The sequence below is a fragment of the Arthrobacter sp. BPSS-3 genome (genome assembly GCF_044628475.1).
Taxonomy (GTDB): domain Bacteria; phylum Actinomycetota; class Actinomycetes; order Actinomycetales; family Micrococcaceae; genus Arthrobacter.
In genome coordinates, this window is sequence record NZ_JBIMMV010000005.1 from 54,170 (window position 1) to 111,840 (window position 57,671).

Genomic DNA, 57,671 nt, shown 5'->3' on the forward strand with positions numbered 1-57,671 from the left:
TCCTCGAAGAGGGAGATTTCGTGGCCCTTGGGCGCCACCACGACGGGCTGTTCCTCGTAGAGCGGGATGACACTGAGGCCCTCGCGGTCCACCGGCAGGCGGACGAAGCTCAGGTCCGCGGAGCCGTCGCGCAGGACGGCGAGCTGGGCGGCGTCGTCGGTCATGAAGGAGCCCAGCGGCACGTCCGGCATCCGTTCCTCCCAGCGACGGATCCATTTGCCGGGCGTCACCCCGGCCACGTAGGCGAAGCGCAGCTCCCGGGGCTGGGGCGCGGACTCGTCATGGGGCTGGGTGGTTTCTTCTGCTGCGGGCACAGCTTCACAGTACCGCCCGGGCCTCCGGCGCGCGGGGGCGGCACCGGGGTCTATCCCGGCGTCGCTCCCGGGAGTGGGTGCATTGGTGCCCCGCGGGCGCGCCGACCGATACCCTTTAACCATGACCTCTGCAAACTCCCAGTCCATGAAGCCGGCCACCGTTGCCAAGAAACTTGGCATCTACCTGCCCGCCACGCCCCAGGAGTTCCAGGATTCGGTCGTTACCCGTGAGGAGTTCGCCGAGCTCCAGGCCAATCCGCCGGAGTGGCTGGCCGAACTGCGCCGCAACGGCCCGCACCCGCGTCCCGTCGTCGCGCAGAAGCTCAACGTCTCGATCAGCGGCCTGGCCCGCGGCGGCGTCGAGGAGGCGCTGACGACGGCGGAGATCACCGCGCTGCTGCAGGCCCCCCCGGCCTGGCTGGTATCCGAGCGCGCCACCCACGCCGCCGTCCGCGCCGAGGCGCAACGGGTCAAGGACGAAGCGGCGAAGAAGGCCGCCAAGAAGGCCCGCACCGAGTAGGACCTCCGCCGGAGGAGACAGCCCGTCTCAGTCCTGGTGCAGCTGGACGTAGTTCCCGCAGCCGTCATCGAGGATGGCCGTGGTGCCGCCGGGACCGTCGGAGGGCTCGGTCAGGAACATGACGCCCTTGGCCGTGAGCCGCTCGTACTCCGCCCGCACATCCGGCACCCCGAACACGATCGCGGGCAGCCCGGCGTCGTGCACGGCGTTCATGTAGGAGGCGCCGATCGGGTTGTCGCTGGGTTCCAGCAGGAGGCCCACCGTGGCCGCACCCTCCGGGTCCTTGATGATGTAGAGATTGTGCTCCGGCATGGCCATCATGGTCTCGAAGCCGAGGATGCCGGTGTAGAACTCGTGGGCCGCGGCCGGGTCCTTGACATGGATACTGCACATTTTCAGTCGCATGGGCCCTAGGCTACGCGGCGGCCGCCGCCCTGGGAACGGGTGCGAGCGGCCCCACTGGGGACTTTGCGCCATTGACGGCCCGGCCCGGATGACCTGCAATGGAAGGAGCGGAACGCACCCGCCCGGGGGTTCCGCGGGAGGTGCGCGATGCCGTTTCCTGCAATCTTTGCCGTGACGGGGCTGTGGCAGTTGCTGGCCCTGACCCTGGTGGTGGCCGTGGGCGCCGCCGGGTCCGCCGCTCTGGCCCGCAAGCACCACGCCGACCCCGCGACCCTCCCCGACTCCGTCTTCTGGGACGTCTTCGCCGGTGTGGCCGTGGTGGCGCCCGCGGTCCTGCTGGGCGCCCTCGCCTCGCCCGCGGCGGGTCTGATGCTCGCCGCCGTCGCCATAGCTTCGGCGGTGGCCAGCTTCCGCTGGACCCCGGCGTTCCTGTGCCGGCAGCGGATGAGGCAGGACGGCAGGCGGGCGACGGCTGAGGACGCGGCAGCCGCGGCCCGGCACGGAGAGGTGCTGGCCCGCTGGCAGCGCTACGAGCTGGATCCAGCCCTCTGCATCGACTACCCGCAGCTCAGCGACGCCCGGCACCCGGAGACCTCTGCCCTGTTCAAGGCCATGCGGCGGGCGGAACTGCTGCGGCCCGTTGCTGGCCGCGGCGGGAGCGCAGGTCCCGGCGGGCCTGGCCGGGCGGACGGACCCAGTTACAGCGACGCCGTGGCGCGGCTGGAAACCGCCTTGGCCGAGGCCGAGCGTTCCGCCGGTGCACTCGGCCAGCCACGGCTTTCACCAGGGAGTGCGCAATGACAGACATCACCATCATCGGCAGCGGCAACATGGCCCGGGCCATCGGGCTGAGGGCGGCCGCGGCCGGGGAATCCATCCAGATCCTGGACCGCAGTCCGGACAACGCGGCCCGGCTGGCGGCGGAACTCGGCGGGGACACCACGTCCGGCAGCCTGGGCGACGTCCCCGAGGGCGACATTGTGGTCCTGGCCCTGTACTTCGAGCCGGCCAAGGAGGTCGCGGCGCACTACGGGGACACCCTCAGCGGCAAGACCGTGGTGGAGATCAGCAACCCGGTGAACATGGAGACCGGGGACTCGCTGCTGGTGGAGCCCGGCACCTCGGCGGCGGAGGAGGTGGCCCGGCTGCTGCCCGGCGCCCGGGTGGTGAAGGCCTTCAACACGACCTTTGCCGGGCCGCTGGCGGAGGGGTCGGTGGGCGGCCGGCAGCTGGACGTGTTCATCGCCTCCGATTCGGAGCAGGCCCGTAACGAGGTGGCGTCCTTTGCCGCCAAGGCAGGCCTCCGGCCGCTGCAGGTCGGCGGTCTCCGGCACGCCCGCGAACTAGAGGGGATCCAGCTGTTGATGATCGGGCTGCAGATGAATCCGGCCTACGAGTCCTTCAACTGGCAGACCGCCCTGAACGTCATCGACTAGGAAGCAACGACGGCGGGCGGCCCGGTCATCAGACCGGACCCCCCGCCGTCGTGGTTCGGGGCCGTAAGAGCTACAGCTCGACGGTGCCGCTCTCGCCCACGCTCATCCGGCTGTTGGTGACCTTGGACTTGACCCACTGCAGCACGGTGGCCGCGGTGCCGCCTGGGCTGGTCCAGTACTCGGCGGAGTCCGAGTCGACCCGGAGCAGGACCACGCCGGGGGTTTCCGGGCCGTCCGGGAACCAGGCCTCGACGGCCTGGTTCCAGCGGTCGCGGATTTCCTGGCGGTCGGTGACCAGTTCCGCGGTCCCGGCCACGGAAACCCACTCAGTGCCCTTGCCGAAGGAGACGTTCACGGCGGGGTTGGCCTTCACGTGGGCCACCTGGGAGGTGTCCTGCGACGTGAAGAACCACATGTCGCCGTCGTTCTCCACATCCTGGACCGCCAGCGGACGGCTGACCAGGGCGTTCTTTTCGTTGATGGTGGTGAACATTCCGATCCGGGAATGGTTGATGATGTCCGTCACCTTGCTGATGTCCTGCGCGTCCGACATGTGCTCACCTCGTCTTGAGAAGTCCGGAGGGAAGTCCTCCTGCCGCCAGCCTATTGATAAGGGTGCTTAGTTTTCAAGCTGCCGTCCGCGGGAGAGCACCTGGCCACGGAAGAACTCCGGCCGGAGCCTGGCCATCACCAGCATCAGGACCACCCCCAGCAGGATGACGCCCATGCCCAGGATGAACACCAGCCCCAGGCCGCCGATCGAGGAGCCTGAGCCGTACTCCGGGTCCATCGAGTCGTAGGCGGTCTTGAAGAACATGACCAGCAGGATCACGCCGCCCAGCAGGGGTGCCAGGAACTTAAAGACGAAGGAGTGCGCGCCGCGGAACGCCTGTGCGCGGAAGAACCAGACGCAGGCCAGGGCGGTGATGCCGTAGTAGAAGCAGATCATCATGCCCAGCGCGGTGATGGTGTCCCAGAGGGCGTTCTCGGACAGGGTGCGGGTGATGACGTAGAACCCGGCGGCCGCGGCCGCGGAGGCGATCGTGGCGAAGCTCGGGGACTTGTAGCTGGGGCTGATGGTGCCGAACTTTGCCGGCAGCGCCCGGTAGTGGCCCATCGAGAGCAGCGTGCGGGCCGGCGAGACGAAGGTGGACTGCAGGGAGGCCGCGGAGCTGCTGAGGATGGCCAGGGACATCAGGATCGCGAAGGGGCCCATGACCGGTCCGGCGAGGACCGCGAAGATGCTGCCCTGGTTCTCGGGGTTGCCGGCACCCAGGCCTTCCTCGCCGACGCCGGCGAACGCCAGGGTGGCCAGTGCGACCGTCATGTAGATGATCACGATCACCAGGACGGTGACGGTGGCGGCGCGGCCCGGCGTCTTCTCCGGGTTGCGGGTCTCCTCGTTCATGGTCAGGGTGACGTCCCAGCCCCAGTAGATGAAGATCGAGAGTGAGACGCCGGCGGCGAAGGCGGAGAAGGATTCGACGGCGAACGGGTTGAACCAGTCCGGGGCGATCGCGGTGGCGTCGAAGGCGGTGCCGTTGGCCACGTGGCTGAACGCCGCAATGGCGAACCAGCCCAGCACCAGCAGCTGGAAGCCCACCAGGACGTACTGCACGGTCTTGGTGGTTTCCATGCCGCGGTAGGAGATCCAGCAGGCAAGGGCGATGAAGACCAGGGTGGTGGCGATGTTCAGCGGCAGCACCTTGGTCAGGTCGCCCAGTTCGGGGTTGTTGAAGATCTGGGCGAGCATCAGATAGAAGAAGTCGACGGCGACGGCGGCCAGGTTGGAGAGCACGATGATGGTGGCCGCGATCAGGCCCCAGCCGCCCATCCAGCCGATCCACGGTCCGAAAGCCCGGGAGGCCCAGGTGAAGGAGGTGCCGGCGTCGGGCATGGCGTTGTTCAGCTCGCGGTAGCCCAGGGCCACCAGCAGCATGGGAATGAAGCCCACCAGGAAGATTGCCGGGAGGTGGACACCCACCTCGGAGACGGTCGGGCCGAGCGCGGCGGTGAGGGTGTAGGCGGGGGCGATGCAGGAAACGCCGATGACCACGGCCCCGATCAGGCCCACCGAGCCGGCCTTCAATCCCTTCTCGCTCAGACCGTGCTGCTGCACGGTGCCGGCGGCGCCGGACGTCGCGTGTTTGATGCTCATGCTTGTGCCTCTCGGGATGGGTCATTCAACGGTGAATGGGACGGGCTCTTGAGCTCGTAGTCGCTGGGGACCACGATCATGGGAACCGGCAGGGCGCGCAGGATCCGGTTGGCGGTGCTGCCCAGGAAGATGGAGCGGTGCCGGGCCAGCCGGCTGGAGCCGATCAGCAGGATTTCGCCGTCCTCCCAGTCGAGCCGGTCCACGGCCTCCTCGACGCTGCGGCCCTGGGCCACGACGACGTCGGAGGGGTGGGCGGCCGCTGCGGGCCCGCCGTCGGCGCCGGGGCTGCCGGACTCCCCCGCAGTGCCGATGGACGGCAGGGCGGCGGCGAGGTGGCGGGCGGCGTAGGCGCGGGCGGTTTCCGCGGCCTCGGCCGAGTCGCCCTCGTCGAGGGTGAGCAGCGAGACGACGCGCAGCGGGACGTGCCGGTTGGTGGCCATCGACACGGCGTAGTCCAGCAGTTCCTCGGCGCCGGGCCGGTCGCCCAGCCCGCAGCTGACCCGGGTCAGCGCTTCGCGCCGGTGGTAGCCGTGCGGGGCGAGGGCCACCGGCACGGTGGCGGCGTGCAGCAGGGCGCCGGCCACGGAGCCCACGGTGAACCGTTTGAAAAGCCCGTTGCTGGTGGCGCCGATGACCAGCATGTCCGCGCCGAACTCCTCGCAGGCATCGATCAGGGTCTGGGCGTCGGATTCGCCGCTGCGGATGTGCGCCGAGGCGGGCACGTCCGCGGGGATCAGCCGCAGCCCCTCGTCGAGCCATTCCTGCGCCTGCTGGTGCAGGTAGTTGTCGTAGCCGGCGGCGGGAGCGTGCGCGGCGTTGAACGGCGCGGCCTCCGGAATGGCGACGACGAGGTCCAGGGCGGCCCCGCGGCCACGGGCCAGGGAGACGGCCAGGTTGACGGCGTCGCGGCCTCTGGCGTTCGCGGAATATCCCACTACATATCGCATACTGACCGACCTCTCTGGTTGGGTGCTGGACTGGGTCACAAGCCGGGTCACAAGCTGGGTCACGGGGTGGCGCGCCGGGTCAGCGGCCGGCCGGGAGCCGGTCGGCGGCGGCGACGATGCGGGCGGCCACCTGGCGGCCCATCCGGATGGCGCCGTCGACGTGCTGGTATCCCTCGGCCGCGAGGTCGGAGGAGGCCCAGTAGATGGGACCGACGGGGGCGTGCTGGTCCTTGCCGTAGCGGTGCAGGCCGCCCAGGTCGTAGCTGGCGGCATAGGCTCCGCGGGTCCACTCCTCCGAGCCCCAGTCGGATTCGTAGTAAACCTCCGGTTCCAGCGCCTTCGGGCCCAGGAACCCGGCGATCGATTCGAGGATGGCGCGGCGGCGGTCCTCGGCGCTGAGTTCGAACATGGCGTCCGCCTTTTCATCCGAGACGAAGCCCACCAGGGTCCCGCGCGGGTCCTCGTGGTTGGTGTTGTCGTAGACCTCCTGGACCAGGGCGTCGGCGCCGAAGCAGGTGCCGGAGAGGCCCTCCTCGCGCCAGAACGGCGAGCTGTAGACGGCGTGGACCTTGATGACCAGGCCCAGGGACTGGTGCTGGTGCATCTGGTGCTGGCGGCGCGGCAGCGGCGGGTCGTAGGAGACGCGGGAGTACAGGTTCGGCGGGACGGCCATGATGACGTAGCGCGCGGTGACGGTGGCACGGTCGGAGACCACGGTGGCGGTGTCGTCCGCCCAGGTGATGCTGCGTACCGGGCTGGAGAGGACGACGTCGTCGCCCAGTTCCGCCGCCTGGAGCACGGAGACCTGCTGCATGCCGCCCACCACGCGCTTGTCCAGGATAAAGTCCTCGTCGGTGAGGTGGGTGAAGGAGCCGGCCGACGCTGCCATCAGCACGGCCTGCAGGGCGGAGAACGCGTGTGCCGGCTTGGTGAGCATGCCGCCGGCGATGAAGAGGCCAATGTTGTTGCAGGCTTCCTCGTCGGTGGAGTTCTGGCGGAGCCAGTGGTGGAAGGAGATGGTGTCCAGCTCGCGGGCCTTGGGGTGGGCCCACGGCTCGGTGGGGCCGATCTCGGCGGCGAGGGTGTCCAGCAGTTCGGTCAGCTTGGCCATCTCGGCCGCCGTCGTCTCGCTGACCGGGAAGGTGTCGCCGGTGTAGAGGGTGCGCTTGCCGTCCGCTCCGAGGTAGACGGCCCGGCCGTCGCGGTAGCGGTCGTAGGTTTCGAGCCCGAGTTCGTCCAGCAGTTCCAGGAGGGCGGTCTGGTCCGGGGAGACCCACTGGCCGCCGATCTCCAGCATGGCGCCGTCGATGGTGTTGGTCCAGGTCCGGCCGCCCACGCGGTCCCGGGCCTCCAGCACGGCCACGCTCAGCCCGGCCTTCCGCAGTTCACGGGCCGCGGTCAGGCCCGCGGGGCCGGCTCCGACAATGGCGACGTCGCGGTCAAATTCCAGCATGATGTCCTCTCCGGGGTCCGCTGAGTGATGCGAACCACTAAATGAATGCCATTCATTTAGTGACGACTATAACGCCGGAGGGGCGCGGAGGGAAGACCCCGGCGCAAGGTTGCCGTCGGTGGAATAATCCAGAGGACACCCGCCGGGAGCTTCCCGGATCCGCAGGAAGAGAAGGGCAGGGCATGCCGGCAGCCAGCAACGCCACCACGGAACCGCACCGCCCGGCGGTCTCGCGCCGCCGCGTCGGCCGCCCCGCCGCCGCGGTCCTGGACCAGGACGGCATCACCGCGGCGGCCCTGCAACTGGTGCGCAAGAGTGGCTACGACGGGTTCACCATGGCCGCCCTGGCGAAAACGCTCAACGTGGCGCCGTCGGCCCTGTACAACCACGTGGCCTCCAAGCGCGAGGTGCTGGTGCTAGTGCAGGACCACCTGACCTCGTTCGTCGATGTCTCGGCGTTCGAGACCCTGCCCTGGGAGCAGGCCGTGCGGGAATGGGCCTGGAGCTACCGGGACGTGTTCTCCCGGCACACCCCGCTGATTCCGGTCATTGCCGTGCTGCCGGTGGCGGACGCGCCGAAGACCCTGGCCATGTACGAGGCGGTCAGCGCCGGTTTCCGCCGCGCGGGCTTCCCGCAGGACCGGATCGTCGCGGCCATCGTGGCACTGGAGTCCTTTATCTTCGGTTCGGCCTACGACGTCACGGCGCCGGCGGACATTTTCGACGCCGGCAGCCTCGCCGCGTCGACGCCGAACTTCACCGCCGCCGTCGCCAGCCTGGGCACGGAAGGCTACGCCAACCAGGCGGACACCGCCTTCAGCCTGGGTCTGGAGGCGCTGATCGCGGGCTTCGGCGCCCTGAGATCCTAGGCGCAGCCTTCCGGGCGGGCTACTTGGCGTCCAAGAACACCGGGTTGGTCAGCGCCGCCATGGGACCGAGCTGGAGCGTGGTGCCCATCGCCGTTCCGTTGCTGGCCGTCCCGTCGGGCAGCGGGTGCCGGACCTCCACCCGGATGTAGGCCGCGAGCTGCGGCGTCGTCAGCCAGGTGCAGGTGCCGGTCCCGGAGGCGGGGAGGGTGAACTGCTGGGTCTGGCCCTCGTCGGTAATGAACCGGACCACGCCGTTGGCGACGCCGGAGACCTTGGCCGTGACGGTGACCCGCGCGTCCGGGGCCGCCGCGATCCGCTCGCCCACGCCGGCGGTGCGGCCGCCGACGGCGACGCCGAAGTCGACGGTGATGTCCGCGGATTCGGCGATCCAGCTGCGCCCGGTGCGGATGCCTTCCAGCACGCCGTCCCGGGACAGGGCATTGGCGTAGACCACGTTGTGCGGGAGGCCGATCACCTGCGGTGCGCTGTGGGCGTCGCTGTTGCCCATGGCGGGCAGCCAGCGGCCGCCGGTGCGGGCAGACTGGGCCAGCATCGAGTCCCAGGTGTTGATGGCGTACTCGTCATCGGCGGTCCACGGGCCGGTCCAGACCTCGACGGCGTCGGCGTCGGCGTAGCCGAACTTCCAGCGGCAGGCCACGTAGGGGCAGTAGGGGTGGGCGGGGACCACCAGGCCGCCGGAGGCGTGGATGTGCTGCGCCTCCTGTTCGAAGCCCTTGTCCCGGGCGCGGTAGCGCCAGTCGATCCAGTCGCCCGGTTCCAGCCCCAGCGCCAGGTAATGGCCGTTGCGGGTGGTGACCTCCTCGCCGGTGAGGATGAGCAGGTCGTTTCCGGCCAGCGGGCCCCAGGCGCCGTGTGAGGCCGGGGTGTTGTGGTCGGTGCTGATCACGAAGTCCAGGCGGCCGGCACGGGCACCCGCGGCCACTTCCTCGGGGGTGCGCTTGCCGTCGGAGTAGACGGTGTGCAGGTGCGCGTCGCCGCGGTACCAGCCCGGTCCCTTGCCGGCCACCTGCTGCGGCGGATATTGCGGACGGTAGGGTGCGGCGTCCGGGCCGAAGTCCAAGGTGACAGTGACGGTGTAGTCCATGCCCTGTTCGGCCACCTGGTAGGGGCCGAGCGCGATGTTCCAGGTGCCCTTTCCCACGGGGCCGGGCAGGTAGCCGGGGGTGGCTTCGGCGGCGCTGATGAAGAATTCGGTCCGGAATCCGCCGGACCAGCCACGGAATCCCTTACCGGACAGTGCGGTGCCCTTCTCGTCGAAGACGCCGATGTCGCAGGCGTTGTTCAGCAGGCCGGCGGCGACGGAGGGCTTGCTGTAGCTGTAGCTGACGCTGATCTTGTTGACCCCGGCGGGGACCTCGACCGGCAGGTAGACGAAGTCGGCGGCACCGGGATTGAGGTGGCCGGTGAGGGTTTTGGTGGTGGCGCTGCCGTCGGCGGCGGCCGCGAAGTTCATGGGGGCCAGCGTCAGGGCCGCGCCGGTCATGGCGGCGGCGAGGAAGCCTCGGCGGCTGGGAGAAAGAGCGGGGGTGATGGCCTCGTGGGCCTTGCATGGTGAAGTCACGCGGACCATGCTCACGGCGGCAGCTGAACTTCCGGGGGTCACGGGTTGGCCGGGATGTGAACGTCCGCTGGGAATACGGCCGTCTGGCGTCTCCGGGCAAAGTCTCGCTGCGGGAGCGGCCCGCCGAAGGGGACCGCGCCGGAAAAACAAAAGAACCCCGGTCCTAAGACCGGGGTTCTTTGAATGCGTGCGCGAGGGGGGATTTGAACCCCCACGCCCTTTCGGACACTGGCACCTGAAGCCAGCGCGTCTGCCGTTCCGCCACTCGCGCGCAACTTCTTCCGCTCGGCGGTAGTCCGTTTCCGGAACCTCCGCCTCGTGAAAGCAGCGAGATCAAGCATAACGGACACCTGCGGGAAAACACTAATCGGTCGTTTCAGCCCCTCCTGGAGGCGTCTCAAGGGGCCATTTTCGACCGCCGTGCACCCGCTTTCCAGGCCCGCCGCCGGGCGGCTGTCCGCCCCGTCCGGCCGCCGTCACACTGCCGCCCTGACGGGCATCCGCCCACGTCAGCGACGGTGGCGACCCGAGGAATAACAGCCCCGACGGCGGGCCGCATTAAGGCCATTCCCAGCCATGGACAGTAGTATCTGATGTAGGAGTGCCCGATCCCGGCGGACTCCCGCGTTAGTTGGAAACCGAGTTCCGGAACAAAACGCTGCCCCGCAGCTGTCAGGAAAGGAGAGGGACCATGGGCTTGCTGGACAAGGTCGAGCGCGGCATTGAAAAGGCCGTCCGCGGCGTCTTCTCCACCGGTTCCCGAGCGCGGGTAGAGCCGGTCGAGATCGCCAGCCACCTCCGCCGCGAGGTGGACGATAAGGCCATCACCATCGCCGCCGGCCGCACACTGGCCCCCAACGTCTTCGATGTACTGCTCAGCGGCGACGATTTCGAACGGGCCCAGGAATGGGGAACCCCGCTGGCCGAAGAACTGTGCGACGTCGTCATCAACCACGTCCGCAGCCAGGGCTACACCCTGCAGGGTCCCGTGCGGATCAGCTTCCGCCACGACGGCGACCGCAAGGCAGGCGACTTCGACATCACCTCCCGGACCGAAAAGTCCGGCGGGGCCCAGGCCGCCGCGCCCGCGCCGATGCCGGTCACGCCGCCACGGCAGCCCGCGGCGAACCTGCAGCCGGTGCTCGACATCAACGGCCAGCGGTATTCGCTGAATGCGCCCTCGGTCGTCCTCGGCCGCTCCTCGGAGGCGGACATCCTGATCGATGACACTGGCGTCTCGCGCCGGCACCTGGAAATCCGGTCCGGCCACGGCACGGCCCAGGCCATCGACCTGGGTTCCACCAACGGCAGCTACGTCGACGGACACAAAGTAGTCGGCTCCGCGGAACTCTCCGACGGCGCCACCATCACCATGGGACGGACCAAGATCATCTTCCGCCTTCTGCCCCCCAGCCAGGGCGGCCGCCCGTGAGCGAACTGACCATAACGGCCCTGCGGTTTGGCTTCCTCATCCTGCTCTGGGTCCTCATCTTCAGCATTGTCTCGGCCATGCGGCGCGACCTGATGATCGGCCGGAAGGCCGCCGCCGGTGCCCCCACCGCCCGGCAGGTACGCCGCAACCCGTCCCTGGCCGAGCCCGCACCGGCGCCGGTGAAGCAGCAGGCCCGCCAGCTCGTAGTGACGGAGGGTCCCCTCAAGGGCACCACCCTGCCGCTGGCGGCCAGCCCCATCCTGCTGGGCCGCGCGCAGGAAGCCACCCTGGTCCTCGAGGACGACTATGCCTCCGGCCGGCACGCCCGCCTGTTCCCGCAGGGCAGCCGCTGGTTCATCGAGGACCTCGGTTCCACCAACGGCACTTATCTCGCAGAGCAGCAGCTGACCCGGGCCCTCCCGGTGGAGCTGGGAGTCCCCGTGCGAATCGGCAAGACGGTCATTGAATTGAGGCCGTAGCCGTGGCTGCTACCCAAACCCCCGCGAACCAGGCATCTGCCCAGGAGCGGCCGCTCATCATGCGCTACGCCGCGCGCTCCGACGTCGGCCGCGTCCGCTCCAAGAACGACGACTCCGCCTACGTCGGCCGGCACCTCGCCGTCGTCGCGGACGGCATGGGCGGCCACGCCGGCGGTGACGTCGCCTCCGCCGCGACCGTGCTGGACATGATCCACCTGGACCGCGACGATTACGACACCGCGGCCGGCGAGGCGGACACCGTCCTGGCCGACGAGATCCAGACGGCCAACTCCCTGCTCTCCGAGCTGGTCCACATGAACCCGAAGCTCGCCGGCATGGGCACCACCGTGACCGCCCTCCTGCTAGCCGGCGGCAAGCTGCACTTCGCCCACATCGGCGACTCCCGTGCCTACCGGCTGCGTAACGGGGTCTTCGAGCAGGTCAGCGTGGACCACACCTTCGTGCAGCGGCTCATCGACGAGGGCCGCCTCCGCCCGGAGGAAGCCGAAACCCACCCGCACAAGAACGTCCTGATGCGCGTCCTGGGCGACGTGGACGCCAGCCCCGAACTCGACCTGGACATCCTCGACGTCCAGCCCGGGGAACGCTGGCTGCTCTGCTCGGACGGCCTGAACTACGTGGCCGGCCACGTCGTGGAGCGGACCATCCGCGAGACGAAGAGCCTGCGCGAATGCGCCGAAACGCTGGTGGACCTCACCCTCGAGGCGGGTTCCCCGGACAACGTGACCGTGGTGGTGCTCGACATCGCCGAGCAGACCGGTGACGACGTCAACACCGCCGCAGTTGAGGTGGTGCTGCCCCGAGCCGTGTCTGCCACCGTGCAGCCGCCCGCCGAGACGACCGACGCCGGCAAGCCCTCCGGCGAGCCTGCTGCCGGCGCAGCCGCCGGTGCGGCGACCGCCGCCGCGGAAGCCGATGCGGCCGGCAGCACCTACGCGGCCAGCATGCCCGGTTCCAAGGACACCACCGGCGACGGGGCCAAGGACGGCGACGCCGGAAAGGCCGCGGACGAACCGTCACCGGCCACCGATCCCAACCTCGGCGAGCACCTCTCCGCCGAGGTGTTGCGTGAAGAACTGTCCAGCCGCCCGCACGAACTCGTCGGCGCCGCCGCCTCCGCCGCCGAGAGCGGATCCATTCCGTCGATCGCCGGCCGCACCGTGGCCCGCCGCGCCGCAACCGTCCTCACCCACAAGGCCGATCCGGCCCGCGAGGAAACCGACGAAATCAAGCCACCGGTCAAGCGCCGCCGCTGGCTGACCATCTCGATCGCCGCCGCCATCGCGGTTGTGCTGGGGCTCGGACTGTGGCTGGGCTACGCCTGGACCCAAACCCGGTACTACATCGGCGAGCACAACCAGCACGTGGCGATCTTCAACGGCGTCTCCCAGCAGCTGGGACCGATTCCGCTCTCCACCCTGGAGACGGTCACCGACATCAAGATGTCCGACCTGCCCGAGTTCTCCCAGCAGCGGGTCCGCCAGACCGTCCCGGCCCGGGACCTGTACGACGCGCAGCGGATCGTGAAGAACCTGGAACGCACCGGCCTGACCTCCCCCGCCGATGAGTGCCTGACACCCTCCCCCGGCCCCAGCCCCACCGGCACGGCCGGCCCCAGTGCGCAGACGACCGCTTCACCGTCCGGCTCCGCGGCCGCCCCGGCGCCATCCGGCTCCGCCCGGCCCACCCCCACACCGAACTGCGAGGGATCAAAATGACACCCATCGATCCCACGCCCAAGCCCCGCCGCAACGTTGAACTGGTCCTGCTGATCCTCGCGCTCCTGGTCGGCATCGGCGCCAACGCCCTCGTGGGTGTGGACCGGCAGAAGGCCTTCGACACAGACTTCTGGTTCCAGTCCGGGCTGCTGACCGCCGCCGCTCTGGCCTTCCACCTGGTGCTGCGGTTCCGGGCTAAGTATGCCGATCCGGTAATACTTCCGCTGGTCATCGCCCTCAACGGCTTGGGCCTGGCCATGATCCACCGCCTCGACCGCGTCGGCGAGGACACCGGCAACAACCAGCTCCGGTGGACGCTGGTGGCCATGGCCGTCGCCATCGCCGTCGTGTTCTTCCTCAAGGACCACCGCCTGCTGCGCCGATTCACCTACATCTCGCTCGCCGCGAGTGCGGTGCTGCTGGTCCTCCCGCTCGTCCCCGGCATCTCCGCCGGCGAGGTACTAGGCGCCAGCGTCTGGATCAAGCTGGGCTCGATGACCTTCCAGCCCGGCGAGGTCGCCAAGATCACCCTCGCCATATTCTTCGCCGGGTATCTTTCCTCGAACCGGGACCTCATCCTGCTCGCCGGCCGCAAGGTCGGCCCCGTGCAGTTCCCCCGCATCAAGGACATGGGCCCGATGATCACGGCCTGGCTGGTCAGCATCGGCGTGCTGATCTTCCAGCGCGACCTGGGCACCTCCATCCTGTTCTTCGGTCTGTTCCTCGTGATGATCTACGTCGCCACCAGCCGGATCAGCTGGGTCATCATCGGCGTCGTCCTGATGGTGGCCGGCGGGTTCGCTGCCGCCAAGGTCTTCTCCCACGTGGCGCTCCGGATCGACGGCTGGTGGAACGCCTTCACGGAGGAGGTCTACGGCCGCGAGTTCGGCGGCAGCCGCCAGATTGTCGAGGGTCTCTTCGGCATGGCCAACGGCGGCCTCGTCGGCACCGGCCTGGGCCAGGGCCGGCCCAATCTGGTCCCCTTCGCAAACAGCGACATGATCGTCGCCTCCTTCGGTGAGGAACTGGGCCTGATCGGACTGTTCGCAATCGTGCTCATGTACCTGCTGCTCTTCACCCGCGGCTTCCGCGCCGCCCTGGGCACCCGGGACGCGTTCGGGAAGCTGCTGGCCACGGGCCTGTCCTTCGCCGTCGCGCTCCAGTGCTTCGTCGTCATCGGCGGCGTCACCCGGTTGATCCCGCTCACGGGCCTCACCACGCCGTTCCTGGCCGCCGGCGGTTCGTCGCTGCTGGCGAACTGGATCATCGTGGGGCTGCTGCTGATGATCTCGCACACCGCCCGCGGCCCGGTCGACACCACGCCGCTGCCGCCGGGCCAGGCTCCCGAGACCCGCGCCGACGCACCGGCCGTCCCGCCGAAGCCCGCGGCCGCCCCCGCGCCCCGGCCCGGCAAACCTTCCAGTCCAGACGCTCCGACCGAGGCGGTGACCTCCCTGTGAACCAGGCCATCCGAAACTCCTGGATCGCCGCGATCGCCATGTTCGCGCTGATCTTCGGGGCCCTGAGCTACGTGCAGGTGGTTGGCGCCGACGAACTGAAGGCCAACGCCTGGAACACCCGCACACTGATCCAGAACTACTGCAACGACCGGGGCGCCATCATCGTCGGCGGCACCCCGATCGCCCAGTCCGTGCCGGGCAGTGAAAGCTGCCAGTTCCAGCGCACCTACACGCAGCCGGAGCTCTACGCGGGCGTCACCGGCTACTTCTCCCGGAACTATGGCTTGACCGGCATGGAGCTGGCCATGAATGAGCAGCTCGCCGGCAGCTCGGACCAGCTGTTCCTGGACCGCGTCGGCCAGCTCTTCCTGGGCAACCAGCCCAAGGGCGCCTCGGTGGAGCTGACCCTGGATCCGAAGATCCAGAAACTCGCCTACGACCTGATTCCGGACGGCCAGCGCGGCTCGATCGTGGTGACCAACCCGAAGACCGGCGCCATCCTGGCGATGGTGTCCAAGCCGTCCTACAACCCGAACCTCGTGGCGACCCAGGACAGCGACGCCGAGGCCGCGAACATCACGGCGTTGAACAAGATCCCGGGCATCAACCTGAACCAGTCGGTCAGCGGCCCCACCGGCGCGCTGCTGGCACCCGGCTCGGTGTTCAAGATCATCGACACCGCCGCCGCCCTGGGCTCCGGGAAGTACAACAAGGACAGCGAACTGCCCAACCCGGCGGAGCTGCCGTTTCCCGGCATCCAGTACAAGTTGCCGAACTACGCCGGCGGCAACTGCTACACCAGGGATACGGCGTCCTTCGCGTTCGCCCTGCAGCAGTCCTGCAACACCCCCTTCGCCAAGATCGCACTCGACCTGGGCCAGAAGGCCATCGCGGACCAGGCGGCCAAGTTCGGCTTCGGCCAGGACTTCGGCGACCAGCTGAAGCTGGACTCGGCGAAGAGCTTCTTCCCGACCGAACCGCTGGACGACGCCGGCCTGGCCCAGTCCGCGATCGGCCAGCGCGACGTGCGGGCCACCCCGTTGCAGATCAACCTGATGACCTCGGCGATCGCCAACGGCGGCGTCGAAATGAAACCGAACCTGATCAAGACCCTCCGGGCCCCCGATCTGCGGATCATCAACGAACCGAAGCCGGAGTCACTGCGGACCTCCACGACGCCGGAGATCGCCCGGCAGATCAGCGAGTGGATGGCCAGCGTGGTCAGCGACGGCATCGCCAAGGGCGCGGCCGTTCCGGGCGTCCAGGTGGCCGGCAAGACCGGCACCGCGGAACTCGGCGACGGGAAGAACAACTCGTGGTTTACCGGGTTCGCCCCGGCCAATGACCCGCAAGTGGCTGTCACCATCGTCATGCAAGGCGTGGACATCACCACCGGAGCACAGCTAACCAGTCCTAATGCGAAGAAGATTTTTGAGGCGGTGTTGAACAAGTGAGGCCTTCATCGGGTATCACCCTCGGCGGCAGATTCCAGCTGACCACCCGGATTGCGATCGGCGGTATGGGCGAGGTCTGGAAGGCCAAGGACCTGATCCTCGGCCGGATCGTCGCGATCAAGGTCCTCAAGGAGGAATACACCGGCGACCCCGGTTTCCTGCAGCGGTTCCGGGCCGAGGCTCGGCACACCGCCCTGCTCAACCACGTCGGCATCGCCAACGTCTTCGACTACGGCGAGGAGGAGGGCTCGGCCTACCTGGTGATGGAACTGGTGCCCGGCCAGCCGCTGAGCAGCATCATCGAGCACGAGCAGGTGCTCTCGCCGGAGCGGACGCTGTCGATGATCTCGCAGACCGCCCGGGCATTGTCGGTGGCGCACGCCCAGGGCCTGGTGCACCGCGACATTAAGCCCGGAAACCTGCTGATCACGCCGGACGGCCGGGTCAAGGTCACGGACTTCGGCATCGCCCGCCTGGCGGACCAGGTTCCCCTCACCCAGACGGGCCAGGTGATGGGCACCGCCCAGTACCTGGCCCCGGAGCAGGCCACCGGGCAGACGGCCACCGGCGCCTCGGACATCTACTCCCTCGGCGTCATCGGTTACGAATGCCTGACCGGCCACCGGCCGTTCTCGGGCGAATCGCAGATCGCCATCGCCCTGGCCCAGGTCAACGACGCCCCGCCGCCGCTGCCGGACACCCTGCCGCGCCCGGTCCGGGCGCTGCTGATGTCCATGCTCGCCAAGGATCCGAAGAACCGCCCGGCCGACGCTATCAAGCTGGCCGAAGCCGCGGACGCAATCCGCAACGGTGACATCGCCGCCGCGCACGCAGCGGTCCCCGGCATGCTGCTCTTCGAGGACACCAACGGTCCCGTCACCGCTCCCACGAGCGTCCAGACCGCCGCTACCGGCGTGATCGGCGGGGACAACCGCACCTCCGCCCTGCCCGTGGTCGGAGCCGCCGGTGCCGGCGCCGCCGCGGGGCTGGCTGCGGGTGCCGCGGCCGCCAGCGGCTACGGCGCGCGCAATGCCCTGAACCGGGCCGACGCCCTGGCCGCCGAACGCAACTGGCTGCCGGAGGAGGACGAGGAGGACTACGACGGCTATGAGCCGGAGGAGGAGCCCAAGCGCCGCGGCCGCAGCCCATGGACCTGGCCGCTGATCGCCCTGATCCTGCTGGTGCTCTTCGTCCTGGTCGGGATCGTGGTCTCGCAGGCCGGCAGCCTGTTCCCGTCCTCCACCGCCACGACGTCCAAGCCGGCGTCCACGACGGCGGCCCCGACGTCGTCCACCCCCACGCCGACGCCGACCGTCAGCTCGGCGACGCCCACGGTGTCCACACCGCCTGCCATCAACCTGGTGCCGGAGTCATATTTGGGACGGCAGTACAACGACGTGCGCAGCCAGCTGATCGGAATGGGGCTGCAGGTCAAGGGCAACCAGGTAGCGGATCCGTCCACGCCCGGCACCGTAACGGACATCAACCCCTCCGGGCCGGTGCAGCGCGGTGACGTGATCACGGTGACGTACTCATCCGGTCCCCAGATGGTCGCCGTGCCCCAGTTCAAGCAGGGCGCCAGCGAAACGTCGGTGCAGCAGGCCATCGAGGCCGCCGGTCTGCGCTGGCAGAAGGGCGACCCGCTGCCGGGTACCAAGAACCAGCAGGAGGGCACTTTCGTCAGCTCCGAACCGGCGTCCGGAACCCAGGTCCAGGCTGGATCGGTCGTGACCTACCACCTGGCTGCCGCCCCGGCCGCGCAGACCCCGTCCCCCAGCCCCACCCCCACCAAGTAGGCCGTTGTGACCACCTCACCCCGAACTCCTTCGCACCGGGAGGACAGCGGCACGGCGAACACCCGGCGCGTCCTCAGCGGGCGCTATGAGCTGGGTGAGCTGATCGGCCGCGGCGGCATGGCGGACGTGTACCGCGGCCTCGACACCCGGCTGGGCCGGACCGTCGCAATCAAGCTGCTGCGGCCGGACCTGGCCCGCGATCCGCAGTTCCAGGCCCGGTTCAAACGCGAGGCGCAGGCCGTCGCGGCCCTGAACCACCCCTCGATCGTGGCCGTGTTCGATACCGGGGACCACTCGGTCCCCGGCGGCCACGACGATCAGGTCAGGGTCCCGTACATCGTGATGGAGTACGTGGACGGCAGGACCATCCGTGACCTGATCCGGGCCAAGGACGTCACCATCGACCAGGCCGTCGACTTCGCGCTCGGCGTGCTGTCCGCGCTGGAGTACAGCCACCAGGCGGGCATTGTGCACCGGGACATCAAGCCGGCAAACGTCATGTACTGCCCGGACACCAACAGCGTCAAGGTGATGGACTTCGGCATCGCCCGGGCCATGGCTGATTCCTCGGCCACCATGACCCAGACGCAGGCCGTGGTGGGGACGGCCCAGTACCTGTCCCCGGAGCAGGCCCGCGGCGAAACCGTGGACGCCCGGAGCGACCTGTATTCGGCGGGCTGCCTGCTGTACGAGATGCTGACGGGACGGCCGCCGTTCGTCGGCGACAGCCCGGTGTCCGTCGCGTACCAGCACGTGCGGGAGATCGCGGAGCCGGCCAGCAGCCTCAACCCGGAGGTCTCTCCGGCGTTGGACAGCGTGCTGGCGAAGGCGCTGCAGAAGAACCGGGCGGACCGCTTCCAGGACGCGTCCGCGTTTCGTCAGGCGCTGCGCGCGGCGCGCAACGGCGTCGGCGTCGCGGCCTTGCCCAGCAGCGAGGCACCCACCGACCCGACGAACACGGTCGAGTCGCCGGCCGATGTGCCCACGGCGGCGTTCGCCCTGACGGGCGCGAAGTTCCTTGACGATGCGCCCACCGGGCGCCTGTCCCTGGACGGGCACGACGACGGCGGGGCTGCGGTCGGTGCCCTCGAGGTTCCCGACAGCGGCGGCATGCCGCTGGACCTGCCGGCCGAAGGCGAGCCCAGCAGCCAGCAGAAGTCCCGCCGCCGGATGTGGATTGCGACGCTGATCATCTTCACCCTGCTGGTCCTGGCCGGTGGCGGACTGTGGTTGTACAACATGGTCAACCAGCAGCCGGCGCCGGTGGCGAAGGTCGACGTGCCGTCTGTGGCATCCCTTAGTGAATCCGAGGCGTTGCAGAAGCTCTACAACGTTGGTTTCAAGCCGCAGATCAGCCGCGTTCAGCACGAGACCATTCCCAAGGGAACCGCGGTGGGAACCGTGCCGTCGGCAGGCAGCAGTCTGGAGCGGAACTCGGACATCACGCTGAATATCTCCGAGGGACCCAGTGTCATCAAGATTCCCGCGGACCTGCCCGGCCGGACCGAGGCGGACGCCCGCGACGTGCTGCGGCGGACCGGACTGACGGGCGCGCCAAAGACCACGCTGAATAACAGCGCCACCGTTCCTGCCGGGATCGTCATCACCACCAACCCCGCGCCCGGCCAGAGCGTGGCGGTGGGAAGCACGGTCGAGATCATCGTCTCCACCGGCAAGGTGATGGTTCCCCAGCTCGTCGGCCTGCCGCGGGCCGAGGCGGAGGCCGCACTGAAGAACGCGGGTCTGAACGCCAATGTCACCGAGGTGGAGAACTCCCAGGTCGAACCGGGCAAGGTCACGGGCCAGAGCGACGCCGCGGACTCCACCGTGGAGCAAGGCAAGACCATCACCGTGACCGTGGCGAAGGCACCCGCGCCGACACCGACGCCCACGCCCACACCGACGCCCACCAAAACGGGCAAGGACTCCGGCAACAACAGTTCCGGCGGACTTCTCGGCGGCCTCTGACCGTGGGGTAGTTCCGGACCGTGCTGGTCAGTGCTTGATCAGGGGGCTCAGCACGGCGGCGCTCTCGGCGGCGCCGGCCATGCCGAGGGACTCAAGCCAGTTGCCCAGCATCAGGTAGCCGCCTTCGGTCAGGACCGATTCGGGGTGGAATTGGACACCGCAGAGCGGTGCGGAGCGGTGCTGCAGGCCCATGACGACGCCGGTGCCGGTCTCCGCGGTGATCTCCAGCTCTGCCGGGATACTCTCGCGGACCGCGGCCAGGGAGTGGTAGCGGGTGGCGGTGAACGGCGAGGGGAGCCCGGCGAAGACGCTGCCGCCGTGGTGTTCCACCAGAGACGTCTTGCCGTGCATCAGCTCGGGGGCGTGGGTGACGGTCCCGCCGTAGGCCTCGGCCAGGGCCTGGTGGCCCAGGCAAACGCCGAGCATGGGCTTGTTGTTCTCCCCGCACCACTTGATCAGGTCGATACAGACGCCGGCTTCCGCGGGGGCGCCGGGACCGGGCGAGATCAGCACGCCGTCGCGCGCCTCCGCCATCTCAATCGCCTCGGCGAGCGTGACGTCGTCGTTGCGGACCACCGTGGTCTCCGCGCCGAGCTCCTGAAGGTAGCCCACCAGGGTGTAGACGAAACTGTCGTAGTTATCCACGACCAGGATCTTGGTTGCGCTCATGGGTGCCGTGCCGTGCCAATCGTTGAATCTGTGAATGGGCCGAATTGCGCCATCCACGGGAAAAGGTACTGAACCATCAATATCAGTACCCCGGCCAGCAGCACCAACGCTGTGACGATGCGCAGCCAGAGGGGGCCGGGGAGGTGGCGGAAAATCCAGGTGTACATGTCTCAGCTGCCCCCTCTGGTCCGCGCCACCTGGGCGGCGATCTCTGCGGGTGGTCCGGCGGACGCCGGCTGCCAGCCCTCCATGGTCGAATAGGCGACGAAACGCTCCTGAGAGCCGAACCGGGGATTGCAGCTGGTGAGGGTGAGGTACCGGTCCCGCGGGGCCACTCCGGGCTGGGAGGGCACCGGAAGCAGCACGTCCACGGCCGTGGGCAGGACAATCCGGCTGTTGCGGAACACGTAGGTGTAGTAGCCGTCGCGGGTCTGGATGTAGATCCGGTCGCCGGGGACCAGGCTGTCGATGGCGTCCAGCACGGCCCCGTGGGTCTGCCGGTGGCCGGCGAGGGCCACGTTGCCCACGCCGCCCGGCATAGCCGTCCCCTCGTAGTGGCCGAGGCCCAGGGAATCCAGCACCGCCGTCGTCGTTCCCTGCACCATAGGCCGGGTGTAGGTCTCACCAAAACGCGGGATATAGACGACGCCGATCGTGCTGCCGGGTGCAGGCTCCCCGGCGACCAGCGGCGGTCCGGGATCCGGCGCGGCAGCGGAGGCTGGCGGGGCCGCGGGCCCGTCGAGGGAACGGGCGAACTCGGCGACGGCGGCCTGCTGGCGGGAATCGGCGTCGACGTTGGTCCACCAGAGCTCCCACGCGACGAACAGGAGGAGCACCACGCCCGCGGTGACCAGCATTTCCCCGCCAATCAGCAGCACCCACCGGCCCGGGGAGCGGCTCCCTGAGTCACGTGGCGTCGCTGGCGTGGCTGACGCTCCCGATGCATCTAAAGGGTGTCCGGACTCCGCTTTCTGCAGCAGCACCGTGATTCCTCCCTCTGCATCCGCGTCGTCCGCGCGGTTGTGTCCTGAATAACAGCTAGAATTGTGGGGATTTAAACCCGTCCACGATTGCGCAGTCCGCCGGCTTTTCTTTTTTGCAGGATATCAAGCCGCCGTTCGCGCCTCGTCAGCCGCCCGCCAAGGAGGACCCGTGCCCGAGTCGAAGCCCCGAAAGAGGTCTGCCGCACCCGAGCAGACTCGCGCCGCGGAGGCCTACAAGCCGAACCCGGTGTGGTTCAAGCCGGTGATGTTCGGCCTGATGATCATCGGCCTGCTGTGGATCATCACGTTTTACATCAGCGAAGGCACCCTGCCGGTCAAGGACTGGGGCGCGGGCAACATCATCGCCGGCTTCGGCATCGCCATCGTCGGGTTCCTGATGACCACCCGCTGGCGCTCCTAGCCCCTCTTTCGAGCGTCCGGACCGGCACCCTGTGTGCCGGTCCGTTGGTTTAAGGCCAGCGTTGTTCTGGCGCCATTCTTTCCCGGTTATAACGTCAGTGGCTCCCGCTAGGCTCGGAGTCATCCCGGACAGGAGAATCCCATGAGTACCGAACCCTTCACCACCACCGGCGCCACCGCAACCGGCGGAACGGTCATCGGCGACGACGGCCTGGCCCGTCCCGTGTGGGCCTCCTCCGATCCCCTGCTCCGGGACTATTACGACACCGAGTGGGGCCTCCCGGTCCGCGATGAACAGGGCCTCTACGAGAGGATCAGCCTCGAGGCTTTCCAGACCGGCCTGTCCTGGGCAACCATCCTGCGGAAGCGCCCGGCCTTCCGGGCCGCCTTTGCCGAATTCCACCCGGACACCGTTGCAGAGTTCACAGACAGCGACGTCGAGCGGCTGATGCAGGATGCCGGGATCGTCCGCAACCGGCTCAAGATCCAGGCAGCGATTACGAATGCCCGCGCCACCGTTGAGCTGCGGAACGACGGCGGGCTGGTGAACTTTGTGTGGGGCTTCCAACCGGAGTCGACGCCGGAGCCGACGGCGCTGCACCACATCCCCACCACTTCGCCCGAGTCGGTGGCGCTCTCGAAGGCCCTCCGCAAGCGCGGCTTCGCCTTCGTAGGCCCGACGACGATGTTCGCCCTGATGGAGGCGATCGGCATGGTCGACACCCACCTCATGGACAGCCACCGCCGGGGCAGCTCCGGAGTGTGGCCCCGGTAGAGGGTTCCTTGGTCCCAGTCTCCCATGGGGCTCACGCCGCTCCAACGCCGCCGCCACGGGGGCGATCCTGGGGCCACACCCGGGCGTTTCTCCGTGCCTCCACGCGGCCGCGCGGCACTGAAATCGTTCCCTTTCTTCATCCCCAGCTGTGCACAAGAATAACAAAGTTATCCACAGGCTGTGGATCCAGTGAGTGGATAACCTCATCCATCCCGCAAATTCGGCCTGCTGGCGGGGCTTGAGGGGGTCCGACTGTGAATTACGTCCACCGACTTACAGGACTGTGAGTTATTAACACTGTGGAAACGGCTGTGGATAAGGCCCACGCTTCTTCGACGGCCATATGAAAGCCCTGCATGCGTCGGAGCAGCGCGGTCTTGGAGATCCACGTGATCCCCACAGGGGTCACAGTTAATAGACTCGGCCTCACCAGCCGCCTGCCAGCCAGGTCCATCACCCAGGGGCGCTTTATCCACGCTGAGTACCCACAAGTTATCCACAGGTGGGGATAACGGCGGCGCTGCCCTCGATTGAGGCGTCAACTAGGCCGCAGAGGAGGGGCAAACGAGAGAGTAACTAGGCTATCGAGTTATTAACACTGTGAAAAAGTCTGTGCATAACCGCTATAAATCTGATCTATACGTCCAGGTCAGGGTCACTTCGGTGGATTCCGGCTTAGATCGGGCCTGCACGCCCACAAGTTGTCCACTTACCCACACTGGATTCCCCAAAAGTTATCCACAGCTGTGGAGGAGCCGGTGTGTAACTGTTACCAATTGGCTTCATTCCGCCAGCACGGGCGGCTCATGGGCATCCTCGTTCTTGAACTACAGGGCTGTAAGTTACCAACAATGTGGATAAGCCCTGTGGAAAAGCGCCCGCCCGGCTTCTGCCGCGTCCGTCCCTCCTGTTGCCCGCCCGCACCCGACCGCGGATCCGCTACGCTTCCGGACCAGCGCACCCCGGGTCCGAAGTGCCGCGGTCCGAAACCGCCGCGAAAGTGCGAGAACTCCGCCTGAGTCCATAATCGGTGCGGGACCATGGGCGCCCTCTCCGGGCACAAAATCAGCTCAGAGGGTGGAGAGGCAGGCTTAGTTTCACCGTCAGACCGGCCACCCACAGGGAGTCGCCACGGAAACCGCTACGATTTCGGACCAACGCATGCGGGATCAGGGGCGCGCCTGTCCGAAATCGGCGCGCAAGAGAGGATGCGGTGCGCCTGTCCGAAATCGACGCGGAGAGCGGGGTGCGAGGCGTCCTGGCGCCGCAACAGGAGCCGAAGCTGGACCCAGCCCAGCCGCAGCTACACCGGCAGGGCGGCTGAGGTGGCGGCGCGGACGGCGGTGGCTGCAACCAGCAGGCCCACCACCACGAGGAGGCCCAGGAATTGCAGGACGCCCTGCCGCCGGCCGCGGGGCACGTAGGCGATGGCCGCCGCGCAGAGGGCACCGGTGACCAGGCCGCCGAGATGGGCCTGCCAGGCGATCTGCGGCACCACGAACCCGATGACGGCATTGATCGCGATCAAGACCCAGAGCTGCCGGGTGTCGCCGCCGCGGCGCCGCTGCACCACCAGCATGGCGCCGAAAAGGCCGAAGATGGCCCCGGAGGCGCCGACCACACCGGCCAGTTGCTGGCCGGGAACGTACGCCGGGGTGAGGAGGTAGTAACCGACCGAACCGCCGACGGCGGAGATCAGGTAGAGGGCCAGGAAGCGGATCCGCCCCAGCAGGGGCTCCAGCGCCTGGCCAAAGATCCACAGCATGTACATGTTCAGCAAGATGTGGAGGATGAAGCCCTGGGAGTGCAGGAACGCGGAGGTCAGCATCCGCCAGGGTTCGAACGCCCCAAACTCGGGGGTGGCGTAAACCGTGGCGAAGGCCAGGTTCTGATAGACCCAGTCGTTCGGCACGATCCACTGCAGGACATAGAGAACGGCACAGGCGGCGATGATGCTCAGGGTGGCCATCGGTCGGCCTGCCGCGGCCACCCCGCCGAAGGCGGAGCGGACCTGCGGCGCGGAGCGCTGGGCTTCGTTGACACAGTCAACACATTGGAATCCGACGGCGGCCGCCCGCTGGCAGTCGGGGCATGCCGGACGCCCACACCGCTGGCACCGCACGTAGGCGGGCCGGTCGGGGTGGCGGGGGCATACCGGGACGTCAGCAGACGGCTCGGCCGACGGGATTCCGTAGCTCATGGCGGAGGCTAGAGCTTTTCGACGTCGATGCTGTTGATGACGACGTCTTCAACCGGACGGTCGCCCATGCCGGTGCGGACACCCTCGATGGAGTCGACAACCTTCTTCGACTCCTCGTCGGCCACCTCACCAAAGATGCTGTGCTTGCCCTGCAGCCAGCCGGTGGGGATGGTGGTGATGAAGAACTGGGAGCCGTTGGTGCCGCGGCCCATCTGGATGCCGGCGTTGGCCATGGCAAGCTTGTAGGGCTCGTTGAAGTTCAGTTCCGGGTGGATCTCGTCGTCGAACTTGTAGCCCGGTCCGCCGATGCCGCGGCCCAGCGGATCGCCGGCCTGGATCATGAAGTCCTTGATGATGCGGTGGAAGATCGTGCCGTTGTACAGCGGCGTGCCGGTCTTGTCCTCGCCCGTCTCCGGGTGGGTCCAGGCCTTCTCACCGGTGGCGAGGCCAACGAAGTTGTCCACGGTCTTCGGCGCGTGGTTGCCGAAGAGGTTGACGACAATGTCGCCCATGCTGGTGTGGATGGTTGCTTTTGCAGTTGCGATGGCAGTCATGGGCCTATTCTTCCACGGCGGCCTCCGGCGTACAGGGGCGCGGGCTGAGTTCCGCGCTGGGTGAAATCGCCGCGAAATAAGGGCTGAGAATAGCCGGTGGAGTTCCGGCCACGTAGGCTAACTGCAGAACCGTCACATTAATCGGGAGGTAGTTGTGAAGAAAACGGATCGTATTGCCCGTGAGCTGGAGCACTCGGTGTCCAGCGCCGTGGAAAACGCCAAGGACTGGGCCACCCCCCGGGTGGAGGCAGCCGTTGACTGGGCCGTTCCGCGCTTGCAGCAGGGCCTGGATACCGCTTCCCCGAAGATCCAGGAGGGCCTGAAGTCTGCGGCCCACAACCTGGCCGACGGCGTCGCCACCGTCACTCCCCGCATCCAGGACGGTCTGGCGCAGCTTGCGCCGAAGATCCACGATGCCGTCGACGCCGCCACCCCGCGGCTGCACGACGCGCTGGACAAGGCCACCCCGGTGATCGCCAACGCGCGTGACCGCGTCGTGGTTGAGTACCTGCCGAAGCTCTCGGACCAAATCGGTGCCGCGTCCGACGCCGTCCACCGCACCCTTGAGGGCGCCCCGGCCCACGTCGACGCCGTCGCCCAGCGTCTCGCTGACTCCGGCGTCGTCCAGAACGTGCAGGAGCAGGCACAGGCTGCCGGCAAGCAGATCAAGGCCGCCGCCTCCGAGGCCAGCCGCGCGGTGACCGGCGAGGTCGCCAAGCAGCAGAAGCCCAAGCACCGCGGATTCCTGATCTTCGGCATCATCACCGCCGCCGTTGCCGCCGGCGTCGCCGCCTGGAAGGCGTCCAAGCCGGTCGAAGACCCGTGGAAGACCCCCAGCCCGGTGAAGCCCGCCACGCCGGCACCGGTTCCGGCCACCACGGTCACCGAGGTCAAGGAAGAGGCGAAGCATGCTGCCTCCAAGGCCGCCGACGCCGTCAGTTCCGCTTCCTCCGCCGCCGCCGACAAGCTTGGTGACGCAGCGTCCAAGGTCGGAGACGCCGCCAAGGAAGCCACCGACGCCGCCGCCAGCAAGGCTGACGAAGCGGCCAAGGAGGCCGAGAAGTCCGATGCCAATAAGAAGGTCGCCACGGACGCCAAGACCGCGATGAACAACATTGCGGCCAGCCTGAACGACGAGGGCAAGACCAAGTAAGCACCGCTGCCGCCGTCCAGTAGGCGGCCGCGGCCACACAGGGAGGGTCACCGCCACGGGCGGGGCCCTCCCTTTGTTATTCCGATCTGTGCCGACCAACCCGGGGTCCCAACCCGCCCGGATGCTAAATTTGGGGGGATGTCACGCGAAGAGTCCCAGCTGGGTTCCCCCGACGATGCAGCGCTGCTGCCTGCCGTCTCCATCGTCATCCCGGCGTACAACGAGGAAAGCGTGATCCGGCAGTGCCTCATCGCTGCCGTCTACCAGTCGGTTCCGGCGCACGAGATCATCGTCGTGGACAACATGTCCAAGGACCGGACCGCCGACATCGTCGCGCAGATGCAGCAGGAATACCCGGAGAGCCGGATCCTGCTCATGAGCCAGGACAGTGACCAAGGGCTGATTCCCACGCGGAACTTCGGCCTGAACCATGCAACCGGCGATGTGCTCGGACGGATCGACGCCGACTCGGTCCTGGAGCCGGACTGGGTGGAGCAGGTCCAGAAGGCTTTCGCCGACCCCTCAGTCGCAGCCGCGACCGGCCCGGTGGTCTACTACGACATGCCGATGCGCCGCTTCGGGCTCAAGGCCGACGACAAAATGCGGCAGCTAATGCTCAAGCTCGCCAAGCACCAGTACCACTTCCTGTTCGGCTCCAACATGGCCCTGCGCCGCTCGGCCTGGGAAACCATCAAGGACGAAACCTGCCGGGACGAGCGGGACGAGATGCACGAGGATATCGACCTGTCGCTGCACCTTGCCGACCACGAGCTCCGGATACAGTACTGGCCGCAGATGATCTCCGGGATGTCCGCACGACGGCTCGAGGACTCGCCGCGCGACTACCGGTACTACGTCACCCGCTTCGACCGGACCTACAAGGCCCACAACGTCAAGAAGATGGCGCTCAAGGCACCCATGGTGGTCTTCTTCTCGGTGTACTTCCCGGCCAAGCTGCTGCGTGCCCTGCACACCGTGAACACGGCCCAGCCGGTACGCCGCGGGGGCCAGTAACCCGCAGTTAATTCCGAACGGGCTAGTCCGTGCCGAGCTCAGCAAGACGGGCGGCACTGCGCCGCACGGCGCGTGAGCGGCGCTGGCCGAGGACCACGACGGCGAGTCCCACCAGGATCATGGCCAGCCCAACATAGGTCCCGGCGGGCAGCTTCTCGCCCAGGAACGCCGCTGCCAGCAGGGCGGCACCCGGGATTTCGAGCAGGATGATCATGGACACCAGCAGCGGGCTCATGGTGGCCAGCAGGTGGTTGAAGGCCGTGTGGCCCACCAGCTGCGCGCAGACGGTGATGGCGAGGATTCCCAGCCAGCCGGCCGCCTCGAAGCCGCCCAGGGGCTGTCCGCTGGCCAGCGCCAGGACGGCGACGACAGCGGCGCACATGCCGTAGCAGAGGCTGGTGTAGACGCCCGTGCTCATGGTCTGCCGCGCCTTGCCGCCGGCGAGGGTGTAGACGCCGGCCAGCATCCCGCCGGCGACGGCCAGGAGGTCCCCGGTGAGGGCCTGCGGGGAGGTCCCCATGTCGAACCCGGTAATGGCAACCACGCCCGCGAAAGCCAGGCCCAGCCCGGCCAGGACCTGCCAGCCGTGCCGGACGCCGCGGAACAGCTGGAAGACGGCAATCCAGCCCGACTGCAGGCAGACCAGCGCGGTGGCGGCGGCCACGGAGGTGAGCTGCAGGGAGGTGATGAAGCAGGCGAAGTGCAGGGCGAGAGCGACGGCGGCCGCCTGGGACCAGCGGAACTCGGCGCCGGTGACGCGGCCGAACTGCCGGGGCTGGCGGACCAGCACGGGCCCGGCCATCACCACGGCACCGATGGCGTTCCGCCAGAACGCGATGGCGAGGGCGCTGACGGTGGTGGCGCCCAGGGTGGCGGCGATCAGGGGGCCGGAGGAGGCCACACCAAGGACGCCCAGGGCGGCGAGAAGGAAGGTCACGCCTCAACCCTAATGCGCGCACAGCGGTGGCCAGTGCCGTGACGGAATCCGGGAAAGGGAGGCATAATGCAAAAGTCCCGGCCGGCGTTTCCGCTGACCGGGACTTCTCGATGGTGGAGGCACGGGGACTCGAACCCCGAACCCCCTGCTTGCAAAGCAGGTGCGCTACCAATTGCGCCATGCCCCCATCGGAGCAACCCGCCAATCCGGCTAGTCGACCGTGTCGGTCGATTCGCTCCAGATTGCTTTCCGGGCTTCGGCTTCCTGCACTTTCCTGTAGACCAGGACGCCTGCGAGCGTAGCTGCAACTACCAGCAACTTCTTCACATGCACCCCGTTCCGGTCCGCTTGCGCGTTCCTTTACAAGAACCAGTACAGGTTCCGTGGGCGTACCAGGACTTGAACCTGGGACCTCTTCGTTATCAGCGAAGCGCTCTAACCGCCTGAGCTATACGCCCCGATGCCTCATCGGGCCGAGATATGACTTTACAGCACATCCCGGCCCGATCTCAAATCGAGGCATTTACCCGCTAAATCACGGGCAAAACGGGTATTTCTAGTCGTCCGTGAGGGTCACACCGATGCCGCCCACCAGGGTGGCAGCAATGTTGTACAGCACCGCGGAGAGCATCGACAGGGCGGTCAGCAGGACCACGTTGATCACGGCGATGATGACCGCGAAGGAGGCCACCTGGCCCAGCGAAGCTACCTTCTTCAGTTCGAAGCCGCCGCTCTCGGACCCGGCCAGGGTGCCGAGGAGGCCGTCCACCTGATCGAAGATGCCGGTGAGGTCCAGGACGGTCCACAGCACGATTGCGGCGACCACCGTGACGATGCCGAGGGCCACCGAGAGCAGGAAGGACATCTTCAGCACGGACCACGGGTCAACCTTGCTCACCAGCAGGCGGGCGCGGCGCACCTTGGCCTTGGGGGCCGGCTTGACCAGTCCGGGCTGTCCGGGACGCGCGCCGGCCGTTTCCGGGCGGCTGGCCTGGCCGGCCGGACGCTGGCCCGGGACCGAGGGGCGCTGCCCGGGGACGGAAGGCCGCTGGCCGGGGGCCGCGGGACGCTGGCCGGAGCCCGCGACGCCGGGGCGCTGCTGCGGACGCGACGGCGCATTCACCCGGGGGGCCGCCGACGGCTGCCGTGCGTTGCCGGGGCCACTGCTCGACTTGGGATAGGAGTCGGAATTGCTCACGGGTTACCTCCGGGGTTGTCTTCGTCCAGCTCGGCATCCCCTGATGGCTCATCTGACTCCGGGGCCGGTACTGATGTTGTGTCTCCGGACCCCTCGCGGGCTCCGTTTTCTCCAGCCAACGTTACGTCATCCGGCAGCGTAGCCTCATCTCCGGCGTTGCCCTCGGCTGCTGTTTCCTCGGATTCGAGGCCGCGTTCGCTGTTGCGGGCCACGGCGATGATGCGGTCATTCTTGTCCGGCTTGGCGAAGATGACGCCCATGGTGTCGCGGCCCTTGGCGGGCACGCCGGCCACGGACGAGCGGACCACCTTGCCGCCTTCCATCACCACCAGGACCTCGTCCTCTTCCTGGACGATCAGGGCGCCGACCAGGTGTCCGCGCTCCTCCTGGTACTTGCCGACCTTGATGCCGAGGCCGCCGCGGCCCTGGAGGCGGTATTCCTCCACGGCCGTGCGCTTGGCGAAGCCGCCCTCGGTGACGATGAAGACGAACGAGCCGTCCTGGACGACGTCGGCCGCGAGCAGCTCGTCGTCCTCCCGGAACTTCATGCCCGTCACGCCGGAGGTTGCCCGGCCCATCGGGCGCAGCGCCTCGTCGGTGGCGGTGAACCGGATGGACTGGCCCTTGCGGGAGACCAGCATCAGGTCATCGGTCTCGGAGACCAGCTGGGCCGAGACGAGCTCGTCGCCGTCGCGCAGGTTGATGGCGATGACGCCGGCGGACCGGTTCGTGTCGTAGTCCTCGAGCCGGGTCTTCTTCACCAGGCCGCGCTTGGTGGCGAGCACCAGGTACGGGGCGTGCTGGTAGTCGCGCAGGTCCAGGACCTGGGCGATGTGCTCGTCCGGCTGGAACGCCAGCAGGTTGGCCACGTGCTGGCCCTTGGCGTCGCGGGCGGCCTCCACCAGTTCGTACGCCTTGGCCCGGTACACGCGGCCGAGGTTGGTGAAGAACAGCAGCCAGTGGTGGGTGGTGGTGACGAAGAAGTGCTCGACGACGTCGTCGCCGCGCAGCTGGGCTCCCTTGATGCCCTTGCCGCCGCGCTGCTGGGAGCGGTAGTTGTCGCTGCGGGTGCGCTTGACGTAGCCGCCGCGGGTGATGGTGACGACCATTTCCTCTTCGGGAATGAGGTCCTCGATCGACATGTCGCCGTCGAAGCCCATCAGGACCTTGGTCTTGCGGTCGTCGCCGTGCTTGGCCACGATCTCGGCCAGTTCGGTGCTGATGATTTCCCGCTGGCGGGCCTCGGAGGCCAGGATCTCGTTGTACTCGGAGATCAGGGCCTCGAGTTCGGCGTGCCGGTCCTGGATCTTCTGGCGTTCCAGGGCGGCGAGCCGGCGCAGCTGCATGTCCAGGATGGCCCGGGCCTGCAGTTCGTCGATCTCCAGCAGTTCCATCAGGCCGTCGCGGGCGGCTTCGGTGGTGGTGGAGGCGCGGATTAGGGCGATGACCTCGTCCAGGGCGTCCAGGGCCTTGAGCAGGGCGCGCAGGATGTGCGCTTCCTCCTCCGCCTTGCGCAGGCGGTACCGGGTGCGGCGGGCGATGACGTCCATCTGGTGCGTAACCCAGTGGCGGATGAAGGCGTCGAGGCTGAGCGTGCGGGGCACGCCGTCCACGATTGCCAGCATGTTCGCCGCGAAGTTGTCCTGCAGCTGGGTGTGCTTGTAGAGGTTGTTCAGCACCACCTTGGCGACGGCGTCGCGCTTGAGCACGATCACGAGGCGCTGGCCGGTGCGGCCCGAGGTCTCGTCGCGGAGGTCGGCGATGCCGGAGATCTTGCCGTCCTTGACCAGCTCGGCGATCTTGATCGCCAGGTTGTCCGGGTTGGCCTGGTACGGCAGCTCGGTGACCACCAGGCAGGTGCGGCCCTGGAGTTCCTCGACGTTGACGACGGCGCGCATGGTGATGGAGCCGCGGCCGGTCCGGTAGGCGTCCTCGATGCCCTTGTGGCCCAGGATGGTGGCCCCCGTCGGGAAGTCCGGGCCCTTGATCCGCTGGATCAGCTCCTCGAGCAGTTCCTCGCGGCTGGCGGTCGGGTTGGCCAGGTACCACTGCACGCCGTCGGCGACCTCGCGGAGGTTGTGCGGCGGGATGTTGGTGGCCATGCCGACGGCGATGCCCGAGGACCCGTTGACCAGAAGGTTCGGGAAGCGGGCCGGCAGGATGGTCGGTTCCTGGTTCTTGCCGTCGTAGTTGTCCTGGAAGTCGACGGTTTCCTCGTCGATGTCCCGGACCATTTCCATGGCCAGCGGGGCCATCTTGGTTTCGGTGTACCGCGGGGCGGCGGCGCCGTCGTTGCCGGGCGAGCCGAAGTTGCCCTGACCCAGCGCCAGCGGGTAGCGCATGGTCCAGTCCTGGATCAGGCGGACCAGGGCGTCGTAGATCGCGGTGTCGCCGTGGGGGTGGTACTGGCCCATGACCTCGCCGACCACGCGGGCGCACTTGTTGAAGGAGCGGTCCGGGCGGTAGCCACCGTCGAACATCGCGTAGAGCACGCGCCGGTGGACCGGCTTCAGGCCGTCGCGGACATCCGGCAGGGCGCGGCCGACGATGACGGCCATGGCGTAGTCGAGGTAGGAGCGCTGCATTTCGGTCTGCAGGTCCACCTGCTCCACGCGGTCGGTGAGCACATCGGTATCAAGGACGTTGCCTTCGAGCACGGGCTCCGCGCCGGATTCGGCGGGGACTTCCGGTGTTTCGTCACTCATAGTCTATATTTTCCGTTTCAGGTATATATCGGGTCCGGGATATGCAGGGGGCCGAAGCCGCTAGATATCGAGGAACCGAACGTCCTTGGCGTTCTGCTGGATGAAGTTTCGGCGGGATTCAACGTCCTCGCCCATGAGTACCGAGAAGATCTGGTCGGCCGCGAGGGCATCGTCCATGGTGACCTGCAGCAACGTCCGGTGCTCGGGGTCCATGGTGGTGTCCCAGAGTTCGGTGTAGTCCATCTCGCCGAGGCCCTTGTAGCGCTGGATGCCGTTGTCCTTGGGGATGCGGCGGCCGGCGGCCTGGCCGGACACCAACTTGGCGTCGCGTTCCCGGTCGCTGTAAACGTAGTCGTGCGGGGCGTTGGACCACTTGATCCGGTACAGCGGGGGCTGGGCGAGGTAGACATAGCCGTTCTCGATCAGCGGGCGCATGTAGCGGAACAGCAAGGTCATCAGCAGCGTGGTGATGTGCTGGCCGTCGACGTCGGCATCGGCCATCAGCACGATCTTGTGGTACCGCAGCTTGGCCAGGTCAAAATCCTCGCCGATGCCGGTGCCGAAGGCGGTGATCATGGACTGGACTTCGGCGTTGCCGAGGGCCTTGTCCAGGCGGGCCCGTTCCACGTTCAGGATCTTGCCGCGCAGCGGCAGGATGGCCTGCGTCTCGGGGTTGCGGCCGCGCTTGGCGGAGCCGCCTGCCGAGTCACCCTCCACGATGTAGACCTCGCACTTCTGCGGATCCTTTGACGAGCAGTCGGAGAGTTTGCCGGGCATGCCGAAGGATTCCAGCGGGCTCTTGCGGCGGGCGTTGTCGCGGGCCTTGCGGGCAGCCATGCGGGCCTGGGCCGCGGAGATGGCCTTGCGGATGACGTCACGGGCCGGGCCGGGGTTGCGCTCCAGCCAGTCGCCGAGCCCGTCGGTGACCACGCGCTGGACGAAGCCCCTGACCTCGGAGTTGCCCAGTTTGGTCTTGGTCTGGCCCTCGAACTGCGGCTCGGACAGCTTGACCGAGATGACGGCGGTCAAACCCTCACGGATGTCGTCGCCGGTGAGGTTGTCGTCCTTTTCCTTGATGATGCCCTTTTCGCGCGCGTAGCGGTTGATCAGGGAAGTCATCGCGGCGCGGAAACCCTCTTCGTGGGTGCCGCCCTCGTGGGTGTTGATGGTGTTGGCGTAGGTGTGGACGCTTTCGGAGTAGGCGTTGGTCCACTGCATCGCCATTTCCAGGGCGATGTGCCGCTCGGTGTCCTCGGTTTCGAAGGCGATGACGTCCTCGTGGACGACGTCGACCTTCTTGCCGGAGTTGAGGTGCTTGACGTAGTCCAGCAGGCCGTCGTCGTACTGGTAGACCACGGTGTGGAATTCGGCCGGAATCTCGCCCTCGGTCTCGACGGCGTCGAGGTTCAGGTCCTCATCATTGGAGGTTTCCGATGCGGCGCGGCGCTCGTCGGTCAGCGTAATGCGCAGGCCCTTGTTCAGGAAGGCCATCTGCTGGAACCGGGCCCGGAGGGTTTCGAAGTCGAATTCCGTGGTCTCGAAGATGCTGCCGTCCGGGTAGAACGTCTGCGTGGTGCCGGTCTCGGAGGTCTCTTCGCCCTTGACCAGCTCACCCTGGGGCTTGCCGCCGTCGGCGAAGGACATCCGCCAGACGTGGCCCTGCCGGCGGACCTCGGTGTTGACGCGGCTGGAGAGAGCGTTGACCACGGAGATGCCGACGCCGTGCAGGCCACCCGAGACCGCGTATCCACCGCCGCCGAACTTGCCGCCGGCGTGCAGGATGGTCATGACGACCTCGACCGTGGGCTTGTGTTCGGTGGGGTGCATGTCCACGGGGATGCCGCGGCCGTTGTCGACCACCTTGACGCCGCCGTCGGCCTGCAGCACGATCTCGATGTGGGTGCAGTACCCGGCCAGCGCCTCATCGACCGAGTTGTCCACCACTTCGTACACCAGGTGGTGCAGGCCCCGGGGTCCGGTGGAGCCGATGTACATGCCCGGACGCTTCCGGACCGCCTCCAGGCCCTCAAGAACGGTGATGTCGCTGGCCCCGTATTCGCGGGGAGTGACCGTTTCGGCGGGCGCGGCCGCCTGGCCGGTTCCGTCCGCGGTGTCCGCTGCCGGGATTTCTGCATTGTCGTTAGCCACAGGCGCTTTCGACTCCTCTATGTTCGTTGAAGGCCGGCCGCGGCCGTCTCCAAGGAAACAGCCACTGCCAACGGGCACGTCACTGACGGCGCCGGCGGCATGGCTGGCCGGGACCGATTCCACGCAGGAGAAACCGCGTCGGAAACGGACTCAGTCGACGTTGCATCGGCGCCCAGTTATCTTCCCTGATTCTACCGTGTTATAGGGCCGAACCCCGCATTCTGGCGGGGTAAACGCGGGTGTAATTGCCGTTGAGAGGCCACTGGCCCCGCCTGGAATGCTCCCGGGGTGTTCCGGATGGGTTCCTATACCGAACCGGGGCGTCTGAGCGCCCTACACGCCGTTTGTGGATTTTTCAATGGTTTTGGAACAACTGCTTCATACCTTCGGGCGGCGGTGCCGGTGGACGGCATAGGGGTATGGCGCGGCGTGCGGACTAGCCGTAGGTGTCCCGGGGGCCGCGGCCGTTGACGGTTCGGGCACCCTTCCGCCAGCTGGGGGCCGCGGGGCCGAGGACCTGGATGCTGGTGACGACGCCGTCGCCGAGTTCCACGCGGAACTTCTCCAGCAGGCTCAGGCTGAGCAGGCGCAGCTGGGTGGCCCAGGCGGTGGAGTCGCAGCGGACGTGCAGGGTGGTGTCGGTGAAGCTTTCCGGGGTGCAGTGTGCCGAAATTTCCGGTCCGACCAGCGCCGGCCACTGTGCCATGACCGAGCCGACTGCCACCGGGGAGGTCCAACCGCGTTCGGCGACCAGCCGGCCCACCACCTTACCCAGGCCCAGGGGGTCCCGGCCGCTGCCATGGAACTGGCTGAAGCCCCGGGTGCCGGCGCCGCGGGCGGGTTTCTGGGTACTTCCGGGCTTAGGCGGCGCCTTGCGCCGGATCTCGCCCCGCGCGGCCGCGGCGTCACGCATGCGATTGAGCGCCGCCTGGGCGGCGTCGATGTCGTCGGGGTCGCGGCCGGGCTGCAGCGCGCCGTCGGTGTCCTTATTCATCGCCTGTCACGTGGCTTGTCCGGCTCATCGATGCCTCCCGGAATGACCTTTACCCGCCGGCCGGCGAGTTCCGCCGGGATGTCGCCTTCGACGGCGGCGGTCACCAGGACCTGTTCCGCGCCGGAGACTATAGCGGCCAGTTTACGCCGGCGCTGCACGTCGAGTTCGGCAAACACGTCGTCGAGGATCAGGATGGGGGCCGACCCGCCGGTCCGGGCGTCGTCGAGCATGACGTAGTAGGAGGCAAGCCGCAGCGAGAGGCACATGGACCAGGTTTCGCCGTGCGAGGCGTAGCCCTTGGCGGGGGCCTGCCCGAGGGTCAGGTCCAGGTCATCGCGGTGAGGGCCCACCAGGGAGATGCCCCGTTCGAGTTCACGACGGCGGGACGCCGCAAAGGCGCGAATGTACCGTTCGGTGAGTTCCTCCACGGTCAACCGGCGCAGGTCCTCGTCCTGTTCCGCCGGTGCGGCGGCCACAGCGGATGCCACGGAATCGTAGCCGTCGCTGTCGCCGTCGAAGATTCCGTCCAGCGTGGAGCGGTACACCGCACCGGCTTCCTTGGACCCGTCCGTGAGCTGGGCGTAGGCACTTTTCAGGTGCGGCAGCAGCAGTTCCACCAGCTCCAGGCGCGCATGCAGCAGCTCGGCGCCGGCCCGGGCCATGTGCTGGTCCCAGACATCCAGGGTCGCCTCGTGCCCGGCGGTGAACTTGCCAGACCGGCCGGACTTGAGAAGTGCGTTGCGCTGCTTCAGGACCCGGTCGTAATCGCTGCGGGTGGCGGCGTGCCGCGGCATGAGGCTGACCAGCAGTTCGTCGAGGAAGCGGCGCCGGTTGGACGGGTCGCCCTTGACTAGGGCCAGGTCCTCGGGCGCGAACAGCACCGTCTGGCAAATCCCCAGGATGTCGCGGGCCCGTACCGGGTTGCTGCGGTTGATCCGGGCACGGTTGGCCCGCCCGGCGTTGAGCTCCAGCTCCAGCACCGTCGACTGCTCGCCGCGGACCAGGCGGGCCCGGATCATGGCCCGTTCGGAGCCGAAGCGCAGCAGCGGGCCGTCCGAACTGACCCGGTGCGAGCTCAACGTGGCGAGGTACCCGATGGCTTCCATCAGGTTGGTCTTACCGATGCCGTTGGACCCCACAAGGACCGTGACCCCGGGCTCGAGGCTCAGGTCAACCTGGGCGTAGCTGCGGAAATCCGTCAGCGAAAGCTTCTCTAGGTACACGCCGGGGTCAGGGTCCCTGAAATTACTTGGCGGGCCGGGTGGCGTGTCCGCCGAACTGGTGCCGCAGCGCGGAGACCATCTTCATCGCCGGGGAGCTGTCCTCGCGGGAGGAGAACCGGGCGAACAGCGCGGCGGTGATGGCGGGGGCGGGAACGGCGTTGGCGATGGCCTCTTCGACGGTCCACCGGCCCTCACCGGAATCCTCGACGTAATCGGAAATCGACTCCAGCCCCGGGTCCTCGTCGAGGGCCTTGACCATGAGGTCGAGCAGCCAGGAGCGCACTACGGTGCCCTTCTGCCAGGCGCGGAAAGTGCCGGGCAGATCGGTGACGATGTCCTTGGCGGCCAGGAGTTCGTAGCCCTCGGCGTAAGCCTGCATCAGGCCGTACTCGATGCCGTTGTGGACCATCTTCGCGTAGTGGCCGGCGCCGACACCGCCGACGTGGACGAAACTGTCCGCCCGGTCACCTTCGGGACGGAGTGCATCGAAGACCGGCAGGGCGCGCTCGATGTCGGCGGCGTCGCCGCCGGCCATCAGGCCGTAGCCGTTCTGCAGGCCCCAGACACCGCCGGAGACGCCGCAGTCGGCGAAGTGGACACCCTTGGCGGCCAGCGCGGCCGCGTGCTTCTGGTCTTCGGTGAAGCGGGAGTTTCCGCCGTCGATGACCAGGTCACCGGCCTCGAGCTTGTCGCCGAGTTCGGTGATGACGGCGTCGGTGATGTCTCCGGCGGGGACCATCACCCAGATCAGCCGGGGAGCCGGAAGCGCGGCGATCAGTTCGTCGATGGTGGCTGCGTCGGTGACCTCGGGGTTGCGGTCGAAACCGGTGACCTCAATGCCGCCGTTCCGCAGCCTTTCGCGCATGTTGAAGCCCATTTTTCCAAGGCCGATCAATCCAATGTGCACGGGGAACTCTTTTCTGCGCGGTGGTACGGGTAAAGCTGGGAGGCTCAGTTCGGCAGGCGGACGGGCATGACCAGGTAGCGGTAGTCGTCCTGGTCCTCGCCGTCGGCGTCTTTCTGGGCCGTGATCATCGCCGGCTTCGGTGCCGTGGTGAAGGAGAAACGCACGAACTTCGTCTCAATGACGCTGAGGCCTTCGATCAGGTAGTGCGGGTTGAAGGCCACGGTGATGTCTTCACCGGTGAGCTGGGATTCGAGTTCCTCGGACGCCTGGGCGTCTTCGCCGGTACCGGCGTCGAGGTGCAGCTGGCCCTGGGTGAACGCGAGGCGGACCGGGGTGTTGCGCTCGGCCACGAGGGAGACGCGCCGCACGGCTTCGACCAGCTCCTGGGTCTGGACGGTGGCGTGAATCGGGGTGGAGTCCGGGAACAGCGAACGGATCTTCGGGTAGTCGCCGTCCACCAGCAGCGAGGTGGTGGTGCGGCCGCCGCTTTCGAAGCCAATCAGCCGGCTGTCGTCGTCGGCCAGGGCCAGGTGGATGTCGCCGCTGCCACCGAGGGTCTTGGCCACCTCGTTGAGGGTCTTGGCCTTGACGAGCGCGTTGGTGGAGATGCCCGGGGTGGCGGGCTTCCACGGAACCTCGCGCATGGCGAGGCGGTAGCGGTCGGTCGCCAGGAGGGTGATCAGGTCATCCTCGATCTCCATCCGGACACCGGTCAGGATCGGCAGGGTGTCGTCCTTGCTGGCCGCGATGATGACCTGGGACACCGCCTGGGCGAAGGCGTCGCCGGGGACGGTGCCGCTGATCGGGGGCAGTGCCGGCAGCGGCGGGTATTCGGTTTCCGGCATGGTGGCCAGGTGGAAGCTGCTTCGGCGGCAGGAGAGGGTCACCCTGTTGCCGTCGGTTTCGATGTCAACCGGCGCGGAGGGAAGGCTGCGGCAGATGTCGGCGAGCAGGCGGCCGGAAACCAGGATGGTGCCCTCGGTGCTGATGTCGGCCGGGATTTCCAGCCGGGCGGAGGTTTCGTAATCGAAGCTCGAGAGGCTCACGGTGCCCGCCTCGGCCTTGAGCAACAGGCCGGACAGTACCGGAACAGGCGGCCGCGGAGACAAGGACCGGGCGGTCCAGGTCACTGCCTCGGCCAGGACATCCCGCTCGACTCTGAACTTCACGGAAGGGTGCCGCCTTTCATTGCTGCTGACATCGCTGGAACGGACCGGCCGGCGGGTGCCGAAGGCGCCGCCGGAGCTGGTCTGTGGTGGTCATGCGGTCCCCCGGACGACGTGTCCCGGATGCGCCGGGACGGCGCGGGGACACGGTGGGACCGGGGACGGACGCACAGCAGACAGCTTAGCCCCAAGATCCGGGTTCTCCCATCCCCGGCTTACATCGCTGTGGTTTCTGCCGGGCCCTCAGTTCGGCCTGGGCCGGACCGTGGTGGGGTGGAGGGAGATTGTTGTTTGAGGGAATTTCATTTTCTTGGGATTAGTAGTGTTAATAACTGCTGTGGAAACTGTGGATAACCCGGTCCCGGCCCGCCGATCCGCGGTTAAGCCCTGTTCATGAGCTGTGGGTCCGGCGGGTTTTAAACAGGGTGTGGATGGGGACAAGATTTTTGGCCGTTTCGTCGATCCACAGGCGGCTTAAGGGTTTTAAGCCCATTAACTGCGGTTGTCCCCTTAACTATCCACAGGCTTGTCCACAGCCCCCTGTTAATAAGGTATGAGTACGCGGATGCGGGGCTAGGAATTCCGCTGCTGCTGCTTGATCCGGTTGGTCAGTTCGGTGACCTGGTTGTAGATCACACGGCGTTCGGCCATCAGTTCGCGGATCTTGCGGTCGGCGTGGATCACCGTGGTGTGGTCCCGGCCGCCGAGCTCCTGGCCGATCTTGGGCAGCGACATGTCGGTCAGCTCCCGGCAGAGGTACATGGCGATCTGGCGTGCGGTGACCAGGGTCCGGGTCCGGGACTTGCTGCAGAGCTCCTCCATGGTGAGCTTGAAGTAGTCCGCGGTCTGGGTCAGGATCTGCGCCGAGGTGATCTCCTGGGCGCCGTCGTCGGTGATCAGGTCCTTGAGCACCATCTCCGCGAGGGCAACGTCCACCGGCTGCCGGTTCAGGCTGGCGAACGCGGTTACCCGGATCAGGGCGCCTTCGAGTTCGCGGATGTTGCTGGAGATCTTGGAGGCGATGTACTCGAGGGCATCGTCCGGCGCGGAGAGGCCTTCGCTGAGCGCCTTCTTGCGGAGGATAGCGATGCGGGTTTCCAGTTCCGGCGGCTGGATGTCGGTCAGCAGGCCCCACTCGAAGCGGGACTTCATCCGGTCTTCGAAGCCGGCCAGCAATTTCGGCGGCTGGTCCGAGGTGATGACCACCTGCTTGTTGTTGTTGTGCAGGGCGTTGAAGGTGTGGAAGAACTCCTCGAGCGTGCGGTCCTTGCCGGCCAGGAACTGGATGTCGTCGATCAGCAGGACGTCGACGTTCCGGTAGGTGGTCTTGAAGCTGGTGCCCTCGTCGTCGCGGATCGAGTTGATGAAGTCGTTGGTGAACTCTTCGGAGTTGACGTAGCGGACGCGGATCCCGCTGTAGAGGCGGCGGGCGTAGTGGCCGATCGCGTGGAGCAGGTGGGTCTTGCCCAGACCCGAGTCACCGTAGATGAACAGCGGGTTGTAGGCCTTGGCCGGGGCTTCGGCAACGGCGACGGCGGCCGCGTGCGCGAACCGGTTGGAGGAACCGATCACGAAGGTGTCGAAGACGTACTTCGGGTTCAGCCGGCCGAATTCGTGTGAGGTGCTCGGCAGCATGGGCTGCGGCTTGAGTTCGACGGCGGGATCGGCCGTGCGGGTCAGCTCCGGCGCCGCCTCGGGTTCGACGTGCAGGGGTACCAGTTCGGTGTCGACGTCGATCGCGCAGCGGATTTCGTCGGAGAAGACGTCCCGCAGGGCGTCGTCGAGGGCTTCCTTGACCTGGGTCTGGAGCACCTCGCGGGTGAGTTCGTTGGGAACGGCCACCAGCAGGGTGGACCCGATGAGGCCCTGCGCCTGGGCGAGAATGACAAAACCGCGCTGCCTGGGGGTAACCCGGTGGTCGTTTTCCAGGAGGCTGACCACCCGGCGCCAGGAGCTCCCGACGGTGTTGGCGTGGTCGGCTTCGTCTACCGTCATCAATGAATTCCTCAAACCTTGCTTGCTGGCGTTTCCGCAGCCGCACCGCCCGGGACTCGATGTGTGGTCCCGGCGTAATCCACAGGGTTGTACACAGACAGTGGATAATGGGCTACTGGGACACTCTAGGGGATGAAAAGCCCAGAAGATAGCTGGGAACTGACCTGTGGATAATTACACCGTTGTGGTTCTCTCCGGGGGCCTGTGATGTGCTTCATCCACAGGCCCGGGGGCAGGTTAGCCACAGCTGGGGATGATCGCCGGCGACCCCTCCGGTTTGACTCTTCAGCCGTTTTTCCCCTAACGTTGTGAAGTCCTTTGTGTCCGCTTTTCGCTTCATTGAAGCTCTCCCAGACGCCTGCGTCACCGGGAGCGGGGTAGCGGCACATACAAAACTTAGCGTCGGCCAGTTCTTCCCCTTTTTTGATCGGGTGGGCGCACCTTTGATCCACTGGAGTAACTAACGTGAGCAAGCGGACTTTTCAGCCGAATAACCGCCGTCGAGCCAAGAAGCACGGCTTCCGCCTTCGTATGCGTACCCGTGCCGGCCGCGCCATCCTGGCAGCCCGTCGTGGCAAGGGCCGCACCGAACTGTCGGCGTAAATACTGACTTATCGGTCATCACCCTTTTGCGAGTTGAGCGGTGCTAGCCACCCGGAACCGTCTGAGGACCTCTACCGATTTTTCAACAACTGTACGTTCCGGCGTCCGCAATGGACGCCGGAACTTAGTGTTATATACGGCAGCTTTACCTGACGGCGAACCTAGCCGCATCGGCTTCATCGTTTCCAAGAGTGTCGGGAACGCTGTTGTCAGGAACCTCGTTAAGAGGAGACTGAGAGAAGCCGGTGCGTTGTCGCTGCGCACTTATCCCGTCGGATTTGCCATCGTCGTCAGGGCCCTGCCCGCGTCGGCGTCCGCCGGCTGGGAGACCCTGCGTAGTGACTACGATGCCGCCTTGGAAGCAACCCTCAAGCGGCTGGCCGGCCGCGCGCCGCAGGCCGTTGCCAAGGTTTCGAGTGAGACACCACAGGAAGGGACACCGCGTGCGTAATCGAGATGCCGCCGTCGTCCCCGGTCCTGCACCGCGCGTGTCCGCGGCCGCCGCCTGGTTGGGCCGCGCGCTGTGGCACCTGCCCCGCAACCTGATCATTCTGCTGTTGATGGCCTACCGCAAGGTTGTGTCTCCGCTGTACGGCCAGGTCTGCCGATTCTTTCCGAGCTGCTCCGCCTATGCGCTGGAAGCGGTGACGGTCCATGGGGCGGTCAAGGGCACCGGGCTGGCGGTACGCCGGCTGCTGCGTTGCCACCCATGGAATTCCGGCGGTGTGGACCATGTCCCCGCCGGTCACCGGGAGTGGCCCGCCGGCCACACCCCCCGAATTGTCGTGCTGAACAACCCGGACAAGTACCTGGCGGCACAGTCTGATGGAGAAGGCCGCCCCGCGGCCTGACGAAGAGGAATAACGTATGGACATCTTTGGAGCAATTCTGGCCCCGTTCAAGTGGCTGGTATCGGCCATCATGATCGGCTTCCACGACGGACTGAGCTTCATTGGCCTGCCTGCAGCCAACGGCTGGACCTGGACCCTGTCCATCATCGGCCTGGTGCTGGTCATCCGCGCCGCGCTGATCCCCGTCTTCGTCAAGCAGATCAAGGCCCAGCGCGGCATGCAGCTGCTGCAGCCGGACCTGAAGAAGCTCCAGGACAAGTACAAGGGCAAGACCGACCAGCTTTCCCGCCAGGCCATGGCGCAGGAACAGATGGCGATGTACAAGAAGCACGGGACCAACCCGTTCTCCGCGTGCCTCCCCATGCTGATCCAGATGCCGTTCTTCTTCGCCCTCTTCCAGGTTCTCTCCGGCATCAGCTCCGCCAAGGCCGGAGGCACGGGCATCGGCGCGATGAACATCGACCAGGTCCGGCAGTTCGACGAATCCAGCATCTTCGGTGCTCCGCTGTCCGCCTCGCTGCTCCACGGCGGCGGCGGAAACCAGACCGCAGTCTGGATCCTCTCGATCGTCATGATCCTGGCGATGACCGCCTCGCAGTTCATCACGCAGAAGCAGATCATGGCCAAGAACATGTCTGAAGACGCCATGGCCAGCCCCTTCATGCGTCAGCAGAAGATGATGCTCTACATCCTGCCGCTGGTCTTCGGCGTCGGCGGCATCAACTTCCCCATCGGTGTCCTCATCTACTGGACCACCACCAACCTGTGGACCATGGGCCAGCAGTTCTTCGTGATCCGTCGCATGCCCACCCCCGGTTCCCCCGCCGCCAAGGCCCTGGCCGAGCGCCGTGCCGCCAAGGGCCTGCCCAACCTGCCCCTGCTGGGTGCGAAGAAGGCCGACGCCGAGGCAGAGGCGGAAGCCGCTGCCAGCGCCGCCGTCGCTAAGAGCCAGCGCGTCCAGCCCCAGCGCAAGAACAGGAAGAGGAAGTAATGCCTGCCGAGAGCACCGACCACGCCATTGCCGCCGAGCCGCTGTCCCAGGAAGACGTCCGCGACGAGGCCGCGCCCAGCAACGATGCTGAAGCCCCGGAAGCCACGGATACCGAAGCCGGCCAGCCCGCGGGCAAGAGCAACACCGCCAGCCGCTTGGAGGAGGAAGGCGACGTCGCCGCCGACTACCTCGAGGAACTCCTGGACATCGCGGATATCGACGGTGACATCGACATCGAGGTGCGCAACGGCCGGACCTACATCTCGATCGTGGCCGAGGAGGACAACTCCGGCTTGGAGAACCTCGTGGGCCGCGACGGTGAGGTGCTGGAGGCCCTGCAAGAACTGACCCGTCTGGCCGTCCTCGCCGCCACGGAGAACCGCTCCCGGCTGGTCCTGGACATCAACGGGTACCGCACGGACCGTGCCGGCGACCTGCAGCAGATTGCCGAGGATGCCATCGCTTCGGTCAAGGAGAGCGGTGGTCCGGTGGCGCTGAAGCCGATGAGCGCTTACGAGCGCAAAATCGTGCATGACGCCGTCGCGGACCTAGGCTTCGTCAGCGAGTCCGAGGGCGAGGGTGCCCAGCGGCACATCGTTGTCTCCGCAGAGTGACTCCGCAGAGCAGCATGATGGTGGAGATTACCGCGGCCGAACTCAAGGCCGCCGAAGCGATTTTTGGTGACCGGCTGGACCTGGCCCGGCGCTATGTGGAGCACCTCGCCACGTCCGGTACCGAACGCGGCCTGATCGGCCCGCGTGAGGTGCCCCGACTGTGGAGCCGGCACGTGCTGAACTGTGCCGTGATCGAACGTGAGATTGCGCCCGGCAAACACGTGGCCGACGTCGGCAGCGGAGCCGGGCTCCCGGGGCTATGCCTGGCCATCGCCCGTCCGGACCTTGAACTGACACTCATCGAGCCGCTGGAGCGGCGCGTGATCTGGTTGCAGGAAGTGGTCGATGACCTCGGTCTGGACAACGTCACGGTGATGCGCACCCGTGCCGAGCTGGCCGTGGGACAGGTCGACGCCGACGTGGTCACCGCGCGCGCGGTATCCGCCCTGACCAACTTGGCCGGGCTTACTATCCCGCTGCTCCAGGGCAAGGGTGAAGTCGTGGCCATCAAGGGCCGCAGCGCCGGTGAAGAGATCGAAAAAGCCGCAAAGACCATCCGCAAACTGGGGGGCGTGGACACGTCCGTCGTGGTTGTCGGGGAGGATCTCCTTGAGGAGCCCACCACCGTGGTCCGCATCGTAGTGAATAAGCCCCTAAAGAAGGCGTAGCGTCCGCCCGGCGCCCGCTGTGTTGAGGGGTAAGAGGTTAGGCTAGTTAGCGGCAGTCAACGCCGAGCGAGAGTGAGAGTGTCAAGTGAGCAGTAGCGAAGCCTCCGCGCAACGGATTCCGCCGTTTGTGTCCCTGGGGTCTGCACGATCGTTCATGGCGCCTGCTGCCTCTCATTCCTCCGCCATAAGCAAACCTTCTTTGGTTGCAAGCAGCTCATCTTCCTCGTCGGTTTCACGTGAAACCTCGGCGATGTCTACCGGCAATGTACTGGATTCGATTGATGACTCCAGCCCGATTGCACGGGAACTCGCCCACGAAAACAAACGCCGGGAGCGCCTCCTGGGCCGGCAACTGCCAAAGCCGGAGAAGACCCGCATCTTCACCGTGTCCAACCAGAAGGGCGGCGTCGGCAAGACCACCACCACGGTGAACATCGCCGCAGCGCTGGCCGCGGCCGGGCTCAACGTGCTTGTCATCGACATCGACCCGCAGGGCAACGCCTCCACCGCCCTTGGCATCGAACACCATGCCGATGTCGACAGCATCTACGACGTGCTTATCAACGATGTTCCGTTGCAGGACGTTGTCGCACCGTGCCCGGACATCGCCAAGCTGATCTGTGCACCGGCCACCATCCACCTGGCCGGAGCCGAGATCGAGCTCGTCAGCCTGGTGGCACGGGAGCAGCGGCTCCGCCGGGCGATCGACGTCTACGCCAAGGAACGCGCCAAGAACGGCGAGGAGCGGCTGGACTACATCTTCATTGACTGCCCGCCGAGCCTTGGTCTCCTGACGGTCAATGCTTTCTGCGCCGCCAGTGAAGTCCTCATTCCCATCCAGTGCGAGTACTACGCATTGGAAGGTCTGAGCCAGCTGCTGAAGAACATTGAGATGATCCAGAAGCACCTCAATGCCGACCTGGTGGTCTCGACCATTCTGCTGACCATGTATGACGGCCGTACCAACCTCGCCGCCCAGGTGGCCGCGGAGGTTCGTGAGCACTTCCCCGAGCAGGTTCTGAGTGCCGTGGTTCCCCGCTCCGTGCGCATTTCGGAGGCACCCAGTTACCAGCAGACGGTCATGACCTATGATCCGTCGTCCAGCGGCGCGCTGTCCTACTTGGAAGCCGCCGCTGAAATCGCCGAACGTTAGAATCTTCTCAACAATTGCACTAGCCAGAGCCGGAGCATGCCGCGCTCTTCCAATGGAGGGATTTATCCATGAGCGATAAGCGACGCGGCCTGGGCCGCGGACTTGGCGCACTGATTCCAAGTTCCGCCTCGGCTAACGCCTCCGGAAACGGTGCGGCCCCGTCCCGGCCCGTGGATCTGTTTTTCCCGCCGGCCAGCAAGCGCTCCGGCGAGGCGCCGGCTGTCGAGGAAGCCCCGGTAGAGGCAACCCCTGATGCTGCTGCCCCCGAGTCTGCTGCGTCCACATCTGCTGGGCCGGAGGAGACGACGACGTCCCGACCGGCTCCGTCGGACACGACCACTAAGGCAGCCACCCGGAAGCCTGCCGCCGCGGCGAAGGGTAAGTCTGCCGCCCCGGCTGGTCCGGGCACCTCCGGACGGAATCGTGCGGCCGCATCGAAGGTGGCGGCCGAGGCCCCTGCGCTTGAAGAGTCCGAGCCCGAGCTTCCGGCTGCCGATAACGGCGTGGACCTGGTTGCGGTCCCCGGGGTCCGCTTCGCTGAAATTCCGGTCGGCGATATCCACCCCAACCGCAAACAGCCGCGATCTGTCTTTGATGAGGACGACATGGCGGAGCTCGTTCACTCCGTTCGTGAAATCGGCGTCCTCCAGCCAATTGTCGTCCGAACTTCAACCGAAGAAGGTGGAGAACCCTACGAGCTGGTCATGGGTGAACGCCGGTGGAGGGCAGTACAGGCCGCCGGCCTCGAAACCATCCCCGCAATCGTCCGTGACACCACCGATGATGACCTCCTTCGGGACGCACTGCTTGAAAACCTTCACCGCAGCCAGCTCAACCCGCTGGAAGAGGCCGCTGCATACCAGCAGCTGCTGGAAGACTTCGGTACCACTCACGAGCAGTTGGCGGACCGAATCGGCCGGTCCCGTCCGCAGGTGTCCAACACCCTGCGTCTGCTGAAGCTCCCGCCGTTGGTACAGCGCCGTGTTGGAGCCGGTGTGCTGTCGGCCGGGCATGCCCGCGCCCTGCTGGCACTTCCGGACGCCGCCGCGATGGAACGGCTGGCCCAGAAGATTGTCGCCGAGGGCATGTCTGTCCGGGCCACTGAGGAGGCCGTCACTCTCTACCAGAGCCCCGCTGCCCCGGCCAAGAACAACATCCCCCGCCCCGGTGCACGGCACGAACGTCTGGACTACCTGGCATCGTCGCTCTCGGACCGTCTGGATACCAACGTGAAGATCTCCCTCGGTGCGCGCAAGGGACGCGTCAGCATCGAGTTCGCCAGCGTGGAAGACCTGAACCGCATCATGGATGTGCTGACGCCGGGCAATCCAACCTAGGGTTTTCATTCATCTTCAAGAGGGTCCGATTCGTGTGAGACGGGCCCTCTTTTGTGTGCCCAGCGCCGGCTGGTTGCTCTACGTGTTCGTGGCTGTTGGGTGGTCATGACGTCCACACTGGGTGCGAATCCCTCGTTCGTACCCACCAGGGTCACCGGTGTTGAAGGTACGAGCCTGGTGGCAGTAACGGCATGTCGGTTGGCCTACCCAGTTCAAGAAATCCTACGTACCGGCCTGCGCGCACGCAGTAGCTTGCGTGATCCTGGTTTTCCTACCGGCTTGGGTCGATGAGGCCACCCAGACCGAGCCTCTTTTGTGGGCGTGCGGCGGCGCGGTGTGCTGCTTGGCGCACGGCCAGGGGCCTGGGAGTCTGGGGGCGCCCCGTCGGCTGCGTGCCGGGCCCGGGAGTCCCTGTCCTGACGTCAGACCGGATTGTGGGTTTACCGGATGATGATGACCATAGAGGGCTGCTTAGATTGCCCGGATGTCGCTTTCTAGCCCTCTTCGAGCTGGACGTGGGCGGTGGACGCCTTCCTGCTTCTGCAGCGCTGTACGGTGCCTTCTAGGCCTGCCCTGGGGCGCATTGAGTTTCCCTGCCGACTGTGGTTCTCCGGACGCATTCGAGGCGGTTACAGTCCACCTTTGGCTCCAGCAACCCCCTATTCGTCGGTTTGGCCAGGCCAAAACCTCGTTGGGCGGGCTCGGTAGGTCTCCTCTCGTGCCACTAGGTTTGAACTTGTTGTGGGGCGAGGTGTGCGTAGGGATTGCTTGAGGCGAGGCGCAGTTGGGTGATTGGTCGCTATTCGCGCTCGGTAGTCTGCGGCGGATTTGCTGTTGTTGTTCGGGTGCTCATCCCCTGTCGGGGGCGCCTAGGCGTTCTGATGTTAGGGGGCCTTAGCGGCGATCAAGAGATACTGAGGGATCAACCAAGGCAGCCTTCGGCTTGCCTCCATTTGGGGCTGCTGTTTTCGATGCTGTGAAACAAGGTCCCCGCCCATGAGCCTGATGAGTGGATTGATGCTTAATGGGCCAGGTTCCGAGACGTCGGCGTACATATTGCGATGTAGGTCCTCCCTCAGAGTTCCGAAAGGTCTGCAGGCGCGATGTGCTGTGGCCTCCTTGGACAGGTCGATCCACATCTCTGCGTTCCGCAGACAACGTCGCAGTTCCGCGAAGGATAGGTCTCGACTACAAGCGCGAAGGCCGTGGATGAAAAGCCTGGAGCCTACAAATCAATCATGGATCTGTGTACATGTTTCACGTGAAACGGTTTGCGTCGGCTCGATGCTACTGTCCTAGAATCCAGGTTCTAGGCATCCGTCCCGACGGGAGGCTGAGGTGCTGTCCGGGTGGGGAGGCTGGGCCGCCTACTGACGGTCTCCCGGGATAGCCGCGGCGCTACCTTTAGTACTAGGGCGACCTGGCTTCAGACTTGGGTCTGCAGGGCGCTCAAGGAGGTGTGCGAGCTCCTGGGCTCGTCGACGCTCTGACGCCCAACCCTGAGTGTTGTGCGCTCCTGAACCTATGGGTGCCACCTCGAGTCTGATTAATGTACTGCGGCATCAGTGGGCTCCGGCTACTGAAGATTGCCTCAGCGACCGAGAGCGGATCCCGCAGAGCATCTTCCGACTAGCCGACTCTCGTTCCGCGCCGCACTCCCCCTGCTTGTTCTCGCCAAAGTGCTCTCGATGGGATCATCGTGCTCGGCGGGTGCATCAGTGGCTTGTACAGACTGCCCGTGGCTAGGTCGTGGCCTTTTGTTCTCATGTGCGGTACTGATCTGCGGCAAGCGCCAGGTATCGGGGTCAGCTGCCCAGTCCTGTCTGGTTATGTTCGAAGGGGCGCATAGAGCAGGCAGCCTGGGACAACATGCTTGCTGGAGTCCCAAGGCTAGTTGATCGGATGTCGGCTCCTAATAGGCAAGGTCTTTTCAGGGCCGCGCAACGGAGAGTCTCCCCCACGACTTCCGACTTGGGACCTCGGACCTCAGAGCTCCGAAACCGAAACCCAGAGTCGGATGCCGGAACACGGACGCTGGCCCCCGGACGCCGGATGCCGGCCCCCGGACACTTGCCCCCGGACGCCGGACGCCGGACCACGGACACCGGCCCCGGGACGCCGGCCCGGGGAGAACCGAGTGCGGATCTTCGACCCAAGCACGTGGACGGCCGAGCCACACGGCGGACTCCACACCCCGGAAGCCGGCTCCCCTGCCCGCGGCGGCTGAACTCGTAACCGGGGCCGACGATATCTGGATGGGAGTTGCTCGTCAGGTTTGTAAGGCATGGCCAATGTCGATACCGGCAAGACGGTGAGCAGGTAACGACGACTAACGGCGTGCCGCCGGAGGGTGGATGTCATCGATGAGTCGCCAGTGATTTCCAGAACTCGGTAGCGACGGTTTCGCGTTTGCCTGAGTGGGTTGAATCGGTACCGGCCGAGGGCGAACTTCGCAGCCATCACCACAGGTTCTGAGAGCCAATTTGCCGGTGGATATTGCTGTGGATAACTTTGTGGAAAGATCCGCGGACATCGTGGTCTAAATGGTCTCAGATGTGAGTACCCGAGAATATTGCTTGGGGGGTGAAGTAAGCGGTGGGAGTAGCCGCGACAGCGCTTGTATCACGTGAAACGCTGCCGCCGGGCAGAGTGCGGCCGAATATCCCCAGAACTGGCCGAAGTCTCGCCACAAATGGGTTAACTTTCCGCCGGCGGCCCGGCCATCTAACAAAACAAACAACTCCGTTTCTCCACGAGACGGCCCTCTCCTCATCTGCGAGATTGGTCCGGGCCGACCCGCCCTCAAGGGGAACTGTTGATGAGGCATCGCGAGGCTGTGGATAAGACTGTGTGCAATCTCTCGGAGGACTGTGGATATCGCTGTGGATAGCCACAGTGGATATCCACGCTTGGAGACGCCCGAGAATGGACTTGGTGATTGAATGCTGGCGCCCGTTGGCGCTGATATCCACGGCTGTCACCGTTACAGCGGGGCGGCCCCAAGACTTCGCCGTAGGGTTTCGGGGCCTCTGGGCTGAGGGATTCGAGCATAGGGCTGCCGGCGCAGATGCTCCTGCACTCCCCCTGTGTCTATGGAGGGAATGGTCACTACAGTCGAGTGAGCGACGGCAATCTAGTTGCTACCGGCAATGTCGATGGCGCCTGAGATTAATTGCCCGAACTGGCCCCTCTGCGACGCAGAGTGACCAGCAAGAGATGGTTCGGTAAGGGCCAGACGACTGGACGGCGTCCTCAGTCCGATGCGTCGCCTCAGGCAAGTTCCGTTGGGATGCGCCGGTCCTGCTGAGGTACATGGCGCTTCGGGTTAGCCACGACCAGGACGGGCTCCCCCGGAATGGCAGTCGGCCGCTCTCATGGGGGCTTGTCGTGTGTTGCTCAGGATGATCTGGCCCTGGGGACGAGTGCCTCGCGCGGGCGTCAGGCCCACACTGATGCCGCTAGCAGAACACTACGTGCCCAACTGGCGCAGCCGACCCATAAGGGTGAGGGGCACCCAGGTTGGATGATAAGCGACCAACCTCGGCTCGGCTTGAACGGACCCATCCTGCTGTCCTCCCCAGGGAGCACTGTGGTTCCGTTCATTCCCTGAATCGAGCGCGTAGCAGGATTTTTCTCGTAGGTCCCTATGGTCAGGTGGGTCCCTGTCGGGAGTCAGTTGCGCAAGGAATTCATAGACGCCATCGACCTGGGGGCTCTACAGGCTAGTTGTCGATACCAAGATGTTGGGGTCCCTCCAACATCTTTACACCGCAGCAGGGCGGGAAAGTGGAGCACGGCCTTGATTGCTCATGGCTACCGATCCCCCACCTGGGGCCATTCGCTAAGTGCGTGGGCGTACGCGTCCCTCTAACCCAACCCCGCCGAAGCTTCTCAACTTCACCTGATCATCCCGTAACTGACGGTTACCGCCGTCGGCTTGAATACCTGATCATTTCCAGCTGACTGCCCGGTGTCATGAGGTGGACCGTCGTAGGTCGAAGCGGCCCACAACTCGCGCCTTTGAAGGTCCCTGAGCAGTATCGGGCCTGGATAGGTGGATCACCCGAAGCAAGGCTGAGGATTAGCGCTTCAGCCTGGGTAGCGTACTCCCACACTTACAATGGCCTCCCTGATCCTCCGGTTTCGGGCCGACCGTTGGATTCGCCACTGGGAGCACTGCCCTCGTATCACCCTCGTCGTCTGCTGGGAGACTCGCTCTGCCCCTCTCGCCGCCCACCCCCCTCTGGGCACAGGGATGGGTGGAGGTGGTGACTGGGAAGGGTTGTGAGGGTTTCACGTGAAACAAGGCTCGGGCATGGTCTGGATGGTCATTTTCACTCCGGAACCTGATCCCCGGTACCTGCGACCGCGGTGGGGTTGCTTTGATGTCCTGCCTCCGGAGGCCTACCTCCATAGGGCTTCCCACTACTGGCATTGGACGTTTCACGTGAAACAGGCCCAAACAGATGAATTGACTCGTCTCGCGCGCCAGCAGCCGCCGCGTACACCCTGGCCGTGAGTGACTCGTGGGCGGCAGTTATGCCCCTAATGGAAGAAGTGAGTAGAGATGACTTAGGGTAGATTGCTCTCCGATAGGAATCTAAACAGTATTTGTTGGATGATAACTATTTCGGAGCTTAGAATGTGGTTCGCATGGCAGTGATCGGGGTTCCTGAATCAAAGATTCAGTTCTTCTGCGGGGCTGATCACTTCTCTAGAGGACTGGAGCAGATGGACGAACCGGATTAAGATGTCAGAAGGCAGTCCAGCGGCTTCGATCCAGGCGACCTTAGCCCAAACGTGGCTGAGATGGGTCCAATCTGCGGCGAACTCACTCCCTGGTATGCGAGACTCAAGGAATGCCGCCAGGAGTGCCACCAGCTAGTTCAGGGTGACTCGAAATGTACGCACATGCCCTGGTCATGTTCCACGTGAAACAGTGAATTGTCACTCCAGTTCCGGACAAGTGTTGCTCCGGAAGGTTGCGGCAATATGAGTTCAGTTGCGGTGAGTCCGTTTTCATCCGCCGGAGCCCAGTGCTGCTACTGCATGTTTCACGTGAAACACGACGGTGTCGACACTCCGCATGACGGGTAATGATGCCAAGGTGTTGACGACCAAGTCGATCACTTCCTGGATTCACCGAAGAAATTGACCTGTTCGTCGAGGTACTCCTGGTGGCTCTAGGACGCAGCCCCCGTGGCATGGGGTGTCTGGAGCTTTACGGAAATACGCTCTGTATATACCAACATATTCGGTTGATATCCAGCCAGAATAACGCACACCCGGCTGAGTGGAACCAGGCAGCCAAGCGATAATAGTCGCGCCAACCGCGATATCTCTCTCATCGGAACAGAAACGAAAGGGCGACCCTCCCCTAGTGGGGAGAGCCGCCGTCGTCGTGCTGAGACCGGCCGGTGCCGGTCAGGAGGAACTAGGACAGGACGTCCGCAAATTCCTTCTCGAAGTACTGCTTGGGGCGGGCGCCGATGACGCTGCCCTTCACTTCGCCACCCTGGAAGAGGTAGACGGCCGGAATCGAGGTGATGCCGTATTCAGCCGCGATGGCCGGGTTGTCATCGACGTTGACCTTGACCACGTCGACCTTTTCGCTGTACTCGACCGAGATCTCGTCCAGGATGGGGCCCAGCTTGCGGCACGGGCCGCACCATTCGGCCCAGAAGTCGACGATGACCGGCTTGTCGGAAGCGAGCACGTCGGTGCTGAAGCTTGCGTCTGTTACGTCTTTTGCGTTGCTCATAACCTTGTCCTTTTCGTGGAGGGGTAGCGTGCTGTTCTAGGCGACCGGAAGGTCTGCGAGGTAGTGCTCGACGTCGACGGCGGCGACACAGCCGGAACCGGAGGCGGTGATGGCCTGGCGGTAGGTCGGGTCGATGACGTCGCCGGCGGCGAAGACACCCTTGACGCTGGTCTTCGAAGACCGGCCCTCGACGGCGATGGTGCCCTCCGGGGTGAGATCCAGCTTGCCCTTGACCAGGTCAGTGCGGGGATCGTTGCCGATCGCGACGAAGACGCCGGTCACGGCCAGCTCGGACTCGGTGCCGTCCAGCAGGTTCTTCACCCGGAGTCCGGTGACCTTGTCGCCACCGAGGACATCCTCGACGCCGGTGTTCCAGACGAAGTTGATCTTCTCGTGGGCCAGGGCGCGGTCGGCCATGATCTTGGACGCGCGCAGCGTATCGCGGCGGTGAACCACGGTGACGGAGCGGGCAAACTTGGTGAGGAAGAGTGCCTCTTCCATGGCGGAGTCGCCACCGCCGATCACGGCGATGTCCTGATCCTTGAAGAAGAAACCGTCGCAGGTTGCACACCAGCTGACGCCGTGGCCGGAGAGGCGCTTTTCGTTGGCCAGGCCCAGTTCGCGGTAGGCGGACCCGGTGGACAGGATGATGGACCGTGCGCGGAAGGTCTCCCCCGTCGCAATGGTGACGGTCTTGATGTCGCCGTCGAGGTCCAGCTCTGTGACGTCCTCGAACTGGATCTCCGTGCCGAACCGGGCAGCCTGCTTCTCGAAGTTCTCCATCAGGTCAGGACCCATGATGCCCTCGGGGAACCCGGGGTAGTTCTCGACGTCGGTGGTGTTCATCAGTTCGCCACCGGCGGTGACGGAGCCCGCCAGGAGCAGGGGCTTCAGGTTGGCGCGTGCCGTGTACACCGCGGCGGTATAGCCGGCCGGCCCCGAGCCGACGATGATGACATCACGTACTTCGGACGCGGTGTTTTCTGCGTTGCTCACTGAACGGTGAACCTCTTCCTTTGTCGATGCACCCGCCAGGTTGGCCGGCCACATGGCACAACTAAGCGCACCGGGTGAATATTCCGCGTACGCCTTTGGACGGGGCCTAGCCCCGTCCTTCTAGGGTACCGGTGTGAGGCCGCCGGGACGGCCCGGAACGGCTACTGGACCTTGATCTCCGCGAGCCGCAGGCCGAAGCCGTAGCGGGTCTTCGGGGCGGCCAGCTTCGGCAGGTTCTTGATCTGGATGATGACGTACTGCGCGGTCACCGGTTCCTGCAACGGCAGCGTCAACTCCGGCGAGGTGAAGCTGTTGCTGCCCACCAGCTTGGCGCCGTCGAGCGAGGGCTGGTCGGCGGTGTAGACGCTGATGTTGCCGCCGGAGGCACCGAGCTGGCTGAGCGTGACGGAGGAGACCTTGGCCGGGCCCTTGAGCTTGACCACCAGCGGGACGCCGTCCGGAGCGAAGCCGCCCCAGGCGTCGGTGGCGAATTCCATGTCGGACCAGTAGCTGGCGGCGTTGCCGTCGTACGTCTTGACCAGGTCGCCGTCGTAGGTGGCCGCAAAGTCGAAGTTGCCCTGGCGGGACACGGATTCGATCGCCGGCGGAACCGCGGCCGGCGGGGCACTCTGGCTCGTCGATGGCGTGCCGGACTGCTCGGGGGTACCGGTGGAAGTTGAGGTCGTCTTCGCTGCCTGCGGTGTGCCGCCCTTGAAGAGGCCGCCCAGGTTGGTGACCGCGAAGATCAGGCCGATGACCAGGACGGCGGCCAGCAACGCGCCGACCAGCCACCGCATGGAGCGGGGCTCGCGGCGGGGTGCGTCATCGTCATCGTCGTCGTAGTCCCCCGGGCCGTCCGCGGCGGGTTTGCGGGCAAAGGCGGGCAGGGTTGCGGCGGCGCGGCCGGCTGCGGGGCCGGAGGACTTCTCCCGTGCCATCGTGCGCTGGTCCGGGACGGCGTCGTCGTAATCGTCGTCCTGCCACAGGGAAACCTTGGGGTTCGACGACGTCGGAGCGGCCTTCGCGGACTGTGCCGGCTGGACCGGGTTGGCCACGGTCGGCTGCGGCGCGGCGTCCTGCGGCGCGGTCTTCGGGGCCTTCGACGGTTTCGCTGCCTTCGCGGCGGCCGCGCCTGCGGCTGCTCCGGCAACACCTGCGGCGGCGGCCGCTCCGGCTCCCCGGTGCTCCGTCTTCGGCGCTGCTGCCGGCGGGGCGGGGGCCTGCCGCGGCGGAACCACCGGCTGGTTGGCTGGCCGCTGCTGCTGGTCGCCGTAGTTGATGTAGCCGGCGTCGACTTCCTCGTCGTCGTAGAGGCCGTCATAGGTTTCGGGCTCGTTCGACCGGGCCTGGCCGAAGATCTCACTGCCCAGCGTGTCGGTGAAGAACGGTTCCACGTAGGGCGGGTTGGAGCTGACCACGAGGTCCAGCAGGTCAGCCGCGGACGTGTGGTTGGTGATCAGGTAGGTGGCGTCGTCACTGACTCCGAGGTCCAGGATCTGCACCTGTCCGGGGCGTTCGCCGGTGGCCACCTCGCGGGCGCTCTGGGCCACCTGGTCGGCGTTTCCCGGGCCAGCAACGAGGATGCTCACGGGACGGTTCAGCACCTGGTCCACGCCGTCCAGCACCAGATCCTCGTCATGCGAGGTCAGAACCGTGGCGGTCACCTTGTAGCGGCCGCCGAGTACTGATCCGACATCGATCGGGTGGGACACGTGTTCCTCCTAGGCTGTCCGGAACTGCCGGCCCCGGTGACGTTAACGGTCAACGCCGGCCCCCGGTAAAGCCGGTGGACCCCAGGTCTGCAACTCCCCTTGTTAGTCTTCGATCCTAACTGATGCTGGTGTTGCGCCCGGTGACCACGGCCTCCGTTCGGGGTGCGGCTTACTTTTTGTTGCCCTGCCCGTCCGGGAAGTACGGGTTGCGTCCGGGGTCGCCCTGGTAGGTGCGGCGGCCCGGCAGTGGAATCTCCGTCTGGCCCGCCCCGCCCCGAGACGTGGCGGGCCGTTCCTCCTCGGGGAGGTAGCCGCCGTCGGGGCCCCAGCCACTGGTGTCCTCCTCGCGGACGTCCGGACCCACGCGGAAGGACGCCGAATCGAACTCTCCCGAGATCCGCGGGATGAGACCGGTGTCCAGGGAGGTGGTGGCCCGCTGGGGGACCGTCCGGACCGGTGCGGTCCGTGCCGCCGGAACCTCCCCGGCTACTTCCTCGCCCGAGCCGGAACCAGCCTCGCCCGTGGCGTCCGCCCCTGTCCCTGCGGCGCCTGCCGCACCCGCGGCGGCCGGGCGGCGGCGCAGCCTGCCCAGCAGCGGCTGCAGGAGGTCCTGGAGCTCGCTCACCCGCAGCACCCGCAGCAGCACGAAGTAGACGGCCAGCATGATGGGGCCGACGACGGCGACGGTCACCAGTGCGGCGATCCGGCCGCTCCAGGCGAAGCCGTCCGGGTTGTAGCTGCCCAGCAGCCAGAGGGCGCCGGTCCCGGCGATAGCCGAACCGAGGGCCGCGTAGCCCATCTTGATGTAGGAACTGGCGACGCGCGGGCCGTCCAGGTGGCCCAGGAGCCGCCGAAGGAAGCCGGCGCTGACGATCACGGAGAGGATGTTGCCGCCGGTGTAGAGGAGTGCGATGGCGAAGATGATCCGGTCGAAGGGCAGGAACTGGATGAAGAAGGCCGCCACCACGTTCACCAGGGCCAGGACCAGCTGGATGTAGAAGGGGGTGCGGGCGTCCTCGTTGGCGTAGAACACCCGCGACATCATGAAGTTGGCGCTCATGAACGGGGTGCTGAGGGCCAGGATGGTCAGGGTCTGGGCCAGCATGACCCCGTCCTGCCGGTCACCGCCGGAGAAGAACATGCCCAGCGGGCCGGCCAGTGCGAAGAGGGCCAGTGCACCGAAGACTGTCGCCACCGCCATGGTGCGCAGGCCGTGGCTGAGCGCGCGGCGGAGTCCGGCCCGGTCCCCGTCCTGGGAGGCGCGGGTCATCCGGTTGAAGAGCACCGTGGCGAGCGAGAGGGCGATGATCGAGTGCGGCAGCAGGTACAGCTGGCTGGCCACCTCCAGCACGGCGTTGCCGGGAAGCGTGGCGGCCGCCTCGGTCTGTCCTTCGGCCTGGAGCCGGAGGCGTTCGGCGCCGGGGATGGTCGCGATGCGCATGATGTAGAGGAAGGCCAGCTGCCCCACAGCCGCCGTCGCCAGCGTCCACACGCTGAGCTTGGCGGCCTGTCCCAGCCCCACCCCGCGCCAGCCGAAACGGGGACGCAGCCCCAGCCGGAGCCGCAGCACGGGGATCATCAGGATGGCCGTCTGCGCCACGACGCCGATGGTGGAGAACCCGGCCACCAGCAACGTCTGGAAGGATCCCCAGTTGTCCAGCGTGTGCGGGTTGGCCTCGTTGGTGCCGAGGATCCAGATGAACATACCGAGGCCGGCGATGGCGACGACGTTGTTCAGGATCGGTGCCCACATGGCGGGCCCGAACGCGCCGTTGGCGTTCAGGACCTGGGTCAGCAGGGCATAGAGGCCGTAGAAGAAGATCTGCGGCAGGCACCAGAACGCGAACGCCACGGCCAGGGACTTCTGCTGCGGTGAATACCCCTGGGTGGTCAGGTCAATCACGGTGGGCGCCAGCAGCGTCACCACCAGCG

General features: G+C 66.5%; 48 protein-coding genes and 3 tRNA genes (2 of these 51 running past the window's edge). 23 read left to right on the forward strand and 28 right to left on the reverse strand.

Features of this window, described 5'->3' with window-relative positions; translation table 11 throughout:
- Positions 1 to 314: the start of a LysR family transcriptional regulator substrate-binding protein gene (locus ACFVY3_RS09475; RefSeq protein WP_400159542.1), read on the reverse strand. 424 nt of this gene lie to the left of the window's left edge; the window shows 314 of its 738 coding nt (coding positions 1–314); its start codon is at positions 312 to 314; its stop codon lies off the left edge, out of view.
- Positions 315 to 435: 121 nt separating this feature from the next.
- Between ACFVY3_RS09475 and ACFVY3_RS09480 the strand changes: the two genes are divergently transcribed.
- Complete coding sequence (locus ACFVY3_RS09480) at positions 436 to 834, forward strand: DUF5997 family protein (protein WP_400159543.1); 399 nt, start codon at positions 436 to 438, stop codon at positions 832 to 834.
- 27 nt (positions 835 to 861) lie between these two features.
- Here ACFVY3_RS09480 and ACFVY3_RS09485 read toward each other — a convergent pair whose 3' ends face one another.
- The gene (locus ACFVY3_RS09485; RefSeq protein WP_400159544.1) at positions 862 to 1,239 is read right to left on the reverse strand and encodes a VOC family protein; all 378 of its coding nucleotides are present in this window, start codon (positions 1,237 to 1,239) and stop codon (positions 862 to 864) included.
- Between the two features lie 147 nt (positions 1,240 to 1,386).
- On the opposite strand from ACFVY3_RS09485, the gene ACFVY3_RS09490 reads away from it, so the two are divergent.
- Both ACFVY3_RS09490 and ACFVY3_RS09495 read left to right on the forward strand, forming a co-directional pair.
- Positions 1,387 to 2,040 carry a hypothetical protein gene (locus tag ACFVY3_RS09490; protein ID WP_400159545.1) on the forward strand — a complete coding sequence of 218 codons (654 nt, stop codon included), beginning with the start codon at positions 1,387 to 1,389 and terminating at the stop codon, positions 2,038 to 2,040.
- Positions 2,037 to 2,675: an NADPH-dependent F420 reductase gene (locus ACFVY3_RS09495; protein ID WP_400159546.1), complete on the forward strand. Its 639-nt coding sequence runs from the start codon at positions 2,037 to 2,039 to the stop codon at positions 2,673 to 2,675. Before ACFVY3_RS09490 ends, ACFVY3_RS09495 begins: the two co-directional genes overlap by 4 nt.
- 70 nt (positions 2,676 to 2,745) lie before the next feature.
- On the opposite strand, the gene ACFVY3_RS09500 is transcribed toward ACFVY3_RS09495, so the two are convergent.
- The 4 genes from ACFVY3_RS09500 to ACFVY3_RS09515 all read right to left on the reverse strand — a co-directional run bounded on the left by ACFVY3_RS09500 (position 2,746) and on the right by ACFVY3_RS09515 (position 7,233).
- Positions 2,746 to 3,228 carry a pyridoxamine 5'-phosphate oxidase family protein gene (locus ACFVY3_RS09500; RefSeq protein WP_377971057.1) on the reverse strand — a complete coding sequence of 161 codons (483 nt, stop codon included), beginning with the start codon at positions 3,226 to 3,228 and terminating at the stop codon, positions 2,746 to 2,748.
- Between the two features lie 66 nt (positions 3,229 to 3,294).
- Positions 3,295 to 4,833: an APC family permease gene (locus ACFVY3_RS09505; RefSeq protein WP_400159547.1), complete on the reverse strand. Its 1,539-nt coding sequence runs from the start codon at positions 4,831 to 4,833 to the stop codon at positions 3,295 to 3,297.
- A complete protein-coding gene (locus ACFVY3_RS09510) occupies positions 4,830 to 5,780 on the reverse strand; it encodes a universal stress protein (protein WP_400159548.1) in 951 nt (316 codons plus the stop codon). Before ACFVY3_RS09510 ends, ACFVY3_RS09505 begins: the two co-directional genes overlap by 4 nt.
- Positions 5,781 to 5,859: 79 nt before the next feature.
- The gene (locus tag ACFVY3_RS09515) at positions 5,860 to 7,233 is read right to left on the reverse strand and encodes a flavin monoamine oxidase family protein (protein ID WP_400159549.1); all 1,374 of its coding nucleotides are present in this window, start codon (positions 7,231 to 7,233) and stop codon (positions 5,860 to 5,862) included.
- A gap of 182 nt (positions 7,234 to 7,415) precedes the next feature.
- Here ACFVY3_RS09515 and ACFVY3_RS09520 point away from each other — a divergent pair, with 182 nt between their 5' ends.
- Entirely contained in the window at positions 7,416 to 8,102 is a 687-nt protein-coding gene (locus ACFVY3_RS09520) for a TetR/AcrR family transcriptional regulator (RefSeq protein ID WP_290257084.1), read from the forward strand.
- Positions 8,103 to 8,121: 19 nt separating this feature from the next.
- Here ACFVY3_RS09520 and ACFVY3_RS09525 read toward each other — a convergent pair whose 3' ends face one another.
- Both ACFVY3_RS09525 and ACFVY3_RS09530 read right to left on the reverse strand, forming a co-directional pair.
- Positions 8,122 to 9,684, reverse strand: coding sequence for a CehA/McbA family metallohydrolase (locus ACFVY3_RS09525; RefSeq protein WP_400159550.1), 1,563 nt, complete (start codon positions 9,682 to 9,684; stop codon positions 8,122 to 8,124).
- A gap of 188 nt (positions 9,685 to 9,872) precedes the next feature.
- Positions 9,873 to 9,955, reverse strand: a tRNA-Leu gene (locus ACFVY3_RS09530).
- Positions 9,956 to 10,375: 420 nt separating this feature from the next.
- Here ACFVY3_RS09530 and ACFVY3_RS09535 point away from each other — a divergent pair.
- From ACFVY3_RS09535 to pknB, 7 genes are read left to right on the forward strand one after another with little or no spacing between them, the layout of a single operon-like run.
- The gene (locus tag ACFVY3_RS09535; protein ID WP_290257086.1) at positions 10,376 to 11,116 is read left to right on the forward strand and encodes a DUF3662 and FHA domain-containing protein; all 741 of its coding nucleotides are present in this window, start codon (positions 10,376 to 10,378) and stop codon (positions 11,114 to 11,116) included.
- Complete coding sequence (locus ACFVY3_RS09540; protein WP_290257087.1) at positions 11,113 to 11,595, forward strand: FHA domain-containing protein; 483 nt, start codon at positions 11,113 to 11,115, stop codon at positions 11,593 to 11,595. Before ACFVY3_RS09535 ends, ACFVY3_RS09540 begins: the two co-directional genes overlap by 4 nt.
- Before the next feature lie 2 nt (positions 11,596 to 11,597).
- Positions 11,598 to 13,334: a PP2C family protein-serine/threonine phosphatase gene (locus ACFVY3_RS09545; protein WP_400159551.1), complete on the forward strand. Its 1,737-nt coding sequence runs from the start codon at positions 11,598 to 11,600 to the stop codon at positions 13,332 to 13,334.
- Positions 13,331 to 14,794, forward strand: coding sequence for an FtsW/RodA/SpoVE family cell cycle protein (locus tag ACFVY3_RS09550; RefSeq protein WP_364138035.1), 1,464 nt, complete (start codon positions 13,331 to 13,333; stop codon positions 14,792 to 14,794). The genes ACFVY3_RS09545 and ACFVY3_RS09550 overlap by 4 nt, the downstream gene beginning before the upstream one ends.
- Positions 14,791 to 16,248 carry a penicillin-binding protein 2 gene (locus tag ACFVY3_RS09555; protein WP_364138037.1) on the forward strand — a complete coding sequence of 486 codons (1,458 nt, stop codon included), beginning with the start codon at positions 14,791 to 14,793 and terminating at the stop codon, positions 16,246 to 16,248. Before ACFVY3_RS09550 ends, ACFVY3_RS09555 begins: the two co-directional genes overlap by 4 nt.
- Positions 16,245 to 18,044 (forward strand): protein kinase, encoded by a 1,800-nt coding sequence (locus tag ACFVY3_RS09560; RefSeq protein ID WP_400159552.1) that lies wholly within the window; start codon positions 16,245 to 16,247, stop codon positions 18,042 to 18,044. The genes ACFVY3_RS09555 and ACFVY3_RS09560 overlap by 4 nt, the downstream gene beginning before the upstream one ends.
- 6 nt (positions 18,045 to 18,050) lie before the next feature.
- The gene (gene pknB / locus ACFVY3_RS09565) at positions 18,051 to 20,012 is read left to right on the forward strand and encodes a Stk1 family PASTA domain-containing Ser/Thr kinase (protein ID WP_400159553.1); all 1,962 of its coding nucleotides are present in this window, start codon (positions 18,051 to 18,053) and stop codon (positions 20,010 to 20,012) included.
- Between the two features lie 27 nt (positions 20,013 to 20,039).
- Here the strand turns inward: pknB and ACFVY3_RS09570 are convergent, their stop codons facing one another.
- Together ACFVY3_RS09570 and ACFVY3_RS09575 are read right to left on the reverse strand one after the other, a co-directional pair.
- Positions 20,040 to 20,681, reverse strand: a complete 642-nt coding sequence (locus ACFVY3_RS09570; protein WP_400159554.1) for an aminodeoxychorismate/anthranilate synthase component II — start codon at positions 20,679 to 20,681, stop codon at positions 20,040 to 20,042.
- Between the two features lie 170 nt (positions 20,682 to 20,851).
- Positions 20,852 to 21,559 (reverse strand): class E sortase, encoded by a 708-nt coding sequence (locus ACFVY3_RS09575; RefSeq protein ID WP_400159555.1) that lies wholly within the window; start codon positions 21,557 to 21,559, stop codon positions 20,852 to 20,854.
- A 274-nt stretch (positions 21,560 to 21,833) separates the two neighbouring features.
- Between ACFVY3_RS09575 and ACFVY3_RS09580 the strand changes: the two genes are divergently transcribed.
- Together ACFVY3_RS09580 and ACFVY3_RS09585 are read left to right on the forward strand one after the other, a co-directional pair.
- Positions 21,834 to 22,085 (forward strand): cell division protein CrgA, encoded by a 252-nt coding sequence (locus ACFVY3_RS09580; RefSeq protein WP_290257094.1) that lies wholly within the window; start codon positions 21,834 to 21,836, stop codon positions 22,083 to 22,085.
- Positions 22,086 to 22,226: 141 nt separating this feature from the next.
- Positions 22,227 to 22,859: a DNA-3-methyladenine glycosylase I gene (locus ACFVY3_RS09585; RefSeq protein ID WP_400159556.1), complete on the forward strand. Its 633-nt coding sequence runs from the start codon at positions 22,227 to 22,229 to the stop codon at positions 22,857 to 22,859.
- Positions 22,860 to 24,162: 1,303 nt separating this feature from the next.
- Here the strand turns inward: ACFVY3_RS09585 and ACFVY3_RS09590 are convergent.
- Both ACFVY3_RS09590 and ACFVY3_RS09595 read right to left on the reverse strand, forming a co-directional pair.
- On the reverse strand, positions 24,163 to 25,059 hold the full coding sequence (locus tag ACFVY3_RS09590; RefSeq protein ID WP_400159557.1) for a rhomboid family intramembrane serine protease: 897 nt from the start codon (positions 25,057 to 25,059) through the stop codon (positions 24,163 to 24,165).
- A gap of 8 nt (positions 25,060 to 25,067) precedes the next feature.
- Positions 25,068 to 25,613 carry a peptidylprolyl isomerase gene (locus ACFVY3_RS09595; protein WP_400159558.1) on the reverse strand — a complete coding sequence of 182 codons (546 nt, stop codon included), beginning with the start codon at positions 25,611 to 25,613 and terminating at the stop codon, positions 25,068 to 25,070.
- A 154-nt stretch (positions 25,614 to 25,767) separates the two neighbouring features.
- On the opposite strand from ACFVY3_RS09595, the gene ACFVY3_RS09600 reads away from it, so the two are divergent.
- Positions 25,768 to 26,766, forward strand: coding sequence for a hypothetical protein (locus ACFVY3_RS09600; protein WP_290257098.1), 999 nt, complete (start codon positions 25,768 to 25,770; stop codon positions 26,764 to 26,766).
- 138 nt (positions 26,767 to 26,904) lie between these two features.
- The gene (locus ACFVY3_RS09605) at positions 26,905 to 27,780 is read left to right on the forward strand and encodes a glycosyltransferase (protein WP_400159559.1); all 876 of its coding nucleotides are present in this window, start codon (positions 26,905 to 26,907) and stop codon (positions 27,778 to 27,780) included.
- A gap of 22 nt (positions 27,781 to 27,802) precedes the next feature.
- Here the strand turns inward: ACFVY3_RS09605 and ACFVY3_RS09610 are convergent, their stop codons facing one another.
- The 12 genes from ACFVY3_RS09610 to dnaA form a co-directional block, all read right to left on the reverse strand.
- Positions 27,803 to 28,717: a DMT family transporter gene (locus ACFVY3_RS09610; protein ID WP_400159560.1), complete on the reverse strand. Its 915-nt coding sequence runs from the start codon at positions 28,715 to 28,717 to the stop codon at positions 27,803 to 27,805.
- Positions 28,718 to 28,828: 111 nt separating this feature from the next.
- A tRNA-Ala gene (locus tag ACFVY3_RS09615) sits at positions 28,829 to 28,904 on the reverse strand.
- Positions 28,905 to 28,927: 23 nt separating this feature from the next.
- A complete protein-coding gene (locus ACFVY3_RS09620; protein WP_400159561.1) occupies positions 28,928 to 29,050 on the reverse strand; it encodes a DLW-39 family protein in 123 nt (40 codons plus the stop codon).
- Positions 29,051 to 29,101: 51 nt separating this feature from the next.
- Positions 29,102 to 29,175 (reverse strand) — tRNA-Ile (locus tag ACFVY3_RS09625).
- Between the two features lie 98 nt (positions 29,176 to 29,273).
- A complete protein-coding gene (locus ACFVY3_RS09630) occupies positions 29,274 to 29,915 on the reverse strand; it encodes a DUF3566 domain-containing protein (protein WP_290257102.1) in 642 nt (213 codons plus the stop codon).
- Complete coding sequence (gyrA, locus tag ACFVY3_RS09635) at positions 29,912 to 32,620, reverse strand: DNA gyrase subunit A (protein ID WP_400159562.1); 2,709 nt, start codon at positions 32,618 to 32,620, stop codon at positions 29,912 to 29,914. Before gyrA ends, ACFVY3_RS09630 begins: the two co-directional genes overlap by 4 nt.
- Before the next feature lie 60 nt (positions 32,621 to 32,680).
- Positions 32,681 to 34,768: a DNA topoisomerase (ATP-hydrolyzing) subunit B gene (gene gyrB, locus ACFVY3_RS09640; protein WP_400159563.1), complete on the reverse strand. Its 2,088-nt coding sequence runs from the start codon at positions 34,766 to 34,768 to the stop codon at positions 32,681 to 32,683.
- A gap of 436 nt (positions 34,769 to 35,204) precedes the next feature.
- On the reverse strand, positions 35,205 to 35,762 hold the full coding sequence (locus ACFVY3_RS09645) for a DciA family protein (protein ID WP_364138067.1): 558 nt from the start codon (positions 35,760 to 35,762) through the stop codon (positions 35,205 to 35,207).
- Positions 35,759 to 36,985, reverse strand: a complete 1,227-nt coding sequence (recF, locus tag ACFVY3_RS09650) for a DNA replication/repair protein RecF (RefSeq protein ID WP_400159564.1) — start codon at positions 36,983 to 36,985, stop codon at positions 35,759 to 35,761. The genes ACFVY3_RS09645 and recF overlap by 4 nt, the downstream gene beginning before the upstream one ends.
- Positions 36,986 to 37,007: 22 nt before the next feature.
- Positions 37,008 to 37,892, reverse strand: coding sequence for a phosphogluconate dehydrogenase (NAD(+)-dependent, decarboxylating) (gene gnd, locus ACFVY3_RS09655; protein WP_290257107.1), 885 nt, complete (start codon positions 37,890 to 37,892; stop codon positions 37,008 to 37,010).
- A gap of 44 nt (positions 37,893 to 37,936) precedes the next feature.
- The gene (gene dnaN / locus ACFVY3_RS09660) at positions 37,937 to 39,061 is read right to left on the reverse strand and encodes a DNA polymerase III subunit beta (RefSeq protein WP_400159565.1); all 1,125 of its coding nucleotides are present in this window, start codon (positions 39,059 to 39,061) and stop codon (positions 37,937 to 37,939) included.
- 570 nt (positions 39,062 to 39,631) lie between these two features.
- Positions 39,632 to 41,053: a chromosomal replication initiator protein DnaA gene (dnaA, locus tag ACFVY3_RS09665; RefSeq protein ID WP_290257109.1), complete on the reverse strand. Its 1,422-nt coding sequence runs from the start codon at positions 41,051 to 41,053 to the stop codon at positions 39,632 to 39,634.
- Between the two features lie 465 nt (positions 41,054 to 41,518).
- Between dnaA and rpmH the strand changes: the two genes are divergently transcribed.
- From rpmH to ACFVY3_RS09705, 8 genes are all read left to right on the forward strand, one after another.
- Positions 41,519 to 41,656: a 50S ribosomal protein L34 gene (gene rpmH, locus ACFVY3_RS09670; protein WP_003800212.1), complete on the forward strand. Its 138-nt coding sequence runs from the start codon at positions 41,519 to 41,521 to the stop codon at positions 41,654 to 41,656.
- A 40-nt stretch (positions 41,657 to 41,696) separates the two neighbouring features.
- A complete protein-coding gene (rnpA, locus tag ACFVY3_RS09675) occupies positions 41,697 to 42,107 on the forward strand; it encodes a ribonuclease P protein component (RefSeq protein ID WP_400159566.1) in 411 nt (136 codons plus the stop codon).
- On the forward strand, positions 42,100 to 42,507 hold the full coding sequence (gene yidD, locus ACFVY3_RS09680; RefSeq protein WP_400159567.1) for a membrane protein insertion efficiency factor YidD: 408 nt from the start codon (positions 42,100 to 42,102) through the stop codon (positions 42,505 to 42,507). The genes rnpA and yidD overlap by 8 nt, the downstream gene beginning before the upstream one ends.
- Positions 42,508 to 42,523: 16 nt before the next feature.
- Positions 42,524 to 43,498 (forward strand): membrane protein insertase YidC, encoded by a 975-nt coding sequence (gene yidC, locus ACFVY3_RS09685; RefSeq protein WP_290257113.1) that lies wholly within the window; start codon positions 42,524 to 42,526, stop codon positions 43,496 to 43,498.
- Positions 43,498 to 44,112, forward strand: a complete 615-nt coding sequence (locus tag ACFVY3_RS09690) for a R3H domain-containing nucleic acid-binding protein (protein WP_290257114.1) — start codon at positions 43,498 to 43,500, stop codon at positions 44,110 to 44,112. The genes yidC and ACFVY3_RS09690 overlap by 1 nt, the downstream gene beginning before the upstream one ends.
- A gap of 17 nt (positions 44,113 to 44,129) precedes the next feature.
- A complete protein-coding gene (gene rsmG / locus ACFVY3_RS09695) occupies positions 44,130 to 44,780 on the forward strand; it encodes a 16S rRNA (guanine(527)-N(7))-methyltransferase RsmG (protein WP_290257309.1) in 651 nt (216 codons plus the stop codon).
- An 85-nt stretch (positions 44,781 to 44,865) separates the two neighbouring features.
- The gene (locus ACFVY3_RS09700; protein WP_364138081.1) at positions 44,866 to 45,933 is read left to right on the forward strand and encodes a ParA family protein; all 1,068 of its coding nucleotides are present in this window, start codon (positions 44,866 to 44,868) and stop codon (positions 45,931 to 45,933) included.
- Between the two features lie 68 nt (positions 45,934 to 46,001).
- Positions 46,002 to 47,270, forward strand: a complete 1,269-nt coding sequence (locus tag ACFVY3_RS09705; protein WP_364138084.1) for a ParB/RepB/Spo0J family partition protein — start codon at positions 46,002 to 46,004, stop codon at positions 47,268 to 47,270.
- A 5,434-nt stretch (positions 47,271 to 52,704) separates the two neighbouring features.
- On the opposite strand, the gene trxA is transcribed toward ACFVY3_RS09705, so the two are convergent.
- The 4 genes from trxA to murJ all read right to left on the reverse strand — a co-directional run.
- The gene (gene trxA, locus ACFVY3_RS09710) at positions 52,705 to 53,031 is read right to left on the reverse strand and encodes a thioredoxin (protein ID WP_290257117.1); all 327 of its coding nucleotides are present in this window, start codon (positions 53,029 to 53,031) and stop codon (positions 52,705 to 52,707) included.
- A 36-nt stretch (positions 53,032 to 53,067) separates the two neighbouring features.
- A complete protein-coding gene (gene trxB, locus ACFVY3_RS09715) occupies positions 53,068 to 54,027 on the reverse strand; it encodes a thioredoxin-disulfide reductase (protein ID WP_290257118.1) in 960 nt (319 codons plus the stop codon).
- Between the two features lie 161 nt (positions 54,028 to 54,188).
- Positions 54,189 to 55,739, reverse strand: a complete 1,551-nt coding sequence (locus tag ACFVY3_RS09720) for an ABC transporter substrate-binding protein (RefSeq protein ID WP_400159568.1) — start codon at positions 55,737 to 55,739, stop codon at positions 54,189 to 54,191.
- Between the two features lie 169 nt (positions 55,740 to 55,908).
- Positions 55,909 to 57,671, reverse strand: partial view of a murein biosynthesis integral membrane protein MurJ gene (gene murJ, locus ACFVY3_RS09725; RefSeq protein WP_400159569.1) — the 3' portion only. Its footprint extends 361 nt past the window's final position; only the last 1,763 of its 2,124 coding nucleotides appear in the window; its start codon lies off the right edge, out of view; the stop codon is at positions 55,909 to 55,911.

Excerpts from the sequence above, each read along its gene's own strand:
- gyrA (WP_400159562.1), bottom strand. The coding sequence starts at position 32,620 with ATGAGTGACGAAACACCGGAAGTCCCCGCCGAATCCGGCGCGGAGCCC.
- ACFVY3_RS09690 (WP_290257114.1), top strand. The coding sequence starts at position 43,498 with ATGCCTGCCGAGAGCACCGACCACGCCATTGCCGCCGAGCCGCTGTCC.
- ACFVY3_RS09550 (WP_364138035.1), top strand. The coding sequence starts at position 13,331 with ATGACACCCATCGATCCCACGCCCAAGCCCCGCCGCAACGTTGAACTG.
- yidC (WP_290257113.1), top strand. The coding sequence starts at position 42,524 with ATGGACATCTTTGGAGCAATTCTGGCCCCGTTCAAGTGGCTGGTATCG.
- ACFVY3_RS09480 (WP_400159543.1), top strand. The coding sequence starts at position 436 with ATGACCTCTGCAAACTCCCAGTCCATGAAGCCGGCCACCGTTGCCAAG.
- ACFVY3_RS09505 (WP_400159547.1), bottom strand. The coding sequence starts at position 4,833 with ATGAGCATCAAACACGCGACGTCCGGCGCCGCCGGCACCGTGCAGCAG.
- ACFVY3_RS09605 (WP_400159559.1), top strand. The coding sequence starts at position 26,905 with ATGTCACGCGAAGAGTCCCAGCTGGGTTCCCCCGACGATGCAGCGCTG.
- trxA (WP_290257117.1), bottom strand. The coding sequence starts at position 53,031 with ATGAGCAACGCAAAAGACGTAACAGACGCAAGCTTCAGCACCGACGTG.
- rsmG (WP_290257309.1), top strand. The coding sequence starts at position 44,130 with ATGGTGGAGATTACCGCGGCCGAACTCAAGGCCGCCGAAGCGATTTTT.
- ACFVY3_RS09595 (WP_400159558.1), bottom strand. The coding sequence starts at position 25,613 with ATGACTGCCATCGCAACTGCAAAAGCAACCATCCACACCAGCATGGGC.
- ACFVY3_RS09590 (WP_400159557.1), bottom strand. The coding sequence starts at position 25,059 with ATGAGCTACGGAATCCCGTCGGCCGAGCCGTCTGCTGACGTCCCGGTA.
- ACFVY3_RS09535 (WP_290257086.1), top strand. The coding sequence starts at position 10,376 with ATGGGCTTGCTGGACAAGGTCGAGCGCGGCATTGAAAAGGCCGTCCGC.
- dnaA (WP_290257109.1), bottom strand. The coding sequence starts at position 41,053 with ATGACGGTAGACGAAGCCGACCACGCCAACACCGTCGGGAGCTCCTGG.
- ACFVY3_RS09510 (WP_400159548.1), bottom strand. The coding sequence starts at position 5,780 with ATGCGATATGTAGTGGGATATTCCGCGAACGCCAGAGGCCGCGACGCC.
- ACFVY3_RS09490 (WP_400159545.1), top strand. The coding sequence starts at position 1,387 with ATGCCGTTTCCTGCAATCTTTGCCGTGACGGGGCTGTGGCAGTTGCTG.
- ACFVY3_RS09515 (WP_400159549.1), bottom strand. The coding sequence starts at position 7,233 with ATGCTGGAATTTGACCGCGACGTCGCCATTGTCGGAGCCGGCCCCGCG.
- ACFVY3_RS09585 (WP_400159556.1), top strand. The coding sequence starts at position 22,227 with ATGAGTACCGAACCCTTCACCACCACCGGCGCCACCGCAACCGGCGGA.
- ACFVY3_RS09520 (WP_290257084.1), top strand. The coding sequence starts at position 7,416 with ATGCCGGCAGCCAGCAACGCCACCACGGAACCGCACCGCCCGGCGGTC.
- ACFVY3_RS09645 (WP_364138067.1), bottom strand. The coding sequence starts at position 35,762 with ATGAATAAGGACACCGACGGCGCGCTGCAGCCCGGCCGCGACCCCGAC.
- ACFVY3_RS09495 (WP_400159546.1), top strand. The coding sequence starts at position 2,037 with ATGACAGACATCACCATCATCGGCAGCGGCAACATGGCCCGGGCCATC.
- ACFVY3_RS09570 (WP_400159554.1), bottom strand. The coding sequence starts at position 20,681 with ATGAGCGCAACCAAGATCCTGGTCGTGGATAACTACGACAGTTTCGTC.
- ACFVY3_RS09500 (WP_377971057.1), bottom strand. The coding sequence starts at position 3,228 with ATGTCGGACGCGCAGGACATCAGCAAGGTGACGGACATCATCAACCAT.
- ACFVY3_RS09485 (WP_400159544.1), bottom strand. The coding sequence starts at position 1,239 with ATGCGACTGAAAATGTGCAGTATCCATGTCAAGGACCCGGCCGCGGCC.
- ACFVY3_RS09705 (WP_364138084.1), top strand. The coding sequence starts at position 46,002 with ATGAGCGATAAGCGACGCGGCCTGGGCCGCGGACTTGGCGCACTGATT.